The 57671-nt window shown below is 67.3% G+C and carries 39 protein-coding genes and 3 pseudogenes (1 of these 42 running past the window's edge); 19 read left to right on the top strand and 23 right to left on the bottom strand.

Translation table 11 applies throughout. The features are described 5' to 3' along the window. The first annotated feature begins 197 nt into the window (after positions 1–197). Positions 198–1346 (top strand): Mrp/NBP35 family ATP-binding protein, encoded by a 1149-nt coding sequence (locus EET13_RS20810; protein ID WP_122444054.1) that lies wholly within the window; start codon positions 198–200, stop codon positions 1344–1346. A gap of 8 nt (positions 1347–1354) precedes the next feature. Here the strand turns inward: EET13_RS20810 and tatB are convergent, their stop codons facing one another. From tatB to sigE, 4 genes are all read right to left on the bottom strand, one after another. Further along, entirely contained in the window at positions 1355–1756 is a 402-nt protein-coding gene (tatB, locus tag EET13_RS20815) for a Sec-independent protein translocase protein TatB (RefSeq protein ID WP_122444055.1), read from the bottom strand. Between the two features lie 52 nt (positions 1757–1808). Then, the gene (gene htrA, locus EET13_RS20820; RefSeq protein WP_122444056.1) at positions 1809–3335 is read right to left on the bottom strand and encodes a serine protease HtrA; all 1527 of its coding nucleotides are present in this window, start codon (positions 3333–3335) and stop codon (positions 1809–1811) included. Between the two features lie 160 nt (positions 3336–3495). Beyond that, positions 3496–3888, bottom strand: a complete 393-nt coding sequence (gene rseA / locus EET13_RS20825) for an anti-sigma E factor RseA (RefSeq protein WP_122444057.1) — start codon at positions 3886–3888, stop codon at positions 3496–3498. A gap of 175 nt (positions 3889–4063) precedes the next feature. Next, a complete protein-coding gene (sigE, locus tag EET13_RS20830; RefSeq protein ID WP_122444058.1) occupies positions 4064–4828 on the bottom strand; it encodes an RNA polymerase sigma factor SigE in 765 nt (254 codons plus the stop codon). A gap of 213 nt (positions 4829–5041) precedes the next feature. On the opposite strand from sigE, the gene EET13_RS20835 reads away from it, so the two are divergent. Continuing rightward, the gene (locus EET13_RS20835; RefSeq protein ID WP_122444104.1) at positions 5042–5716 is read left to right on the top strand and encodes an O-methyltransferase; all 675 of its coding nucleotides are present in this window, start codon (positions 5042–5044) and stop codon (positions 5714–5716) included. A gap of 170 nt (positions 5717–5886) precedes the next feature. Here EET13_RS20835 and EET13_RS20840 read toward each other — a convergent pair. The 3 genes and pseudogenes from EET13_RS20840 to EET13_RS32910 form a co-directional block, all read right to left on the bottom strand. Further along, positions 5887–7266, bottom strand: a pseudogene (locus EET13_RS20840) (IS1380 family transposase). Positions 7267–7370: 104 nt separating this feature from the next. Beyond that, positions 7371–9269: a PE family protein gene (locus EET13_RS20845; protein WP_122444059.1), complete on the bottom strand. Its 1899-nt coding sequence runs from the start codon at positions 9267–9269 to the stop codon at positions 7371–7373. Between the two features lie 72 nt (positions 9270–9341). Beyond that, positions 9342–9455, bottom strand: a pseudogene (locus EET13_RS32910) (PPE domain-containing protein); the annotation flags it as partial. 1075 nt (positions 9456–10530) lie between these two features. On the opposite strand from EET13_RS32910, the gene EET13_RS20860 reads away from it, so the two are divergent. From EET13_RS20860 to EET13_RS20880, 5 genes and pseudogenes are all read left to right on the top strand, one after another. After that, positions 10531–11181: a TetR/AcrR family transcriptional regulator gene (locus EET13_RS20860; RefSeq protein ID WP_122444105.1), complete on the top strand. Its 651-nt coding sequence runs from the start codon at positions 10531–10533 to the stop codon at positions 11179–11181. Beyond that, the gene (locus EET13_RS20865; RefSeq protein ID WP_122444062.1) at positions 11171–12097 is read left to right on the top strand and encodes an ABC transporter ATP-binding protein; all 927 of its coding nucleotides are present in this window, start codon (positions 11171–11173) and stop codon (positions 12095–12097) included. The genes EET13_RS20860 and EET13_RS20865 overlap by 11 nt, the downstream gene beginning before the upstream one ends. After that, entirely contained in the window at positions 12094–13740 is a 1647-nt protein-coding gene (locus EET13_RS20870; RefSeq protein WP_122444063.1) for an ABC transporter permease, read from the top strand. The genes EET13_RS20865 and EET13_RS20870 overlap by 4 nt, the downstream gene beginning before the upstream one ends. 19 nt (positions 13741–13759) lie before the next feature. Next, positions 13760–14434: a methyltransferase family protein gene (locus EET13_RS20875; protein ID WP_122444064.1), complete on the top strand. Its 675-nt coding sequence runs from the start codon at positions 13760–13762 to the stop codon at positions 14432–14434. Positions 14435–14496: 62 nt separating this feature from the next. Further along, positions 14497–15302 (top strand): annotated as a pseudogene (locus tag EET13_RS20880) (CocE/NonD family hydrolase); the annotation flags it as partial. Positions 15303–15511: 209 nt separating this feature from the next. Here EET13_RS20880 and glgC read toward each other — a convergent pair. Further along, positions 15512–16726, bottom strand: a complete 1215-nt coding sequence (glgC, locus tag EET13_RS20885) for a glucose-1-phosphate adenylyltransferase (RefSeq protein ID WP_122444065.1) — start codon at positions 16724–16726, stop codon at positions 15512–15514. Positions 16727–16995: 269 nt separating this feature from the next. Between glgC and glgA the strand changes: the two genes are divergently transcribed. Beyond that, complete coding sequence (gene glgA, locus EET13_RS20890; protein ID WP_122444066.1) at positions 16996–18159, top strand: glycogen synthase; 1164 nt, start codon at positions 16996–16998, stop codon at positions 18157–18159. Between the two features lie 23 nt (positions 18160–18182). Here glgA and EET13_RS20895 read toward each other — a convergent pair whose 3' ends face one another. The 7 genes from EET13_RS20895 to EET13_RS20925 form a co-directional block, all read right to left on the bottom strand. After that, positions 18183–18350, bottom strand: coding sequence for a DUF3117 domain-containing protein (locus tag EET13_RS20895; RefSeq protein ID WP_011211259.1), 168 nt, complete (start codon positions 18348–18350; stop codon positions 18183–18185). A 297-nt stretch (positions 18351–18647) separates the two neighbouring features. Further along, entirely contained in the window at positions 18648–19223 is a 576-nt protein-coding gene (locus tag EET13_RS20900; protein WP_122444067.1) for a DNA-3-methyladenine glycosylase I, read from the bottom strand. Next, complete coding sequence (locus EET13_RS20905) at positions 19220–19585, bottom strand: DivIVA domain-containing protein (RefSeq protein WP_122444068.1); 366 nt, start codon at positions 19583–19585, stop codon at positions 19220–19222. Before EET13_RS20905 ends, EET13_RS20900 begins: the two co-directional genes overlap by 4 nt. 39 nt (positions 19586–19624) lie before the next feature. Further along, on the bottom strand, positions 19625–20614 hold the full coding sequence (locus tag EET13_RS20910) for a glucosyl-3-phosphoglycerate synthase (RefSeq protein WP_122444069.1): 990 nt from the start codon (positions 20612–20614) through the stop codon (positions 19625–19627). Next, entirely contained in the window at positions 20611–21507 is an 897-nt protein-coding gene (gene folP, locus EET13_RS20915) for a dihydropteroate synthase (RefSeq protein ID WP_425293708.1), read from the bottom strand. Before folP ends, EET13_RS20910 begins: the two co-directional genes overlap by 4 nt. A 147-nt stretch (positions 21508–21654) precedes the next feature. Beyond that, positions 21655–23436 carry a long-chain-acyl-CoA synthetase FadD6 gene (gene fadD6 / locus EET13_RS20920; protein WP_122444107.1) on the bottom strand — a complete coding sequence of 594 codons (1782 nt, stop codon included), beginning with the start codon at positions 23434–23436 and terminating at the stop codon, positions 21655–21657. A gap of 53 nt (positions 23437–23489) precedes the next feature. Continuing rightward, complete coding sequence (locus EET13_RS20925; protein WP_122444070.1) at positions 23490–24059, bottom strand: TIGR00730 family Rossman fold protein; 570 nt, start codon at positions 24057–24059, stop codon at positions 23490–23492. 102 nt (positions 24060–24161) lie between these two features. Between EET13_RS20925 and EET13_RS30970 the strand changes: the two genes are divergently transcribed. Next, complete coding sequence (locus EET13_RS30970; RefSeq protein WP_122444071.1) at positions 24162–26342, top strand: tetratricopeptide repeat protein; 2181 nt, start codon at positions 24162–24164, stop codon at positions 26340–26342. On the opposite strand, the gene dapE is transcribed toward EET13_RS30970, so the two are convergent. Beyond that, complete coding sequence (dapE, locus tag EET13_RS20935) at positions 26339–27403, bottom strand: succinyl-diaminopimelate desuccinylase (protein WP_122444072.1); 1065 nt, start codon at positions 27401–27403, stop codon at positions 26339–26341. The two genes, EET13_RS30970 and dapE, sit on opposite strands and share 4 nt — an antisense overlap. A gap of 100 nt (positions 27404–27503) precedes the next feature. Between dapE and dapD the strand changes: the two genes are divergently transcribed. Continuing rightward, positions 27504–28448, top strand: a complete 945-nt coding sequence (gene dapD, locus EET13_RS20940) for a 2,3,4,5-tetrahydropyridine-2,6-dicarboxylate N-succinyltransferase (protein WP_122444073.1) — start codon at positions 27504–27506, stop codon at positions 28446–28448. Here the strand turns inward: dapD and EET13_RS20945 are convergent. Further along, entirely contained in the window at positions 28445–29734 is a 1290-nt protein-coding gene (locus EET13_RS20945; protein ID WP_122444108.1) for an MFS transporter, read from the bottom strand. The two genes, dapD and EET13_RS20945, sit on opposite strands and share 4 nt — an antisense overlap. 450 nt (positions 29735–30184) lie before the next feature. Here EET13_RS20945 and EET13_RS20950 point away from each other — a divergent pair, with 450 nt between their 5' ends. Continuing rightward, positions 30185–30508: a hypothetical protein gene (locus tag EET13_RS20950; protein ID WP_122444074.1), complete on the top strand. Its 324-nt coding sequence runs from the start codon at positions 30185–30187 to the stop codon at positions 30506–30508. 121 nt (positions 30509–30629) lie between these two features. Here the strand turns inward: EET13_RS20950 and EET13_RS20955 are convergent, their stop codons facing one another. From EET13_RS20955 to EET13_RS20965, 3 genes are all read right to left on the bottom strand, one after another. Continuing rightward, positions 30630–31958, bottom strand: coding sequence for a cytochrome P450 (locus EET13_RS20955; protein WP_211189109.1), 1329 nt, complete (start codon positions 31956–31958; stop codon positions 30630–30632). A gap of 153 nt (positions 31959–32111) precedes the next feature. Further along, on the bottom strand, positions 32112–33548 hold the full coding sequence (locus EET13_RS20960; protein ID WP_122444075.1) for a hypothetical protein: 1437 nt from the start codon (positions 33546–33548) through the stop codon (positions 32112–32114). A gap of 125 nt (positions 33549–33673) precedes the next feature. Then, positions 33674–34414 carry a thioesterase II family protein gene (locus tag EET13_RS20965; protein ID WP_122444076.1) on the bottom strand — a complete coding sequence of 247 codons (741 nt, stop codon included), beginning with the start codon at positions 34412–34414 and terminating at the stop codon, positions 33674–33676. A 948-nt stretch (positions 34415–35362) separates the two neighbouring features. Between EET13_RS20965 and EET13_RS20975 the strand changes: the two genes are divergently transcribed. The 7 genes from EET13_RS20975 (at position 35363) to EET13_RS21005 (ending at position 53045) form a co-directional block, all read left to right on the top strand. After that, entirely contained in the window at positions 35363–36754 is a 1392-nt protein-coding gene (locus tag EET13_RS20975) for a beta-ketoacyl [acyl carrier protein] synthase domain-containing protein (protein ID WP_122444078.1), read from the top strand. Continuing rightward, positions 36751–39870, top strand: a complete 3120-nt coding sequence (mbtD, locus tag EET13_RS20980; protein WP_342212297.1) for a mycobactin polyketide synthase MbtD — start codon at positions 36751–36753, stop codon at positions 39868–39870. Before EET13_RS20975 ends, mbtD begins: the two co-directional genes overlap by 4 nt. Next, positions 39863–46420, top strand: a complete 6558-nt coding sequence (locus EET13_RS20985; RefSeq protein ID WP_122444079.1) for a non-ribosomal peptide synthetase — start codon at positions 39863–39865, stop codon at positions 46418–46420. The genes mbtD and EET13_RS20985 overlap by 8 nt, the downstream gene beginning before the upstream one ends. Continuing rightward, entirely contained in the window at positions 46417–50853 is a 4437-nt protein-coding gene (locus tag EET13_RS20990) for a non-ribosomal peptide synthetase (RefSeq protein WP_122444080.1), read from the top strand. The genes EET13_RS20985 and EET13_RS20990 overlap by 4 nt, the downstream gene beginning before the upstream one ends. Then, positions 50850–52136: an NADPH-dependent L-lysine N(6)-monooxygenase MbtG gene (mbtG, locus tag EET13_RS20995; protein ID WP_122444081.1), complete on the top strand. Its 1287-nt coding sequence runs from the start codon at positions 50850–50852 to the stop codon at positions 52134–52136. The genes EET13_RS20990 and mbtG overlap by 4 nt, the downstream gene beginning before the upstream one ends. After that, positions 52114–52338, top strand: coding sequence for an MbtH family protein (locus EET13_RS21000; protein WP_122444082.1), 225 nt, complete (start codon positions 52114–52116; stop codon positions 52336–52338). The genes mbtG and EET13_RS21000 overlap by 23 nt, the downstream gene beginning before the upstream one ends. Before the next feature lie 77 nt (positions 52339–52415). Then, complete coding sequence (locus EET13_RS21005; protein WP_122444083.1) at positions 52416–53045, top strand: GNAT family N-acetyltransferase; 630 nt, start codon at positions 52416–52418, stop codon at positions 53043–53045. 371 nt (positions 53046–53416) lie between these two features. Here EET13_RS21005 and EET13_RS21010 read toward each other — a convergent pair whose 3' ends face one another. Together EET13_RS21010 and EET13_RS21015 are read right to left on the bottom strand one after the other, a co-directional pair. Beyond that, the gene (locus EET13_RS21010; protein ID WP_122444084.1) at positions 53417–54592 is read right to left on the bottom strand and encodes a PPE family protein; all 1176 of its coding nucleotides are present in this window, start codon (positions 54590–54592) and stop codon (positions 53417–53419) included. 40 nt (positions 54593–54632) lie between these two features. After that, a complete protein-coding gene (locus EET13_RS21015) occupies positions 54633–54932 on the bottom strand; it encodes a PE family protein (RefSeq protein WP_122444111.1) in 300 nt (99 codons plus the stop codon). A 749-nt stretch (positions 54933–55681) separates the two neighbouring features. Between EET13_RS21015 and EET13_RS21020 the strand changes: the two genes are divergently transcribed. Further along, positions 55682–56947 (top strand): Rv1453 family transcriptional regulator, encoded by a 1266-nt coding sequence (locus EET13_RS21020; RefSeq protein WP_122444085.1) that lies wholly within the window; start codon positions 55682–55684, stop codon positions 56945–56947. A gap of 36 nt (positions 56948–56983) precedes the next feature. Here the strand turns inward: EET13_RS21020 and EET13_RS21025 are convergent, their stop codons facing one another. After that, positions 56984–57671, bottom strand: partial view of an acyl-CoA synthetase gene (locus EET13_RS21025; protein ID WP_122444086.1) — the end only. Its footprint extends 716 nt past the window's final position; only the last 688 of its 1404 coding nucleotides appear in the window; its start codon lies beyond the right edge, outside the window; it ends in the stop codon at positions 56984–56986.

Genomic DNA, 57671 nt, shown 5'->3' on the forward strand with positions numbered 1-57671 from the left:
GCCGGTTTTGGCGACGCTGGGGCGGCCCCAGCCCCGGCTGCCCCGGCTCCGGCCGCCCCAGCGTCGCCAAAACCGGCCGGGCCTTCACCAAAGCCGGCGCCCACTACGCCCGCGCCCGGGGGGCCGGTGCTGACTCCGGTGAGCTGACTGGTCGGCCGGTCGGTCGGCCCAAGCCAACGCCGCATAAACTCGCGTTGATGTCCGAAACTCGAGACCCCGCCGACCTGACCGCCGCGATTCGCACCGCGCTCACGAAAGTGATCGACCCGGAATTGCGGCGACCCATCACCGAACTCGGAATGGTCAAGGGTATCGACATCGGCCCGCAGGGCGAGGTTCATGTCGGGATCTACTTGACCACCGCCGCTTGCCCGAAGAAGTCGGAAATCACCGAGCGGGTCGCCCACGCGGTGTCCGACGTTCCCGGCACCGCAGCCGTCCGGGTCAGCCTGGACGTCATGAGCGACGAGCAGCGCACCGAGTTGCGCAGGCAGTTACGCGGGGACAGCCGGGAACCGGTCATCCCCTTCGCCCAGCCCAGCTCACTGACCCGGGTCTATGCCGTCGCTTCCGGCAAAGGCGGTGTCGGCAAGTCCACGGTGACAGTCAACCTGGCCGCGGCGATCGCCGCTCGTGGCCTGTCGGTCGGCGTGCTCGATGCCGACATTCACGGCCACTCCATTCCCCGGATGATGGGCACCACCGACCGGCCCACGCAGGTCGAGTCCATGATCCTGCCACCCATCGCTCATGAGGTGCGGGTCATCTCGATCGCGCAATTCACCGAGGGCAACACGCCGGTGGTGTGGCGCGGGCCGATGCTGCACCGGGCGCTGCAGCAATTCCTGGCCGACGTGTACTGGGGTGATCTGGACGTGTTGCTGCTCGATCTGCCACCCGGCACCGGCGACGTCGCCATTTCGGTGGCTCAGCTCATTCCCAACGCCGAGATCCTTGTGGTGACCACACCGCAATCGGCCGCCGCGGAGGTGGCCGAACGGGCCGGCAGTATTGCGCTGCAGACCCGTCAGCGAATCGTCGGCGTCGTGGAAAACATGTCCGGGCTCACGCTGCCGGACGGCACCACGTTGCAGGTGTTCGGCGAGGGCGGTGGGCAACAAGTGGCTGAGCGGCTCACCCGTGCGGTCGGCGCCGACGTGCCGCTGCTGGGTCAGATCCCGCTGGACCCCGCACTGGTGACCGCCGGCGACTCGGGCGTGCCGCTGGTGTTGAGCGCACCAGACTCCGCCGTGGGCAAGGAGCTGCTCAACATCGCCGAAAGCTTGGCCACCCGGCGCCGCGGGTTGGCCGGCATGTCGCTGGGGCTCGACCCGACTCGCCGCTGAGCTGCTGTTCAGGTGGCGTCGGAGTCGAACGGAGGTCGGGCGGGCTCGTCGGGAATCGGCCGTTCCGTTCCCGGCGGCGGCTGGACCGGCTGCGCGGGAGTCACGGCGGCCGGCCGGTCGAAGTTACCGGTGAACAGGGAATCGTCGCCGTCGAGGAGGTGCTTGGTCAGTGCTGCGCGCGGCGTCATCCCCCGCAGCTTCTGCAGCTCGCTGATGTGCCCACGTAGGTCGTCGAATTCGGGCCCCATGTCCTCGCGCAGCTGACTGGTCACTCCGCTGAGGTATTCCCTCGCCTGGCGCAATGCACCCGCCGTCCAGCGGATGGCACCCGGGAGCCGTTCGGGGCCCAGCACCACCAGCCCGACCACTACGAGTACGAGCATCTCTCCCCAGCCGACATTGGCGAACATCAGGTCGGATGGTGATGACCCGCTGCGTCCGGCTGCGCCGCGCTTGCGCTCATCACGAGCTGGTTTCGGGTTCGGGCTTGACCGTCAGCGTGACGTGACGACCGTCGCGGACCACCTCCACCGGCGCCTCCTGTCCGATGGTCAGCTGCCGCACGGCGACGACGAACTCATCGGAGTCGGCCACCTTCCGCTCGCCGATCTTGACGATCACATCGTTTTCCAGGATCCCGCCCTTCTGGGCGGGGCTTCCGGCTTTCACGTTGGCTACCTGCGCGCCGGATGCGATCGCGTTGCTCACCGAGCGGGTGCTGATACCCAATGTCGGGTGGACGATCTTTCCGTCTTTGATCAGCGTCTGCGCCACCACCTTCATCTCGTTGACCGGAATGGCGAAGCCCAGTCCGCTCGCGCTGTCCGAGAGCGACTTGCCGGCGGTGTTGATGCCGATCACCTGCGAATCCATGTCGATGAGCGGACCGCCGGAGTTGCCGTGGTTGATCGAGGCGTCGGTCTGCAGGGCGTCTATCACCGTATCGGTGTCCGAACCCTCCCCCGACAGCGGAACAGGGCGGTGCAACGCGCTGATGATGCCATGCGTGACCGTGCTGCGCAGTCCCAGCGGCGCTCCGGCGGCCAGAACCTCGTCGCCCACGCGGACCTTGTTGGAATCACCGAGCCGGGCCACGGTCAGGTTGTCGACGTTGTCGACCTTCAGCACGGCCAGATCGGTCTTGGGGTCGCGGCCCACCAGGCTGGCGGGCACCTCCTTGCCGTCGTTGAACACCACGGTCGTCTTGAACTGGCTGGGGTTGTTGGCGGCCTCGGAGATCACGTGGTTGTTGGTGACGATGTAGCCGCGACCGTCGATGATGACACCGGAGCCCTGCATGCCCTCCTGGTCGCTCTTGGACTCAATGGTCACGACGGAGTCGGCGACGGCCGCGGCCACCTTGGTGAACCGGCCGGCCGGCTCTTCGGCGTTGCCGCCGGTCGACAACGTCACCTTCGACGTCGTGAACGCCTCGACGACTTCGGCGGTCTTGCGGCCGATCACACCGCCGATCACCCCGATCACCAGCGCCAAGACCGCCAGGACGACCAGCGCCAGATACGACACCTTGCCGCCGAACAGCACGTCGCGGACGCCGAGTTTGCCCCGCTGGCCCAGCGCGCTGTGGGGCAGCCCCGGGGTCAGCGCCGGAGTTCCCAGAGCGGCCGCCGCGGCGGGATCGCGCCACGGGTCCTCGGGCTCATCCTGCTGGCCGTCCTTTTCGGCGGCCAGCGCACCGGCATCGATGGGGTGGCGTTGCAGGGAATCGACGCCACCCGGTGGGCGGCTGAACGCTTCCTCCAGCACCGGGTCGGCGGGCTGCTCGTGTGTCCGGAACTCGGCCTGGTCCTGATATTTCTGCGGACGCACCCGCTCGGCCACGAACGAGCCTTGGATCCCCGATGGGCGCCCGAACGCCTGACGCGATGCGGAATCGACCGGTGGCCGGAAGATGGGACGCGGCGCCAGGCGGGGGCCGCTGTCGCCGACACCGCTCCTGTCACTGTTTTTGCCTTGGTCGGAGGTCACGTGATCCTCTTCTAATTCTGTGCAGAGCGTTGGCGGCACGGACCACGACGGCCCGTCCGGCCGGACGCGACGTTATCGGTGTCCACCCTAGTATCCGTGACGTTGCTGATGGCTGAAGCCAGCAGCCGACCGGCCTTCATTCGGTTTGCAGCCGATCAAGCTAGCGACGCTTCCGCTGGTCACGGACGTCGCGCTGGGCGAAAGAGTCCGCCAGCGGGGTGGCGTCGTCGGACGGCTGATGCGGGATTTCCGACAACAACCCCAGCAGCGTGCTGGGGATGCGGATCGGTTGCGAGTCGCGCAATGCCGCACGAGCACGGCTGTGGTCGTCTACTTCGGCGGCGCACTGCGGGCACAGCGACAGGTGGTGCGCCGCGCGCAAGTGGGCATTCATTGTCAGCTCACCGTCGACAAAGGCGGCAATGGCCTCGATCGACAGGTGCTCGGTGGACCGGAACCGGCGCGGCGCACCGATGGGGGCATCACTCTGAGAAGCGAACTGGGTGGGGAGCCAGGAGAACGCGCGCCGAAACACATGTCCCCGGTCGGCCATCACCAGCTCCTTCCCAGCGCTTTCGAACCGGTTCTAGGCTTTGACTCGCCTTTTGTCGGCTTGGTATTTCGAATGTAGCGCGGCACGGCGCCGGATAACCATCCTCAGTGAGTAAAACCCGAGGATTTGGGACCAGTTGGCAATCATGCAGTAGCCAAACCGTCAGGCGCGTGTCTTAACCGCCTGTCCCACCCGAGCGCGCGTAAGCCTCAGCGTGTTCAGGATGTGCGGCGAGGTAATCGCGCAACGCCTGGCGTCCGCGGTGGATCCGGCTCCGCACGGTGCCGAGCTTGACACCGAGCGTGGCACCGATCTCCTCGTAGGACAGACCTTCGATATCACACAACACCACTGCGGCGCGGAACTCCGGCGGCAAGGAATCGAGCGCTGCCTGCAAATCGGGGCCCAGCCGTGCGTCGTGATAGATCTGCTCGGGATTGGGGTCGTCGGCAGGCACCCGGTCGTAGTCCTCGGGCAGCGCCTCCATTCGGATGCGGGCCCGCCGGCGGACCATGTCGAGAAACAGGTTGGTGGTGATGCGGTGCAACCAGCCCTCGAATGTTCCCGGCTGATAGTTCTGGACGGACCGGAAAACCCTGATGAACGTTTCTTGGGTCAGGTCCTCGGCATCGTGCTGATTGCCGGAGAGCCGATAGGCCAGCCGGTATACCCGGTCGGCGTGCTGACGGACCAACTCGTCCCACGACGGCATGGTGGCCTTGTCCCCGGTCGCGTCGAATACCGCAGTACCCAGCAACCCGTCGGACGGTTCGGCCCACTCGTCGTCGCGAACCTGTTGCGGGTGAGACATGGTTGTCGTGCTCAAAGTGGTGATGTCGCGTCCCTCCGGAATTTCCCTGTCATCAAGCCTCGGCAGCTCGTCTCCGGCAACGCGAAGCTGCCACTCCGTATTCCCCGCCCAGCGTCCGCCTCGTTCCATATCGATACCGTCGCGTACCGGCGTGTGGGCGGTATATGAGCAAACTGAGCTTTAGCTGAGAAACCAATCCGTTACCTGCGTTTTTCTGCGGTTTTCGGTCTGGAAGTGACCTTGGTCGCGCGGCGCACTCCGGGCGTGTCTGCGAGGGCCGCGCGGCGCGGCCATCGGGCGCGCCTGCCCGACGGCGCCGCCGATCCGGCATACTCTGCCGACATGGACGGCACCGCTGACAGCTCGGTCGCCCCCGGCCCGCAGGCCCCCAGTCGAGCCGACCTGATGTCTGCGCACGCCGAGGGGTCGATCTCCGAAGACGCCATTCTGACCAGCGCCCGTGAGCGTGCCATGGACATCGGCGCCGGAGCGGTGACACCCGCGGTGGGCGCGTTCCTGAGCCTGCTGGCCAAGCTCAGCGGCGGCAAGGCGGTCGCGGAGGTGGGCACCGGAGCAGGGGTCAGCGGACTGTGGTTGCTGTCCGGCATGAGCGACGACGGCGTGCTGACCACTATCGACATCGAACCCGAGCACCTGCGGCTGGCCAAGCAGGCCTTCAACGAAGCCGGAATCGGACCGTCGCGCACCCGGCTGATCGGCGGTCGTGCGCAAGAGGTGCTGACCCGACTCGCCGATGGAGCCTATGACTTGGTGTTCATCGACGCCGAACCGGTCGACCAACCGGACTATGTGGTCGAAGGCGTGCGGTTGCTGCGATCCGGCGGGGTCATCGTGGTGCACGGAGCAGCGCTGGATGGACGAGCCGGTGACCCCACCGCGCGCGACACCGCGGTGACTGCGGTTCGTGAGGCGGCTCGACTGATCGCCGAGGACGAACGGCTCACCCCGGCGCTGGTGCCGCTGGGCGATGGTGTGCTGGCGGCCGTCCGGGACTAGCCTCGATTTTGCATCGAATTGATGATTGAGCCGTTCTGCCGCTGAATGGTGTTGCTGGGTAGGCATTTTCGGTGTGGTGGCGTGGAGAGTTGTCCCGAGTCGCCGAGTGGGGCGGGCTTTCCTGGGGCCGGTGGGTCTTTCGTGATCGGTTGGGTGAGGTCGCCAGGGTGTTATCCGAAGGCGGTGCGGATGTGTTGCCAAGCGGTCGCGATGGCTGCGGCCCATCGCCAGGTGGCGTCGATGCGTAGCCGTTGTTGGCGTGCGCCGTGGGTGATGCGGGCGGCCACGTGCCGTATCCGGTAGCGGAATGTGGTGATCTCGACGCGGGCCAGGCCGGGGTGGTCGTGAAAGCCGATCAGCCGGGCCCAGGTGACCAGATCGGTGGCGGCCAGGATGATTTCCAACCAGGCGGCGTCGGCCCAAAACGAGTGACAAGCCAAGTTGCGCAGCCCGGTGACCTTCAGTTCGGATGCGGTCCTCGACGCGGGCGTGCTGACGGTGCCGCAACTCCGATCCGGCGGCCTGACCAGGGATGACGCCGGGTGCGGTGTCGGTGATGAACGCGGTCACGCGCATGCCGTCGGCGTCGGTGAACCGCAGCTAGGCCCCGGGGTGAGGGCGTTGCCGGCGCAGGATCAGTCGGGTTCCGGCCGGCCACGAGGACAGGTTGACCAGACCGGTGGCCTCGGCGACCCAGGCGCCCTCGCGGATACCGCCGTCGGTGTCGATGGCCCGGTCCCAGACATCGGCGAGGGTGAGGGTGTCCACGGCGTCCTGCACGCCGGCATCGACGGGGTAGCCGAAGGAGAACCCCACTCCCAGCCTGCGGCACGCCGCGGCGAACCGGTGGGTGGCTCCGGCGGTGTCGCAGCGCACCAGCACCCTGGGCTTGTCGGGGTCCTCGAGATGGTCGGGGTCGGGCTGGTATCGCGCCGGCAGCGAGGCCAGCGCCTGCTCGAGGACGATGACGTGATCGGAGGCGGTGTTGGAGCCGGCGTTACCGTTGCGCAGCAGCCCGGCCAGGGCTTCCCGCCGGCGATCTGCGGGCGGTCTAGAAACGCCAGCAGTGGGTGATGACCATAGGTTTTCTTCCAGGTCGCCGCAGCGCCGGTCTTGTTGTCGGAGTGATCGATCACCAAAGTGGCGTCGATGTCAATGTGCAGCCAACCCTCGGTGGGGGCGGCTCCGGCCCGCCAGGCCGCCGCCCGCGCCCCCGGCAGGTGGGCGGCATCGATGCGCTGATCGATCAGCCGCCACATGGTGGTCGTCGACGCCTTCGCGCCGAACACATGCTCACGCTCGCCGCACAGTTGACCAACTGCGTCGATGCAGTCCGCGCCGTCGGCGGCCGCGGCCGCCAGATCGGCCAACACGTCCCCGGGCGCATACACCCACGGGCCCCGGTAAGTGTCAGCCAACGCGGTGGTGACCTGCGCGGACAACCCCGTGCGGTCCGCGAGCTCGCGCAGCATGCCCATCCCGGCATGCGACACGACACCATGGCCGTCGGCGGACACTTTCACCCGCGATGCCAGCGCCATATTCTTCACTCGCGAAGTGCCTTCCCGTAGGAATATTTGAAGCCCATACAAGTCCAATTACCCCTTGCAGGACAGGCACTTTCGCTTATCTACACCCCGTTTCGCGGGGCATTTCACGAAAAATCTGGGCTAACGCCGCTTCCGCCTAATCCGTCACTGCCTCCGTTTCCATACAGCAGTCCGCCGTGGCCGCCGACGCCGCCCGCGGCGCGACCCGTCCCGGCGCCGCCGGCGCCACCGTTACCGATAAACAGCGCGTCCCCGCCGGAGCCACCGGTATTACCGGCCCCGTTGCTTCCCTTCCATTCGCCCTGGCCGCCAATCCCGCCTTGTCCGGCACTGCCGCCTTCCCCACCGTTTCCGATCAGTCCGCCAATACCGCCGTCTCCCCCAGCACCGCCGTCACCTCCAGATCCCCCGGCGGCGCCGCCGTACGAGTTCCCACCTTCGCCCCCGGTACCACCGGCCCCGCCGGAGCCGCCAGATCCTATCCAGAGGCCGCCGGCACCACCGGCTCCGCCGGTACCGCCAGCCCCACCAGAACCGCCGATGGCGTACATAACTTGCGCTGAACTACCTCCCGCCCCGCCTTGTCCGCCGGCCCCGCCGGCACCACCATCGCCGAACCCTCGCGCGGAGCCACCAGCACCACCGGCTCCGCCCACTCCGCCGTTACCGCCACTTGCATAGTTTCCAGCACCACTGCCGGACCCACCAGTCCCACCGGCTCCGCCAGCTCCACCATTGCCCCCATTGCCGAACAGTCCGGCTTCTCCGCCGTTACCGCCGGTTCCACCATTGCCGGCGGTACCACCGTGGCCGCCAATGCCGCCCCCGACGCCGACGCCACCTTGGCCGCCATTGCCGGCAGCACCCGCGGCGCCCCCGTTCCCCCCGTGTCCAAACAGCCAGCCGGCGTTACCGCCGTTCCCACCGTTTCCGCCGATACCACCGTTTCCGCCGGCTCCGCCATGACCGCCGTCATAGCCGGCCCCGCCGGCCCCGCCGGCCCCGCCGGAGCCTCCAATGCCGCCGTTGCTGCCGTGACCGCCAGCACCACCATTGCCGAACAGCAAGCCGCCATTTCCCCCCGCACCGCCGTGGCCTCCGGCACCACCGCTGCCACCGGCTCCGCCAGCGCCGCCAGCAGCGTTGTAGCCGTTATAGCCGGCGCCGCCTTGTCCCCCGTTGCCGGCAATGCCAGCGTTACCGCCGTTACCCCCGTTACCGAACAACAAGCCGCCATTGCCGCCAGCACCGCCATTGCCCCCGTTGCCACCGGCACCACCGGCGCCACCAGCTAACTCGCTGTTTGCGCCGTTTGCACCCGCTCCGCCGGCCCCGCCGTTGCCGCCGTTGCCGATGAGTCCGGCGGCTCCGCCGTTGCCGCCGTTGCCGCCCGCACCGCCATTTGTAATCGCGGCCCCACCAACTCCGCCATTGCCGCCGTTGCCAACCAGTAGTCCGCCTTGGCCGCCGTTGCCGCCGTTGGCGCCGGTTCCGCCGGCTCCGCCGTTGCCCCCGTGGCCGAAGAGTCCGGCCGCTCCGCCGTTGCCGCCGCTGTGGCCGGCGGCGCCTGACCCGCCGTTGCCGCCGTTGCCCCACAGCCAGCCGCCGGCACCACCGCTTTGTCCCGTACCGTTGAGCCCGTTGGCGCCGTTGCCGATCATCTGGCGCCCCACGAGCCATTCGCTGTCGGCGTTGGCGGTGTTGATCGCATTGTGAGCGGCGTTGTCAATCTCGGTGATCCAGTATTTCTCGGTGCTGCCGTTGAGCAGATCAACAAACTGCCGGTGAAGCCATTCGTAGTCGCGGCTGAGTGCCTGCCAGGTGAGGCCTTGACGGGTCAGCACGGTGGCCATCGCTGCCGATACCTCGTCGGCGCCGGCAGGTAGCAGCGCAGTGGTCTGAGTGGCCGCGGCGGCGCTGGCTTGGCCAAATACCGTACCGATATTTGCCAGATCGGTTGCCGCGCAATGCAATGCGTGCGGCTCGATGGTCACAAATGACATAGCTGGTCCTCCTGGGATCTACCAATGCCGGGGCAGGGTGTGTGTTCGGGTGGGGCGCTGCTACCTGACGCCGGTTCGCGCCCTGGCATGGTAGCCGATCATCGCGGCGACATCTTGGGCCCACATCTCGGCGTACACACTTTCGGTCGTCGCGATCGCCACCGCGTTGCGGCCCAAAAAGTTCGTGGGTCTACTGCCATTCCCGTGGGTTCGTTGACCTGGGGGATTGGGTATTTTGTCTGGGCCGCGGCGTTGCCGCGGGCAGGTCCCCGACCTGCCCTTTATGCCTGCCCGAGGGTGCAACAGGCTCGCGGGTCAAGGGTGGCCGAAAGGCCATCGCGAAGCGACGCTTAGCCTAGGACGCAAGCTCGGGTTGGTCGTTCACGTGAATGCACCCATCCTGACCGCGCGGAGCGGCCCGACCCGGCACGAACTGCAAAGACTCCACATTGCCGGACAGATTGCGGCGGGGACGGCCAGGAACGCAATATCCTGCCGCGGACTGCAGGAGCCAACTGGACCCTGCGCGTCCACCGTCCCGGCGGCCCCCGCCCGCACCCTGTGCCTCATTGCTCAGGGCGACAATCCATCAAGGCGCACCGACCAACGGTCAGGGGCACATGAACGAAATCGGCGGGCAGACAAACGTGCCTGGGTCAAGTGGTCCCTCGGCATAGGTTCCTGGCTGGCCAGATACCTGGTGGTACTCGTGGCAGCTGTTCATGTCCCAGCCAGCAGCCAGGTCTCGAACCCGAAAATCAACTGGGTCTCCCGGGCACCAGGTGCCGTGGCAGACCGGGTCGCACCGAACGTTGGCTTGCGCGGTTCCAGCGCCCGGCCCCAAGGCGGCGAGCCCCAGAGTAGCGACCGCGCAAAAGCCCGGAATCACAGCACCGACGAGAGTCCGCTTGACCGTGCTGACCATGGTGTTTCCTCTCACTTTTCGTCTACATTTCGCGCCGCGCTAAGGCAGCGGGTTCTTTCCGCGACAAGTAGAAACCAACGGGTAGCGCTACCGATCCCAAATTGCGTCATCGCACGGACGCTCTGAGGCCGACATCGCAAAGGCAGCGGGGATCTCGTCGGCTCGCCGCGCCTGGCGCCCCGACAGCGATCCGGTAATCAGCGCTAACACAGCTGACACACCCGCCGGCAGACAAGCTGCTGCCGCGTCGGCGGCCGCGCAGAACCGAACAGCAGCCCGCCGCCAGGCCGGCAATGTTGTTGACTTTGGACTGAACGTCCGTTTAATGTGCTGAACATGCGTTCAGTCGACCTGACTGCGGCGGCGCGCATCAGAGATGCGGCCATCGAGCAGTTCGGTCAACACGGCTTCGACGTCGGACTGCGAGCCATCGCCGAAGCCGCGGGGGTGAGCGCCGCCCTAGTCATCCACCACTTCGGCTCCAAGGAAGGTCTGCGCCGGGCCTGCGACGACTACGTGGCCGAAGAGATCCGCAGCGAGAAGTCGACAGCCATGCAGTCCAACGACCCGGCGACCTGGCTGGGTCAGCTCGCCCAAGTCGAATCCTATGCACCGCTGATGGCCTATCTGGTACGCAGCATGCAGTCCGGCGGTGAACTGGCAATGACGTTGTGGCAGAAGATGATTCACAACACCGAAGGATATCTGGAAGAAGGAGTGCGCGCCGGCACCATCAAGCCCAGCCGCGACCCACAGGCCAGGGCCAAATACCTGGCCATCACCGGAGGTGGCGGCTTTCTGCTGTACCTGCAAATGCATGAAACCCCAACCGATCTGCGTGCGGTACTCCGTGACTACGCACGCGACATGGTGCTGCCGGCGCTGGAGGTCTACACCGAAGGCCTGCTGGCCGATCGCTCCATGTACGAAGCGTTCCTCGCCGACGAGAAGCAAGATGAGAAGCAAGGAGAAACCCATGCCCGCTGACAACTCTTCGGCCCTTATCGACATTCGGGGCCTGACCAAGAACTTCGGGGCGGTGCGCGCGCTCGACGGTCTTGATCTCGCCGTGCACGAAGGCGAAGTGCACGGCTTTCTCGGACCCAACGGCGCCGGGAAGTCGACCACCATCCGGATATTGCTGGGCCTAGCCAAGGCTGACGGTGGCAGTACACGGCTGCTGGGCCGCGACCCCTGGACGGACGCGGTTGATCTGCACCGTCAAATAGCCTATGTCCCAGGAGATGTAACGTTGTGGCCGACGTTGACCGGTGGCGAGACCATCGATCTGCTGGCTCGCATGCGCGGCGGTATCGACGAAAGCCTTCGTGCGGATCTCATCGAACGCTTCGAGTTCGATCCGCGCAAGAAGGTACGCACCTACTCGAAAGGCAACCGCCAGAAGGTATCTCTGATTTCGGCGTTCTCGTCACGGGCCAGGCTGCTGCTGCTGGACGAGCCGTCCAGCGGCTTGGATCCGCTGATGGAAAACGTTTTTCAGCAATGCGTCAAAGAAGCACGCGGCCGCGGGGTCACCATCTTGCTATCGAGCCATATTCTGGCCGAAACGGAAGCCCTGTGCGAACGGGTCACCATCATTCAGGCCGGCAAGACCGTCGAGAGCGGCTCGTTGGAATCCATGCGTCACCTCAGCCGGACCGCGATCAAGGCCGAGATGATCGGCGATCCAGGCGATCTCACCAGGATTAAAGGAGTCGAGGACGTCACCATCGAGGGCACCACAGTGCGCGCCCAGGTTGACAGCGAAAGCCTGGGCGAGCTGGTCCGGGTGCTCGGCGAGGCCGGTGTGCGCAGTCTGGTCAGTCAGCCCCCCTCGCTGGAGGAGCTGTTCCTGCGCCACTACCGCGTCGGTGAGCGCCACCGGGAGGTTTCGCCGACATGAGCACCGCGACACTGAATCGCCCACGCCCCGAACCGCGGTCGGCTCCGCAACACGGCTCGGCATTCACCGGCACGCTCGGATTGCTGCGCCTCTACCTACGGCGCGACCGCGTCGTATTGCCGATGTGGGTGTTGCTGATGTCGGTGCCGCTGGCCACGGTATACGTGAGCAGTATCGAGAAGGTCTACCCCGCCCAGCAGGATCGCGCGGGGTTCGTCGCCTCGATCACGGCCAGCCCGGCCCAGCGCGCGCTCTACGGTCAGGTCTACAACGACAGTCTCGGCGCCGTCGGCATCTGGAAGGCCGGAATGTTCCACACGCTCATCGCGGTGGCGGTCATCCTCACCGTGATTCGTCATACCCGGGCCGACGAGGAAACCGGCCGGGCCGAGTTGATCGAGTCCACCGCCGTCGGCCGTTACGCGAGCCTCACCGCGGCACTGTTGTTGTCGTTTACGGCCTCGATCGCTACCGGTGCCATCGGTGCGGCGGGGCTGCTGACCACCAAGGTGGCGCCGTCCGGGTCGGTGGCCTTCGGTGCGGCGCTGGCGGGCTCCGGGTTGGTGTTCACCGCCGTAGCCGCCGTAGCCGCGCAGCTGTCGCCCAGCGCCCGGGTGACCCGCGGCGTGGCGTTCGGCGTGCTCGGTACGGTGTTCGCGCTTCGTGCCGTCGGTGACGCCGGATCGGGCAGCCTGTCGTGGTTCTCGCCACTGGGGTGGTCGCTTCAGGTCAGGCCCTACGCGGGTGAACGCTGGTGGGTGCTGCTACTGCATCTGGCGACGGCCGCCGCGCTGACCATGGTGGCCTATCGCCTGCTGGGCGGCCGCGACGTCGGCTCCGGACTCATCGCCGAACGCGGCGGTCCCGCCACCGCCGCACCCTGGCTGAGCAACGTCTTCGGGCTGACGTGGCGGCTCGACCGCGCCGCGGTACTGGTTTGGACAGCGGGACTGGCGCTTTATGGCCTGTTGATCGGCAGCGTGGTGCATGGCATCGGACAGGAGTTGGGCAGCGGCACCGCGGTACGCGACATCGTCGCGCGGTTGGGCGGCACCAGCGTCTTAGAGCAAGCGTTTGTGGCGGTCGGCTTCACCATGCTGGGCATGGTCGCCGCGGCGTTCGCGGTCTCGCTGTCGTTGCGCCTGCACCAGGAGGAAGCCGCGCAGCGCGCCGAGACCCTGCTGGCCGGATCGATTTCCCGTATACGCCTGCTGTCAAGCCATTTGGTGATTGCGCTGGCCGGGCCGGCGGCGGCGATACTGCTCTCCGGCTTGGCTGCCGGAGTCGCCCACGGCGCCGCCGCCGGAGATCTCGGCGGCAAGCTGACCACCGCCGTCGGCACCGCCGCGGTACAGCTGCCGGGCGTCTGGCTACTGTCGGCGGTGACCGTCGCATTGTTCGGTGTGGCACCGCGGTTCACGCCGGTGGCATGGGGTGTGCTGGTCGGCTTCGTCGCGTTGTACCTGCTTGGTTCGCTGTCGGGTTTCCCGCAGTGGCTGCTGGACTTGGAACCGTTCGCACACAACCCGCGGGTTGGTGGCAGCGACTTCACCGCCGAGCCGCTGCTGTGGCTGCTTGCTATGGACACGGGATTAATCGCGTTGGGCGCCGCGGCTTTTCGACGGCGCGATATGCGGACTTAGCGAGAGCATCGAGAGGGAAATGAAAACGGGTGTGCAAGCTGTTGTCTCAGGTCTGGTCGGCCTGGGCGTGTTCGGATTTGTGCTGTTTTACCCTGCGGGTACGTTCAAATATTGGCAGGCATGGGTTTTCATCGCTGTGTTCGCGGTCGCGACGATCGTGCCCGGCATCTACCTGGCCCGGACAAACCCGTCCGCACTGCAGCGGCGCATGCACGCCGGACCGCGCGCGGAAACCAGAACAGCCCAGAAGTTCATCATCATGGGCGCTTTCGTCGGCGTCTTCGCCATCATGGTGGTCAGCGCTCTCGACCATCGGTTCGGCTGGTCGACAGTGCCAACGGCGCTGTGTTTGGTCGGTGACCTACTGGTGGCGACCGGACTTGCCATCGCCATGCTGGTGGTAGTCCAGAACAGCTACGCCGCCGCGACGGTCACGGTGGAGGCCGGTCAGAACGTAGTGTCCAGCGGTTTCTATCGATTCGTGCGGCACCCGATGTACGTCGGGAATGTGATCTTGATGGTGGGCATGCCCCTTGCGCTGGGCTCCTTGTGGGGGCTGCTCGGTGTCGTCCCAGGTGTGCTCATGCTTGTTTTCCGCATCCTCGACGAGGAGAAGGCACTCGCCGTGGAACTGGATGGATATCGCGAATATATGCGACGGGTGCGCTATCGGCTACTGCCCCACGTCTGGTAGTCCGCCGGATCGGAGTAGCGGAATTCGGTTGCTGCCAGGCCGGCACGTTCTAAGGTGACGGCGTGGCCAGAGATCCGGCGCCCGCCCTAGACCCGTCCCGGCGCTCTTCGGTACGCACTCAGCCGGATTCGCGGAATCGTCAAACCTCCGGTCACCGTTACCGATCCCCGGCCGACGTCCTCGTCGAGCGTGACGTCGAGGTCATCACCCGCGACGGGACTGTATTGCGGGTCAACGTTTTCCGACATGGCGAGACTGCCCGGCCGGTCATGGTCAGCATTCATCCGTACGGCACGGACGATCTGTCCTCCAGGCCGCGCAGCCGCTGGACCGTCCCACGGTTCTACCGCATGCTGCGCCAACCCAAGCCGGTGACATTGCCCGCCCGGACCGGTTGGGAAGCGCCGGACCCGGCATGGTGGACCGCACACGGGTTCGTCGTGGTCAATGCCGATTCGCGCGGCTGCGGTCACTCGAACGGCACCGGGAGTCTGCTGTCCCGTCAGGAAGCCGAAGACACCTACGATTTGGTGCAGTGGGTGGCCGACCAGCCCGGGAGTGACGGCCGGGTGGTCATGCACGGAGTGTCCTACCTGGCCACCAGTCAGTGCGTCGTCGCCGCGCTGCAACTCCCGGCGCTGCGGCGATCTGCCCCTGGGAGAGCTTCACCGATGCCTACCGTGATTTGGCGTTTCCAGGGGGAGTCGGTGAGTCGGGCTTCATCCGGTTTTGGTCAGGCAACCTGCGCCGTACCCGCCAGGCTTACGACCCGGAACCGATGCAGGCCGATCATCCGCTGCGTGATGACGTATGGCGCGCAATCGTTCCCGATCTATCGGCGATCACGGTGCCGATGTTGGTCTGTGGTTGTCCCCGCGCAACCCGCTCACGGGTCAATTCCCGGCCGCCTATCCTGACCCGCCGCGCAGCCGGGTGACGCTGCGCCGGGGCCCGCGCTACGACGCTCACCTGCTGATCCCGGAGATCTCCCCTGACCCGGTCAGACCCGGCGGATCGGCGGCCTACGGCCTGCTGTGCCCCAGCCTCCCCGATCGCCGGTATCGCCGCCGCCGGGCCTTAAATCCAGACGCCCTTGCCCACCGCGACCACGCCGCCGGCGCTGACGGCGAACCTTTCCCGGTCACGGTCCAGATCCACTCCGACCATCTCGCCAGGCCCCACGACGACGTTCTTGTCCAGGATCGCATGGCGTACCACCGCACCCCGCCCGACTCGGGTGCCCGGCATGATCACACTGCCCTCCACGATGGCGCCGTCGTCGACCACGACGTTGGACGACAACACCGAGTTGCGCACCGAAGCCGCCGAAATGATGCTGCCGGCGCCGACCACCGACTCCTGCGCCGAACCGCCGTTGACGAACTTTGCCGGCGCCAGGTTCTCCGATTCACCTCGGATGGGCCAGCGCCGGTTGTACAGGTTGAACACTGGGTGCACCGACACCAGATCCATGTGAGCGTCGTAGAACGCGTCCAGCGTCCCTACATCACGCCAGTAAGCCCGGTCGCGGTCGGTGGCGCCGGGCACATCGTTATCGGAAAAGTCGTAGACCGCCGCCATCCCGTCATCGACCAGCCGCGGGATGATGTCCCCGCCCATGTCGTGATCCGAATGGTCGTCGTCGGCGTCGGCGCGAATTGCGTCGATCAGCACCTTGGTGGTGAAAACGTAGTTGCCCATCGATACGAAGGTGGTGGCTGGGTCATCCGGCGTGGCGGGGGGGTCCAGGGGCTTCTCGACGAAGCCGCGGATGGACCCGGAGTCGTCGGCGTCGATACAGCCGAACGCGCTGGCGCTGGCCCGTGGAACCCGGATCCCGGCTACCGTAGCGCCGGCTCCGCTGTCGATGTGGAACCGGACCATCTGTTCGGGATCCATCCGGTACACGTGGTCGGCTCCGAAAACCACCAGGTAGTCGGGATCTTCGTCGTAGATGAGATTGAGCGACTGGTAGATGGCGTCGGCGGAGCCGGTGTACCAGCGCGGGCCCAGCCGCTGCTGTGCCGGTACCGGGGTGATGTATTCACCGGCCAAACCCGACAAACGCCAATTCTGCGAAATGTGACGGTCCAGTGAATGTGACTTGTATTGGGTCAGAACGCAGATCCTGAGGTATCGGGCGTTGACGAGATTGGAAAGCACGAAATCGATCAACCGGTAAGCGCCGCCGAAGGGAACCGCGGGTTTGGCCCGATCCGCTGTCAAGGGATAAAGCCGCTTGCCCTCACCGCCGGCCAAAACGATGCCCAGCACGTGTGGCGCTTCCCTCATGGCCTCAAACCTATCGGCACCCGCGAGCCACTGCCAGGGGCATCCCGACTAGACGCCATTGTGACGGGCTGGTGGCCAACGCAATTGGCCCGGTCGACCGGCTCCTCAACTGCCCGCGATCCGGGCCGTCTCGTCGCCGACACCACCCACACATCCGGCTCCTCAACTGCCCGCGATCCGGGCCGTCTCGTCGCCGACACCACCCACACATCCGGCTCCTCAACTGCCCGCGATCCGGGCCGTCTCGTCGCCGAACTACGGTGCTGCGTATGCGGGTAGCGATGATGACTCGGGAATACCCACCGGAGGTCTACGGCGGAGCCGGGGTACACGTCACCGAACTGGTATCCCAACTGCGGCGTTTGTGCGCGGTCGACGTGCACTGCATGGGCGCGCCTCGTCCGGGAGCCGTCACTCATCAGCCCGACCCGCGGCTGCGCAACGCCAACCCGGCACTGTCCACCCTGTCCGCGGACTTGGTGATGGCCAACGCCGCGAGCGGGGCCACGGTGGTGCATTCACACACCTGGTACACCGGTCTGGCGGGCCATCTGGCCGCGCTGCTCCACGACATCCCGCATGTCTTGACCGCACACTCGCTCGAGCCGATGCGGCCGTGGAAAGCCGAGCAACTGGGCGGCGGCTATCAGATCTCGTCCTGGGTGGAAAACACCGCCGTGCTGGCCGCCGACGCCGTCATCGCCGTCAGCGCGGGCATGCGCGACGACCTCCTGCGCGTCTATCCGACGCTGGACCCGGATGTGGTGCACGTCATCCGCAACGGGATCGACACCGACGTGTGGTATCCGGCCGGCCCCGTGCGAACCGGGTCGGTCCTGACCGAGCTCGGAGTCGATCCAAGCCGGCCGATCGTGGTGTTCGTCGGCCGAATCACCCGGCAAAAAGGAGTTCCCCATTTGCTGGCGGCCGCACACCAGTTCAGCCCGGATATTCAGGTGGTGCTGTGCGCTGGCGCTCCAGATACCCCCGAGATAGCCGACGAGGTGAGGTCCGCGGTGTCCCAACTGGCCCGCACCCGCACCGGCGTGTTCTGGGTCCGCGACATCCTCCCGATCGGAAAGCTACGTGAAATACTTTCTGCTGCAATAGTTTTCGTATGCGCATCGGTATACGAGCCATTAGGGATCGTCAACCTGGAGGCAATGGCCTGCGCGACCGCGGTGGTGGCCTCCGACGTTGGCGGGGTGCCCGAAGTGGTCGCCGACGGGGTCACCGGGTCCCTTGTGCATTACGATCCAGCCGACCCGGCCGGTTACGAGGCCCGGTTAGCCGAGGCGGTCAATGCGATCGTCGCCGATCCTGCCCAGGCCGAGCGCTACGGCAAGGCGGGACGTCAGCGCTGCATCGAGGAATTCTCCTGGGCACAGGTCGCCGGGCAGACGCTGGACGTCTATCGGAAGGTGTGCCGGTGACACACCATTCGCCCGGAGCTGATTCAGCTGGTAACGCTCTTCAGTTCATCACCGAGCGCCGCGGCCTCGTCGGGCGTCAGCTCCACGACGAGACGGCCGCCGCCCTCGAGTGGTACCCGCATCACGATGCCGCGCCCCTCTTTGGTTGCTTCCAGAGGACCGTCGCCGGTCCGGGGCTTCATCGCCGCCATCGAGTGCTCCCTCCAGATTCGAGCTGGCCCGCGCTCGCGGACCTGGTCGGCGCCGAGCATGCACCGTAAGCGGATTCCCAGCCGTACCCGACATTGAACTGCCAAATCACCCCTCTATTGTTCCCTATTCCGGTTCACCCGGTGCACAAGACCCGGTTCTGTGGCCGCTCAGGGCTGACCTACGCACATGCTGGTCCCCCGGGGGCGAGATTATCGGCGCTCAGCCTCACGAGATGGCCACAGCCCGTCTGTTCGTGAAGTCTTGCTGTCCCCGATCGCCGGCTCAGTGCCGCCGCCTCACCGCGGAGGCACCCAACACGTCCGGACGTGATCGTCCACCATGCCGGTTGCCTGCATCAACGCATAGGCCGTGGTGGGCCCGACGAAGCGAAATCCCCGTCGTTTCAGTTCGCGCGCCATGGCCGTGGATTCCGCAGTGGCTGTGGGGATTTCAGACAGGGCTGCCGGCCGCCCCCGGGGCGGGGGCGCGAACGACCACAACAGCTCCGACAGGTCGTGTGCTGACCCGAGCTCGGCAGCGGCCCGCGCGTTGGCGATCGTCGCCTCGATCTTGGCCCGGTTGCGCACAATGCCCGTGTCGGCCAGCAGTCGCTGCACATCGGCGTCGGTGTAGTGGGCGACCGTCTCGATCTCGAATCCGGAAAATGCCCGGCGGAAGTTCTCCCGTTTGCGCAAGATGGTCAACCACGACAGGCCGCTCTGGAAAGCCTCCAGGCTCATTCGCTCGAATAACGCCACCCCGCCGCGCAGCGGGCGCCCCCATTCCTGGTCGTGATAGTTGCGGTAGAGCTCGGCATCAGGCCCGGCGCGAACCACCGCCCAGCCACAGCGCACCACCCCGTCGTCGTTCACGTCGGGCTAGGGCGATCGTGAGCGACGGCGTCGACGTCGGCTGCATGCGTGCCCTCGACCTCGGGCGCACCGGCGGGCGATTCGTGGACGGCCGCCAGCTGGCTTCGCAGTGCATCCAGTTCGCGGCCGAGCCGATCCAGCACCCAGTCGACCTCGCTGGTCTTGTAGCCGCGCAGCACCTGAGTGAACTTGACCGCATCGACGTCGGCCCCAGCGATGCCGGACGCGGGCAGCACCGTCGCCGTCGTCGCCCGCGGCAACGGCGGCAAGTGCTCGCCGCGCCCGAACAGCAGGCTTGCCGCACCGAACAACACGACCGCCACCAGGACCAACACCACCAGGTACAGCAATACCAATGCCACGCCGACGATCTTGCCCTAAGAGACCGACATCGGCGGCGATCAGCGGGGCCGCACCACATTCATCGGGGGCCGGTCGGCCAGCGAGACCGGCCAGGTGTGCTCGGTGTAGCCGTCGCCGGCGGCGAAGAACTGGGTCAGGCCGGCCCCGGAGTCGGGGATTCCGCATCGGGACAGCAAGGTAGCGATGACCTGGCGGCTCATCACGCCCAGCTCGGCCAGCGGCCGGTTGCGGTGTGCCCGCACCCCGAGGTTGACCTGCGCGATCGCATCCAGACCTAGCCGGTCGAAAGTGTCGACCAGCAGTCCGATCTCCACGCCGTAGCCGGGCGCGAACGGCAGCGAAGTCAACAGTTCACGGCTGGCCGCGTACTCACCGCCCAGCGGTTGCAGCACACAGCCCAGCTCGGGGCGCAGCGCCGCCAGCAGGGGTCGCGCCACCAGCTCGGTAACCCGGCCGCCACCGGTGGCGCCCGCGGTTCCGCCGGCATCGCTGATGGTCAGCGGACGCCGGTAAAAGCTCTTCACCAAGTGAATGCCCTCGCGGGTGAGTAGCGGGCCGACCAGCCACGGGACGAACATCGGGTGCGGGTTGACGAGGTCGGAGTCGACGAACACCACGATGTCACCGCTGGTGGCGGCCAGCGAACGCCACAGCGCTTCACCCTTGCCCGGGCGAGTCGGCAGCTCGGGCAGCGCCTGTTCGCGGCTGACGACGCGGGCGCCGGCGGCGATAGCACGGATCTCGGTGTCGTCGGTGGAGCCGGAATCCAGCACGATCAGTTCGTCGACCAGGCCTGACGTGCCGCGGACCAGCGGTGAGATGCTCTCGATCACCGACTCGATGGTTTCTTCCTCGTTGAGGGCGGGCAGCACCACCGAGATCGTCCGTCCGGCCTTGGCCGCCACCAGTTCGCCGATCGTCCAGCGCGGACGGTTCCAGCTGCGGTCCGACAACCAGATGTCGCCGGGTTTTGCGGCCCGAACCGCGTCCTGGGTGAGGTCGCCGGCGACCAACTCCGATGCCGTCATGCGAGCCCTCTCACCGTGCGCGCCGGCGGCCGCGTCCCCTGAATGGAGGCCACCATCTCCAGCACCCGCCTGGTGGCCGCGACCTCGTGCACCCGAAACACGCGTGCTCCTGCAGCCGCTGCCAGCGCGGTGGCCGCCAGTGTTCCCTCAAGGCGTTGGGTCACGTCCACCCCCAGAGTCTCCCCGATGAAGTCCTTGTTGCTCAAAGCCATGAGTACCGGCCACCCGGTCTTAACAAGATCGCCCACGTGTCGCAACAGCATCAGCCCGTGGAAGGTGTTCTTCCCGAAATCGTGGGCGGGGTCGATGAGCACCCGGTCGCGGGCTACTCCCGCCGCGACCGCTCGCTCGGCCGCCGTGGTGACCTCGCGGATGACATCGTCGACCACACCGCGGGTCGTGGTGCCGTAGCTGACCCGGAATGGGCGGGTGCGCGGCAGCGCTCCCCCGGTGTGGGCACACACCAGGCCGGCACCGAACTCGGCCGCGACGCCGGCTGTCGCGGGGTCGATACCGCCCCAGGTGTCGTTGATCAGATCGGCGCCGGCCGCACACGCCAGCCGGGCCACCTCCGAGCGCCAGGTGTCCACGCTGATCAGCTGATCGGGGTAGGCATCGCGAAGCCACTCGACGAAAGGCAGCAGCCGGGCGATTTCGGTGGCGGCATCGACGTCCTGCCCGGGTCCGGCTTTGACGCCGCCGACATCGATGACGTCGGCGCCCTCGTCGATGGCCCGGTGGACGGCTTCTCGGGCGGCCCCTTCGCTGAAGGTCGCCCCCTTGTCGTAGAACGAATCCGGGGTGCGGTTGACGATCGCCATGATCAGCGGGCGATCCGCGGCGACCGGGCGGCCGCACAGCATTGCGTGCACGTCTACATAGTGCCGGACCATCCAGCCTGCGCTCAGCGCTACTCCTCGAGCTTGGGCTCAAGGGCTGTGGCCGCAGTTTCGACGCCGTCAGCGCAGGCTCGACGACAATGCTGGCGCGCCCAGCGGCCGCCAACTAGAGAGATCGACGCGGTGCGCTGCCCGGCGCCGTCACGCCCGAGGGCGTTGACCGGCCGCCACTTCGTCGGGGTATTCGGCGTAGTAGGGCACGTATCCTTCGTCGCGGCCGGCCAGCACGTAGAGCGGATCCTCGACCTCGGCGCCGTAAGCCTGCTGGCGCAGCTCCACTTTGCGGCTCTTGAACGTCGTGGTGTGCGCCATCGACTCGACTACTCGCACGAACAGCGGCAGCGCGTAGGCGGGTAACTGACCGTAGACGGCCCGGGCCAGGGACTGCCCGTCGAACTCGGCGCCGTCGCGCAGCTTGATCGCGGCCATGCCGGCGCGGCCGCCGGTGTTGGGCACCTCCACGCCGTAGACCGTGCACTCCTCGACTGAGGGGTCGGCCGATACCGCCGCTTCGACCTGCGTGGTGGCGACGTTCTCGCCCTTCCACCGGAAGGTGTCGCCCAGCCTGTCGACGAACGCGGCGTGCCCCATACCCTGCGGACTCATCACGTCACCGGTGTTGAACCAGCAGTCGCCGTCCCGAAATGCATTGCGCACCAACTTCTTTTCGCTGGCCGCCGGGTCGGTGTAGCCGTCGAACGGCTGCAGCCGGTTGACCCGGCTGAGCAACAGCCCCGGCTCACCGGGGGGCACCCGGCGTACCCGGCCGCTGTCGTCACGCAGCGGGGCGCCGGTATCCGGGTCGTATTCCACGTAGGCCAGCGCCATCGGCGACACACCGGTGGTCCTGGGCACGTTGAAGATGTTGATGAACGCGGAGTTCCCCTCGCTGGCGGCATAGAACTCGCAGACGCGCGCGATGCCGAACCGTTGGGTGAACTCGTCCCAGATCTCCGGCCGCAGGCCGTTGCCGGTGATCACCCGTACCCGGTGCGCCCGGTCGGTCGATTTGGTCGGCTGGTTGAGCAGATAACGGCAGATCTCCCCGATGTAGATGAACGCCGTGGCCTCGGTGGCGATCACCTCGTCCCAGAACCGCGACGCCGAGAACGACTTGCCCAGCGCCAGCGTCGCTCCGGAATTGATCACCGACGACACCGCCACCGTCAGCGCGTTGTTGTGGTACAGCGGCAGGCAGCTGTACAGCGTGTCCGAGCTCTTCAGCCGCAGTCCCATGCCGCCGAACACCGCCAGCGCCCGCAGCCACCGGTGGTGAGTCATCACGCTGGCTTTGGGGAACCCCGTGGTGCCCGACGTGAAAATGTAGAAGGCGGTGTCTTTGGCTCGCACCGCCGCAGCCGAAGCCGGGTTATGCGCGGGCGCGGTCGCGGCAAAGCGCTCCAGGTCGTCGACGGTCAGCACCTCGCCGGCCGGGCCACCGCTTTCACTGATGGCGCTGACCAGGTCCGATTCAGTGAGCAGCAGCTTGGCGTCAAGCAGGCCCAGACTGTGGGCGAGCACCTCACCCCGCTGGTGGTAGTTGAGCATCCCTGCAACGGCGCCGCACTTGACGACGGCCAGCATGGCCAGCACCGTATTGGGCGAGTTGCGCAGCATGATGCCGACCACGTCGCCGGGGCCGACACCTCGCGCGGCCAGCACCGCGGCGTACCGGTTGGCGGTCGCGTTGGCCTCGCGATAGGTCAACTGCTGCTCGCCGGATTTCACGAAGACCCGGTCACCGAAACGGGCTGCCCGGTCCTGGAAAACACTCCCGATCGACGCCTTGGACGTCGGCCGGGCCAGCAAGCCGGTCACCGCCCCCCGCACTATCGACGGTGTGTCGGCCAGTACGCCCGGCACCCGGGCTGCGACGTCGCTGAGCTTGACCCGTGCGCGCGCGCCACCTTGGTGGTCGGACACCTTGTTCCTCGATTCGCTCGTGAAAAGTGACGGGGCGCGGCGCCCATGCCCGGTCACGAGGGTGCGCACAGCTCCAGCGCCGCGCCCACCTTATCGACTACGCTCAGCCGCTCCATTGCTGCCTGCGCGACGTAACCGGCGTCCACCAGTCCGTTGAGCCACGCCAGCAGACCGTCGTAGTGCCCCCACGGGTCGAGCATCACGATCGGTTTGCTGTGCATACCCAGATAGCCGGTAGTCCAGGCGTCGAGAAGCTCATCCAGCGTCCCCAGACCACCTGGCAGCACGATGAATCCGTCGGCGCGTCCCTCCATGATGTGCTTACGCTCGCGCATCGTGTCGGTGACGATCAGTTCGGCGGCCGCATCCGCGTCGGACAGTTCGCGACGGATCAGCAACTTGGGAATCACGCCGACCGTCCGCCCGCCGCGTGCGTGCGCCGCCCCCGCGACAGCGCCCATGGCCGAAAGGTTGCCGCCACCCCAGACCAGGGTCCAGCCGGAGTCGGCGATCGCCTCTCCAAGCTCCGCAGCGAGCTCGAGCAATTCCGGGTGCGTGGGTCCGGCCGCGCAGTAGACACATACGGCCCACTCGTGTTCGGTTGAGTCGAGTCTTGGGCACATATACCGAAACGTAGACCAACACCGGCTCCGGGTGCGGCGGAACGCGAACAGAAGTGGGCCGCCATTGCGCCCCGCTTGATCGAGCGCCATAAGATTTCAGCGGTGCCCATTCGATGGAACGTCCCGCAACAGGCGGCCGCGCTGGAGCGGTTGGAAGCCGCCCTGGGTGACGCATCCGCTGGCGGTGGGGCAGTCGTCCTCGGACCCGACGGAGTCGGCAAATCCACGCTGGCCCGGTTGGCCGCCGAACAATTCTGCCGCCGGTACCCGACCACGCTGATCCGCTGGGTCATCGGCACCCCGACCGAGCGCGTGGTTCCGTTCGGCGCCTTCGGCCATCTGGTGAGCATCGCCGAAATTGGCAAGCCGGCCGCCCTACTGCGGGCCGCCCGGGCATCGCTGTGTGCTGACGCTACGCAAGGCAAGCTGCTGCTCATCGTCGACGACGCCCACGATCTGGACATCCTGTCCGCCACCCTGGTGTACCAGTTGGCGCTGACCGGCGCGGCCCGGATGATCGTCACCGCGCGCACCCCGGATACCCCCGCTACCCCGGTTACCCCGGCCGCGCCCGAGGCCATCACAGCGCTGTGGACCGACTGTTTGCTGGATCGGATCGACATCGAGCCGCCGGGCGGACCAACCGCGCCGGCCGAGGTCGACGAATTCATCGCCGAGCTGCCCGCCCCGGCTCGGTCGGTGCTGGATTATCTCGCCATTGCAGAGCCCTTGTCGCTTGCCGATCTCACGGTGCTCGCCGGTGATGGCGCCGTGCAGCAGGCCGAGCAGTTGGGCGCCGCGGAAACCCGGGTACGCGGCGGGCGCGCCGACGATCCGGTGGTCTATACGGCTCACCCGTTGTTCGCCGAACGCACGCGTGCCGTGCTGGGCGAAGAGGGCGCGCGACGACGGCGAACCGAGGTAGTCATGTTGTTGTCGCGGCATTCCATCGGACACCTTAGTGACCGGCTGCGGCTGGCGGCGTTGGCCCTGGGCAGTCTGGACAGCGAAGCCGAGCAACCGGTGGACGAGGTGGTCGCCGCCGCGCAGCAGGCGCTGCGCCTGGGCGACGTGCGGCTGGCCGAGCGGTTGGCGCGAGCGGCGCTGGATCGATCGGCCGGACTGGACGCGCGACTGGTGCTGGCCCAGGCGCTGAGCTGGCAGGGACGCGGCCGGCAAGCCGCGGGGGTGCTGGCGGCCGTGGACCCTGCCGGTCTGTCCGAGGCCGAGCTGATGGCGTGGGCGGTGCCGCGGGCCGCCAACCAGTTCTGGATGCTCGGCGAACCGGAGCGGGCCACGGCGTTCCTGCAGACCACGCGCGGCCGGATCAGCGAGCCCACCGCGCAGGCCGAGCTGGACGCGCTGACGGCAACGTTCGCCATGAACGCCGGAAACCTGCCGCGGGCCATCACGCTGGCCGACCAGGTGTTGTCCCAGCCGTCCCCCGGTGACACGGCCGTGGCGTGGGCGGCCAGCGCCGCCGCGCTGTCCTCGGCACGGATGGGTCGCTTCCGCGACGTCGAGCCGCTGGCCCAACGGGCCTCGGCCGCTGAACATCCCGGGCTGCTGCGGTTCACCGTGGGCCTGGCACAGATCACCGCATTACTGATGGCGGGTGAGACTGCCCGGGCTCAGGCGCTGGCCCAGCAGTTCACCGACTTCGCCGAGCTGCAACAGCCCGGTCGAGCCATCGGCGAGGTGTTGCTGGCGTATGTGCTACTCACTAAGGGTGAATTCGATTCTGCGGCAACGCTATTGGAGCCTGCCGCCGCCGAGCTGGAACGCACCGGCTATTCCTGGGGTCCGCTGTCATTGATGCTGCTGGCCACTGCCATCGCACAGCAAGGCCGCATCGCCGAGTCCGCGAAAGCGCTGCGGCGCGCCGAGACCCGGCACGGAACCAAGTCAGCGCTGTTCGCCCCCGAACTGATGCTGGCCCGCGCGTGGACCAAAGCCGCCGCTCGGGACAAGGCCGGCGCCATCGCCGATGCGCGCGAGGCGGCGCGAACCGCCGAACGAGGCGGGCAGTCGACGGTGGCACTGCGGGCCTGGCATGACGCCATTCGCCTCGGCGACATCCGGGCGGTAGTCCCCGTGACCCGGCTGGCAGCCGAGATCGACTGCCGCGTGGGCGATCTCGTTGCCAAACAGGCCCGTGCGTTGGGCGACCGCGACGCTGCCGCGCTGACCGCCGCGGCCGAGGAGCTGGCCACGATCGGGATGGCCGCCGCGGCCGCAGACGCAGCGGCAGCAGCAACCAGGGCCGCGAACCGGCCGGGTTAGCCGCTCAAGTAGCGCCGCAGCATGTCCACGGCCACCGTGATCTGGGCGGCCGGCACCCGTTCGTCGCTACGGTGGGCCAGGTTGGGATCGCCGGGACCGTAGTTGACCGCGGGTATACCCAGTGCCGCGAACCGCGACACGTCGGTCCAGCCGTACTTCGCCCGGACCTGCCCGCCGGCGGCCTCGACCAGTGCTTTGGCGGCCGGCTCCGACAGCCCGGGCAGGGCACCCGAGGCGGCGTCGGTCTGCTCGATCTGCACGTCGAGCCCGTCGAAGACGTCATGGACGTGCTGCAGGGCTGCGGCCACCGACCGGTCGGGGGCAAAGCGGTAGTTGACGGTGACCGACGCGCGATCGGGAATCACGTTGCCGGCCACACCGCCGTCGACGCGCACCGCCGACAAACCCTCGCGGTAGCTGCAACCGTCGATGTCGACGCTGCGCGCCCGGTATCGCGCCAACCGGTCCAGGACCGCACCCAGTTTGTGAATTGCGTTGTCGCCCAACCACGAACGCGCCGAATGGGCGCGGGTTCCGGTGGCGCTGATCACGACGCGCAGCGTGCCCTGGCAGCCGGCCTCGATATAGCCGGCGGTCGGCTCGCCCAAGATGGCCACGTCGGCCGACAGCCAGTCGCGCAACTCGTGCTCGATGCGGCCCAGACCGTTTGCCGCAGCTTCGATTTCCTCGCAGTCGTAGAACACCAGCGTCAGATCGTGCACCGGTTCGGCGACGGTGGCGGCCAGATGAAGGAAGACCGCGTCACCGGATTTCATGTCGGCGGTGCCGCAGCCGTACAGCTCGCCGTTCTCGAGCCGGCTGGGCAGGTTGCCGGCCGGCGGAACGGTGTCGAGGTGCCCGGCCAGCAGAACCCGCGACGGCCGGCTGCGGCTGGTGCGTGCGAGCACGGCGTTGCCGTTGCGGATGATCTCGAAGCCGGTTGTCTGAGCCCGCAGCGCGGCTTCCACCTCGTCGGCGATGCGGGCCTCGTTGCGCGACTCGCTGGGGATATCGACCAAGGCCGCGGTCAATGCGATCGGATCACCGCGCAAGTCCAGCACGCTCCCAGCCTAGAGCGCCGAGCAGACACACAATCGCACTCCCCACAGGCCTGGGGTGCGATTCTGCGGCTGCTCGCGCAGGCAAGTAGCGTGTCGAGGCGTGACTGGAGCAGCAGGCATCGGCTTGGCGACCCTCGCCGCCGACGGATCGGTCCTCGATACCTGGTTCCCCGCGCCGGAGCTGACCGAATCGGACAGCAGCGGAACCTCCCGACTGGCGCTGTCCGACATCCCGCCCGAGTTGGTCGCGCTGGTCGGCCGCGACGACGATCGCAGCACCGAGGTCGTGGCGGTCTACACCGTCATCGGCTCGCTGGCCGATGTCGCCGCCGACGCGTTCGACGCCTACCTGCGGCTGCATCTGCTCTCGCACCGATTGGTGGCGCCGCACGGGCTGAACGCCGGCGGCTTGTTTGGGGTGTTGACGAACGTGGTGTGGACGAACCGCGGACCATGCGCCATCGAGGGTTTCGAAGCGGTGCGGGCCCGGCTGCGCCGCCACGGAACCGTCACGGTCTACGGCGTCGACAAGTTCCCGCGGATGGTCGACTACGTCCTGCCCACCGGGGTGCGCATCGCCGACGCCGACCGGGTGCGGCTTGGCGCCCACCTGGCGCCGGGCACCACCGTCATGCACGAGGGCTTCGTCAACTACAACGCCGGAACCCTGGGCGCTTCAATGGTCGAGGGCCGCATCTCGGCGGGTGTGCTCGTAGGCGACGGCTCCGACATCGGCGGTGGCGCATCGATCATGGGGACCCTGTCCGGCGGGGGCACCGAGGTCATTTCGATCGGCAGACGCTGCCTGCTCGGCGCCAACGCCGGGCTGGGCATCTCCTTGGGCGACGACTGCGTGGTGGAGGCCGGCCTCTACGTCACCGCCGGCACCAAGGTCACCATGCCCGACGGCACCGCGGTCAAGGCACGCGAACTTTCCGGCCGCAACAATCTGCTGTTCCGGCGCAACTCGGTCACCGGCGCCGTCGAGGTGAGATCCCGCGACCGGGAAGGCATCACCCTCAACGAGGATCTGCACGCCAACTAGCGCTCAATAACCGAGCCGAATGTGGTTCCGGTTGTTTCTGGAAGCAGATAGGTGCACACCAGGCTGACCGCCACCAGAGCGGCCATCATCACGCCGACCGCCCAGCTGCCATAGAGGGCCACCAGGGTGCCGGCGACCAACGGCGGCGCCGCTCCCCCGGCAATGCCGGCGACGTTGATCGATAGGGCGGTGCCGGTGTAGCGGTAGCGGGTGGCGAACAATTCGGGGATCAGGGCGGCGACGGGTCCGAAACCAGCCGCCGCGATGGCGTAAACGCCCAGGATCGCGACCGCGAACCAGGTGCGATCACCGGAATCGATCAGCGGCATCACCAACAGCGACCATGGAAGGCCCACGGCCCACCCGGCGAGCATGAGGCGCCGGCGCCCGAACCGGTCGCACAGCACGGCCGTCATCGATACGAACACGATGCAGGTCAGCCCGCCCAGCACCCCGACCAGCAGGATGAAGTCGCGCGAATAGCCCAAGCGGGTTTGTGCGTACGAGGGAAGGTAGGTGCTGGCCAGATACAGGCAGCCGAAGACGGCAAGCACGCAACCCGCAGCCAGGACCAGTTCACGGGGCTGGCGGCGCAGCACTTCCGTCAACGGAGCGGGGCTAGGGGTTGCATTCCCAGCATCAGTCCTGGCCATCTCGGTGGCGAAGACCGGGGTCTCGCTGATCTTCAGGCGCATATACAGGGCTATGACGACCAGCACTGCGCTCAGTAGGAATGGGACACGCCATCCCCAGCGCAGGAAAGCGGAGCTGTCAGCTCCGAGCGTGTAGTTCACGACCAAGAAGGTGAGGCCGCTGAGTACCAGTGCGATGCCGCCGCCGATTGCGGTGAACATCCCGTAATAGCCGCGTTTGTGCGGGGGTGCTGACTCGGCACTCAACAGCGCCGATCCGGCCCATTCACCGCCGGCGGCGAAACCCTGCAGCAGGCGCAGCAGTATCAGAATCAGCGGGGCCAGCGCCCCGATGGTGGCGGTCGCCGGAACAACGCCGACGGCAACGGTCGCCATGGCCATGATCAGCAACGTGGCGACCAAGGTCTTCTTACGGCCCAGCCGGTCCCCGAAATGCCCGAAGACCGCCGCACCGAACGGCCGCGACAGAAACGCCGTCGCGAATGTTCCCATCGAGGCGACGGTGGCCATCGTCGGACCGAGGCCGGGGTAGAACACCGAGGGAAACACCAGCGCGGCCGCGGTGCCGTAGATGTAGAAGTCGTAGTACTCGACCGCCGAGCCGACGGCGCAGGACAGGGCCACCCTTCTCATGGGCGTTGCCAGCGGGCTGGGCTCACCCGTCCCGACGGCGGCCCCTGCGCCGCCGCCGGCCTCCGCGGTTACATACATGGCGGTGACGATAAGCCAGGAAGCCGGACGAATTCCGTTCCAGCGCCGTGAATGTGCTGTCAACATGCTGAGCGGAACTGTGCATGCGCCGGCAGCAGGCGCGTGAGGCGGTGCCGAGAGTCATGAAACCCGTTGCGCTCCAAAGTGCGAAGCCCAGTCAACCGCAGGATGCGACAACGGTCACATTAATCAACTATGGTTGACAATATAGCCGGAGTGGTCCTACCGTCATATTGTCAACCATATATGACAAACGAGAGGGGCGGGTCGGCTCGACACCATGGCAACGGGGCTAACGCCGGACGCGGTTCATTCAGCGTCGACAACCCGGGCTTTTCGAGCCGAACAGCACCGAACCGAAGGGAGTTCGACATGTCAACGATTCGCACCTTGTCGGCGGGTGTCCTCTGCGCCCTTGGCCTTTCGCTTGCGGGAACGTTTGCGGGTACCGCGACGGCCTCGGCCGCCCCTGGACAGCCGGCCCTGGGCCCGATGCATCCGGGTGGGGCTCCGGTGAACGCCGCACCGCTGCACCCCGGTCGGGGACCGATGGACTCCGCCGAAACTCCGATGCGCCCGGGAGTCGCTCCGATGCACCCGGTTCCGCCGCCGACCCACCCCGTCTACCACTACACCGAAGATCTGACCCACCCGCTGTGGTCGGTCACCCATCCGTTCTGGGCACTTGTTCCCTGAACGCAGCCCCGCTCTGCCCCCGGGCCATCGCCACCCCTGTGCCCGGGGGCAGAGCGTCGCCCGGCGCCGAGTTGGGATCTGACCGCGCGATTCGACCGCACCGCTGTGATCCGGTGACCGGTCAGCGCCTGACGTGGTGCACGACGATCCGCCCGCCGTCCTTCGGCAGGAATCCGAGGCCGCCCGCACGTATCTTCTCCGGTGGCGCCGTGGTGGTCTCAATAGTCAAGTGGCGCAGAATGGTTCGCAATACCACGTTCATTTCCATCTTGGCGAATGCCGCCCCCGCGCACCGACGGGTCCCTCCCCCGAACGGAACCCAGGCAAAGGGCGACGGCTTGCCGTCGATGTAGCGTCGCGGATCGAAGCGATCCGGATTAGGGAACGTGTCGGCGTCGGCGTGGCACCGCGAAAGGCTGACGACGATGGAATAGCCCTGGGGTATGACGTACTCGCCCAGCTCGAATGCCGGCGCCCGTACCCGGCGACCGGAGAAGTCGATCACCGACCTGGTGCGCTGCACCTCGTAGATCGCCGCGTGCCGCAACTCGTTATCGTCGGTGTCAGCCTCCGCGACGAGCGCCGACAACAGCTCGGGCTGGCGGGTCAGCCGTTCGAACACCCACGCCAAGGTGGTGGCGGTGGTTTCGTGGCCGGCGACCAGAAGAGTGAGCAGGTCGTCCCGAACGTCCTTGCGCGACATGGCCGAACCGTCGTCGTAGGCACTGCGCAGCAGCAGCGAGAGAATGTCGCCGCGGTCGTGCATATCCTTGCCCGACTGCGGATCTGATTGCGCTTTGTCGATGATTCTGTCGATGATCGCGTCGTACTTGCCCCGCCATTCGGCCAGCCGGCCCCACGGGGTGTAGCGCCCATAGGTGCGGGCCGGCAGGGGCAGCGTCGACAACCGCGAACCCCATTTCGCCCACGGTATGATGACCTGCCGTAGTTCGTCGAAGTCATCTCCTTCGGCGCCGAAGACGGCGCGCAAGATCACGTTGAGGGTGATGCGCTTCATCGCCGGCAAGGTGGAGAATGCCTTACCGTCGGGCCAGTCGGCGATTTCCCGCAGGGTTTCCTGTTCGACGATCCGCTCGTAGTTCTGCATGTTACTGGCGCGGAACGGATGGGCCAGCAGCTTTCGGCGCCGTCGATGCTCGTCGCCGTCGAGCCCGAATACCGAACCCGAGCCCAGCAGCCGGCTCAAGTTCGGCTGGATGGCGCCGAGTTCGTCTGTCCTGCTGCTGAATACCTGTTTGGCCAGCCGCGGGTCGGCCACGACAACCAGGCGTCCGAACACCGGGACATCGAGCCGGAACGCACCGCCGTAGCGGTGGGCGAGCTGCTCGGTGGCCCAGCGGCGCGTCGCGAAAAACGCGATGCCCTGCAGCCCTTTGGGGATTACCCGCGGTGGCGCCGGCGGCAACTTGGCATTCGTCGGCCGCGTGATCGCCGGTCCCGTACCGCTGGATCCGTCTCTGGCGATCGGTTCACTCACGCGGCAACCACGCGAAGGTCATGAACGGCATGAACGTGGTGTACCCGCGAAGATATACGTCTAACACAGTTGACGGTTTTAATGAGTTTGCTATGAGCGCCCGGTTTATTCGATTACCCCGCTGAGATCGAACTCGGCGAGAGTTCGGGCCGCCAGCTCACGCAGTTGGGGCTTGGAGCAGACCTGGCGGGCCTGGTACGCGACAACGGTGATGCACATCTTGCCGCTGATCCGCACGAATACCAGCGATAGCTCACCGTGACGCTCGAGATGGTCGCGCTTGACGTGTTGGATGATGCCACCGCCGAATGCGTACTCGGCCTCGGTGCCGTCCGGGCAGGCAGCCACGGCGGCCAGATCGCCGAGACTCGAACACGCCACGGGCAGATCGCCATAGGCGAACGCCGCCTCGGCGAGCCGCTTCAAGGACCGCTTCGGGACGAACGGCACCAGCGGCGCAAGCGGAAGCATCGGCGATGCCACTTCCGGGGTTTCGCGCAGGGTGTTGAACACCTGCTTGATGGCCGCGCGGGTGTCGGACAGGTCGGTCGTCACCCCGCTCGGGTCCACGCTCACGCTCACGAACGACAGCGTGTTGGCCCGGGTGTCATGTTCGGTGCGATCACTGAGCGGCACCTGCAAGGTGACCATGCCGTCGCCAGCACGCCGGCGGCCCATCCGTTCGCCAAGTTTGGCCGACAGGGCGGCGGCCAGATGGTGGCTGGTTCCGCCCAGCGCGATGGCGCGCGCATCCCACTGATCCAGATCGACATGAATGGCTATGGCCGGCACCACGACACGTTCGTCACGTTCGGCGCCACACGGGCTCCCGGCGGCGACGGGCCGTGGCGGCGCCGACGCGGTGGCGGGCGCCTCCTCCTGGCGACGACGACGCGCGGCCTTCGCCGCCCCGGCAAGAGCCCGACCGACCTCGGGCGCGCCCCGGACGGTTTGGCGCGCGTCCTGGACAAGCGCCCGCAGCCGGGTGCGGGAACGCGGCGGTGGGTAACCGAGGTTGCGCTTCTTGCCGATGGCCGCCTCGGCAACCGCCAGGCCGATCCCCAGCCCGTCGATCAGGCAGTGCGAAGCCACCAGGCTGATCGCGGTCGAGCCGTCGGTCAGCGGCAAGACCCCCAGATGCCAAGCGGGTCCAAGCTCGGGATCGATCGGTTCCTGTGCGCGCTCGTCGATCCAGTCGCTGAGCTCACCGCGTGAACGCGGGCGTTCGGCCACATCCATGTCGGCCGGGCCCCGATCACAGACCCACCGATGGTTGGCGAACGGCAGTGGCGAGCGTTCGATGCGCCGCCCCAGCAATCCATGGCCGAGGTTGTGGTGGAAACGCTTGAGTGCCTCGACGTCGACGCGGTGTTCGTATACCCACACACACTGGACGACAGCGGCGCGGTCCAGGGCACGCAGCAGCGCGAACATGGCTTGGTCCATGGACGACAACCAGTTGTCCGGCGCCACATCGCCGTTGGATGCGTTGCCGTTGCGAAGCGTCTGCCGCGCTCGAGCGGGCCGTAGCTGGACTGGCACGTGTTAGCCTCCGATCGAATGCGGGATTGCCGGGCCGGCACGCTCATCGCTGTCAACGGGTTTCGCGCGGCTCGTCGTCCGTCCCGGCCCCGTCAGCGCCCATCCGATGTGCCGCCGAGGCGGCATCAGACATTGGTGACGACGCGGTTGGCGACGGTGTTGGTGTGGTCGTTGATGTAGAAGTGCCCGCCGTCGAAAAAGGACAGGGTGAACTTGCCGTCGGTGTGGTTGGCCCACCGGTGCAGCGACCCGGAATCAACCCGGTTGTCATGCCGGCCACCGATGACGTGAATATCGGCGCGAATGCGCACCCCGTTGCTGCAGTCGTAGCGGTTGAGCGCTTGGTAGTCGCACCGCGCCGCATTGGTCAGTAACTCGGCGAACTCCTCGTCGGCCAACAGCCGGGGGTCGGTCCCGCCCATGTTGGCAAGGTCGGCCAGCAGCTCGGTATCACTGGTGGGCAGCTCGGGTAGATCAGCGACCGCGGACGGCACCGGCCCGGCCGACACCCACAGCTTGCGCACCGCGATACCGCGCTGTTCGGCGATCCGGGCAAACTCGAACGCCACCACCGCACCCATGCTGTGCCCGAACAGCCGCAACGGCGCCGCCCGGTGCCACGGGCCGGCCTGAAACAAGCCCAAGGCCAGGTCGTGGATATCTCGCGGCGCAGGGTGGTTGAGCCGCTCGGCCCGCTGCGGGTACTGGACGATGAACGTGTCGCCCCCGGCGGCCAGGGCCGTCGCCAATTTCCGGTAGCTGGCGGCCGCCGCCCCGGCGTGCGGGAACACCACGATGGCGCCGCGGTGAGGTTGTCGTTCTGGCCCCGGCATGTGCTTGATCCAGGGCGCGAAGGTGCTTGACATGTAAGTCCTTTCATCGATCATCAGGGTTTGCCGCCGGTATGCGGCATCGCTTGGTGGCGCCTGGTGGGGCCGGCGGGAGGGGCCGTCCGACTTGCCGGGCCCCGGTCGCCCATAGCCGGGTCGTCCATACGTGGTGCGCGCTGGTGAGTCGTTGGGCGTCGCCGTCCGACCGCATTCGGGCGAACTCACCGACGCGGCCACGGGTCGGGCCGGATTGGTACGCCCGCGGCACTGCCGCGGCGTCGCCGCCCGCCGGCGCGACGAAAGCCGCTGCGGGTCTACTGCGCGTCAGGTGTTGCCTGCTGATCCGCTCGACCACAATCACTGCGATTCCCTGCGCGGACGCAGTCAAAACTATGACGGGGGTAACGAAAACCAGCGGCGGCGGCCCGGTGGGCACCGGGCAGCCGTCCCGCGTCGGGAACACCGTGCCGAGGGCGATCACCGGGATCGGCAAAACAACAGTCGCGCCCGCGTGCCGCGAGCCTATGCCCAGTGCTTTCAGCTGCGTGTTTACCGGTGGGCGGCGGCGGGTATCCGCGTCGCAACGGTGTGCGTATGTGCAGACCGCGCAGTGATTTTCGCTGATTTCGCAGCACCGGCCGCGCTATTGGCTCGCCGGACGTTGCATCGCCAGCCGATCTGCCGGCCGGCCAGACAGATGAACACTCGGAGCTGATCATTGGGGGAGGTGGCTTATGACGACGTTGCGCCTTGCTTCCCCGGGGTTTATCCGGGCGGGGCATGGGTATGGGCGAAGCCATGGCTCGGCTGGACGGGGCCCGGTGGGGCCCCGGCGGGGCGTGGCCTCAGACGCGCCCCGCCGGCTGTCACGATCGCGGCCGCTGTGCCGCAGCCCCCACTGGCACAGCAACGAGAGCGGCTCCGTCGTGTTGAGCTTCAGATCGGATTTCGAATTCGCCCGCGCGAATGATCAGGCCCCCGCCGATGTCTGATCAGCACCCGAGCCCCGTCGACCCCGATCCGATTGTCATCGTCGGCATGGCGATCGAGACGCCCGGCGGCGTCGACACCGCGGCGGGCTACTGGGACTTTCTGTCGCAGCGACGCGAAGGGTTGTGCCCGCTGCCCACCGACCGGGGCTGGCCGGTTCGCGACCTGTTGACCGGGTCCTGCCGTGAGGGCTTCAAGCGGATCCACAATTGCGGTGGGTTCCTGACCGGCGCCGCGACGTTCGACCCGGCGTTCTTCGGCATTTCGTTGCGCGAGGCCATCTCGATGGACCCGCAGCAGCGGGTCGCCCTGCGAGTCGCCTGGCGCGCCTTGGAAGACTGCGGCATCAATCCCGACGATCTGGCCGGACACGACGTCGGCTGCTACGTCGGCGCCTACCTCAGTGGCTACGGACCCGACATGGCGGAGTTCTCGGGCCACAGCGGGCGCCTGCTCACCGGGACCGCCTCCGGCGTGATCTCCGGCCGGATCTCCTACCTGTTGGGATTGGCCGGCCCCGCGCTGACCATCGACTCCTCCTGCTCGTCTGCGCTGGCCGCGTTTCATGTCGCGGTACAGGCATTGCGGGGCGGCGATTGCGACATGGCGCTGGCCGGCGGGGTCACCGTGATGGGCTCTCCCGGCTTCTTCGTCGAATTCTCCAAGCAGCACGCCCTGTCCGACGACGGCCACTGCCGCCCCTACAGCGCACGGGCCAGTGGAACCGTCTGGGCCGAGGGCGCGGCAATGTTTGTGCTGCAACGCAAATCGGTTGCGCTGCGCAATGGCCGGCGGGTCCTGGCCGAAGTCCGCGCCAGCGCTCTCAACCAGGACGGCCGCAGCGCCGGGCTCGCCGCCCCCTCCAGCGCGGCGCAGAGCCGTCTGTTCCGGCGGGCCATGACCCAGGCAGGGTTGCGGCCCGAAGAGATCGGCATGATCGAGGGACACGGCACCGGCACCCGGCTGGGTGACCGCACTGAACTGCAGGCGCTGGCCGAAACCTACGGCAACGCCGAACCCGGCCGCGGCGCACTGCTGGGGTCGGTGAAGTCCAACTTCGGCCACGCGCAAGCCGCGGGCGGCGGGCTCGGGTTGGCCAAGGTGCTGGTCGCCGCCGAGCATGGCGCCGTCCCGCCTACCCTGCACGCCGACCAGGTGAGCCGCGAAATTGATTGGGACAGTCAGGGTTTGCGTCTAGCGCAGGAACTGACCCCGTGGCCCGCCGTGGCCGGGCAACGGATCGGCGCCGTCTCCGCCTTCGGCATCAGCGGCACCAACGCCCATCTCATCGTCTCGATGACCTCGACCGCCTCGACCACCTCGGTGACCTCGACCGCCTCGACCACCTCGGTGACCTCGACCGCCTCGACCACAGAGGCCGCATGATGGCGACGCACCGACTTCCCGATGACCGGGTGCCGATACTGCTCAGCGCACACGAAGCAGAGCTGATCGGTCAGGACGCCGCCGCCATCCTGAACTACCTCGCCCGCCTCGGGGCCGAGGCGGCTGACGTAACCCCGGCGGTGGCGGCCACGCTGCTGCGCACCCGGCGCGTGCGCCGCCACCGCGCGGTCGTGCGAGCCGCCGATCGCGGGGAACTCGAAGCCGGATTGCGCGCATTGGCGGTCGGGGACCGGCATCCGCTGATTGCCCGGTCCTCGGAAAACGCAAAAACCCGAACCGCCTTCGTGTTCCCGGGCCAGGGCAATCAGTGGCCCGCGATGGGAGCCGAAGCGTACCAGCGGCTTCCGGCATACCGGGCGGAGGCGGATCGATGCGCGGAAGCGTTCGCTGCCGCGGGTTTGCCCTCGCCGTTGTCCTACCTGCTGGCCGGGTCTTCAGCTAGCTCTTCAGCAAACTCCGACGAGGGCTGGTCGCAGATCGACATCCAGGGAGCACAATTCACCCACGCCGCGAGTCTGGCACAGCTATGGCGGTCCTGCGGGGTGCTGCCCGACCTCACTGTCGGGCACAGTCTGGGCGAGGCGGCGGCGGCCTACGTAGCCGGCACCATCACGCTGGCCGCCGCGGTGGCCGTCGTGGCCGCCCGGGCCACCGTGGTCGGCCGGCTCTCGGGTCGCTATGGCATGGCGGTGCTGAGTATGGGCGCCGACCAGGCCGCGCGGATGATCGCCGAAGCGCCCGGCTGGCTGGAAGTTTCGGCGGTCAATTCGCCATCGTCGACGGTGGTTTCCGGGGACGGCGACGCGGTGGCCGCCATCGTGAGGCTGGCCGAAAAGGATGGCATTTTCGCCCGCGAACTGACTGTTGACTATCCGGGGCACACCAGCAAGCTGGAATCGCTGCGCGAAACATTGAGCGACCTGTTGCCCGCATCGGAGTTCCTGGACGCCCCAGTGGAATTCGTCAGCTCGGCGCGCAGCGACGTCGTCACCCCGGATACCGACTTCACCGGCTACTGGTATCAAAACCTGCGCAACACGGTCCGATTCGATCGGGCGGTGGCGACGGCGGTGCAACGCGGCGCGGGCACGTTCGTGGAGATGTCGGCGCATCCGTCGCTGCTCTACGCACTCGCCGAATTGGCCGAAGACGGCCTCAGCGTGGGGTCTGGGCGCCGTGACGAGCCTGTCGTGGAGCACCTGTCCGCCAATATCGCCGCTGCCGCGGTGGCAAATCCCGGTTACCGGTGGTCCGACGTCGCGGGGGTAGGCGACCAGTCGCCGTTACGCGGTTTCCCCGCCGCGCCGATGCGCGCCATACATCTGTGGGCCACACCCGAGCCGTTGCCGCCGGCACCGGGCACGTCGCTGGTGGTCGCCTATGAGCGCTGGGAGCGGTCGCAGCCGCACCAACAGCGCCAAGACAGCCTGGCCGACCGGGCGCCCACCGTCGCAATCGTGACGCCCGACGCGGATGGCCTAGACGTGTTGACCCGCCGGTTGACCGAGGCGGTCGCGGCACATCAGGAATGTGAGCTGACCGGCCCCGAAGAGGCAGAGGTCGCCGTGCTTGTCGCACCGGCTCTGATGCATCCGGACCCGACCGCCGCGACCGACCAGATCCGTGGCAGCACCGGGCAACTCGACTATCGCCGCGCGATTGGTCCGCGCTGCCGGCGCGTCTGGCTGGTCACCGTGTGCGGTGAGCAGCTGGACGCGAGCGCCCCGGCGGCCTTGCCCGCGCAGTCGGCGCTGGCCGCCCTGCACCGCAGCGTCGGTTTCGAGTTCCCCGACCAGACATTCGCCCATCTCGACGTCCCCAGCCGCGACATCGACGAGGCCGCCGCCCATCGATGCGTCGATGTGCTGCTGGGCGATCACAGCGAAGTCGCGTTGCGCATTGACGACTCCGGCACCGGCAAGCTCGGTTGCTTCGTCCGGACGCTATGCGAATCCGCCGCAGCCGCGCCCCAAGGCGTCGACGCCGCGGCGCTGGACCATGTGGTGATCACCGGCGGCAACGGCACCATCGGCCTGCGCTACGCCCGGTACTGCATCGAACACGGCGCCCGACGGGTCACTCTGTTGAGTCGCAACGGCGTCGGTAAGGCCGAGCTGGATCGGCTGGCTGAGGGCTATCCGGCGCAGGTGCACGCACCGGCTTGCGACATCACCGACGCCGATGCGTTGTCGGCGGTTGCGGTCGACTACGCCGGCGACGGCGCGTCGCTGTTAGTCCACGCCGCGGGAGCGGCCCGGTTTGCGCCGCATGACCAACTCGGCGACCAGGAGTTGGCAGATGTGTTCTCCGCCAAGGTAACCGGGCTGGCCCGAATGACCGATGTCTGGCCGCTGCGTCGGGATGGGCGGATCCTGTTGTGTTCCTCGGTATCCGGAGTATGGGGCGGCTACGGGCACGGCGCGTATGCAGCGTCCAACCGGTTGCTCGACGCCGTGGCCGCGCAGTTGCGGAGCGACGGCCTGGACTGCGTGTCGGTGCGGTGGGGCCTGTGGCAGGGCACCACGATCGCCGGCGTCGACGAGGTCGCCCGCATCGAACGTTCCGGGCTGATCGCCATGGACCCCGATGTGGCGATCGCGGCCAGCCTCGGCCGCCACCAGGGTGACCCGCTGATTCTGGCCGCGGACTTCGACCGGCTTCGCGTATTCTTCGAAAGTCAGGGCGCCGCAATGCCGTTCACGACGGCAGCCACCGAACGCGACAGCGATTCGGCGGCACCAGGCGAGAGCCCGGAGCAGCGACCGATCAGCGAGCTGGTGCGCGCCGAGATCGCCTCGGCATTCAGCCTCGACGGTCCGGCGTCGGTGGACCTGAACGCGGCGCTGGTCGACCTGGGCGCGGACTCGATGCTGGCGCTCGACCTGCGTGACCGGCTGCGCCGATGGACCGGTCAATCAGTGCCCGCGGCCCGCCTGCTCGGCGGTATCACCGGCGCCGAACTGATCGAGATCCTGCAGTCGGCCCCCCGTGCGGACGGATCGGCCGGCCCGGCGCCAGCTGCGCAGCCCGACTCCACCGCGGATCCCGAAAGACCAGACCAAAGACGAGAAAGGTTGAAATCCTCGCGTGACTGACACCCGCCAAGACTTGACGTCGTTGGGCCGCGGGCTGGCCGAGCCCGACTCGGCCTGGTCCTCGTTGCCTCTCCAGGACACCCAGGAAGCCGGCGCCCCGCTGTCCGATGGTCAGCGCCGGCTGTGGTTCGTTCAGTCGATCGATCCCAGCAGCTCGCTGCTCAACGTCTGCGCGTCCTACCTGGTGACGGGTACCGTCGACGTCGCACGGTTGCACCGGGCGCTGCACACGGTGGCCGCTCGACACCCCGCCCTGCGCACCACCTACCGCGTCGACGACGACGGGGATCCGCACCCGGTGATCCACGACGATCTGCGTCCCGTCTGGGCTCACCACGACCTGTCGGGGCTGGCCCAGCAGGCCCGGCAGTTGCGGCTGGAAGTGCTGGCGCAAAGGGACTTTCGCCGACCCTTCGACCTGGCCGCCGACGCCCCGCTGCGGGTTACCGCGGTGCGGTTGAGTGCCGACGAGCTGATGCTGCTGGTCACCGCCCACCACATCGCCTGGGATGACGGATCGTGGAGCCCGTTCTTCACCGACCTGACCCGCGCCTACACCGACCCCGACGGACTTGGCGAGGAGGCGCCGCCGGTGTCCGCTCCAGCTGCCGGCACGCTGGAGGAAGACCTGGACTATTGGCGCTCGTTGATGACGGATCTTCCTGAGCCACTGGAACTTCCGGGTGCCAACGGTTCGGCGGTGCCCAGCACCTGGCGAGCGCAGCGGGTGTCGGCGCACCTGCCGGCGGATACCGTCGACCGGGTGGCCGCGCTGGCCGGTGAGTGCGGCGCCACCCCATACATGGTGATGCTGGCCGCGTTCTCGGCGCTGATCCATCGCTACACCCACGCCAGCGACTTCCTGATCGCGGCACCGCTGACACACCGCAATGCCGGAGCCGAGAACGCGATCGGCTATTACGGCAACACCGTTGTGGTCCGCGCGCAACCGCAGCCGGGGCAGACATTCCGCGACCTGCTGGCCCATACCCGCGACATGACCGCCGGGGCTTTCGCCCACCAGCGCGTCAACCTCGACTGGCTGGTGCGCGAGTCCAACCCCGACCGCCGCCACGGCGCCGAACGGATGACCCGGGTGAGCTTCGGTCTCCGTGAATCAGACGGCGGCGGCTTCTGCCCGCCCGGGGTGCAATGCCGGCGCGGCGAACTGCATGGCCAATTCAGCCAGCTTCCGCTGAGCTTCACGGTGGAGCCGTCCCAGCCGGCCTCGGGGTTCACCGTGGAAGCGGCCCAGCACGCGGCCGCGGGGTCCAGCGGCGAGCCGACCGGCCCGGCTTCCGGCGGCGCGCTGGTGGAAGTCGAATATCTGGTCGAGGTGCTCGATCCGTCGCTGGCCCGTCAGATGCTCGAGCATTACGCCATTCTGCTCGACAGCGCGTTGGCTGCCCCCGACACCGAGCTGAACCGGCTCTCCCTGTTCAGCACCGCTGAGGCCGAGTGGTTGCGCAAAGTCGCCACCGGCGAAGCGTTCTCGACAACACCGACCACCATGCCGGCGTTGGTGGCCGAGCGCGCGGCATCGCGCCCCGACGCGGTCGCCGTCGTCTACGAGGGGCTTCAGTACACCTACCGCGAGCTCAACGAGCAAGCAAACCGGTTGGCGCACTGGCTGATCGACCAGGGCCTTGGGACCGAAGACCGCGTGGCGGTGGTCCTGGACAAGTCTCCGGAGTTGGTCATCACGGCTCTCGGGGTGCTCAAGGCCGGTGCCGTATACCTGCCGGTCGACCCGACCTATCCAGAAGACCGGCTGTCCTACATCCTCGACGACGCCGAAGCGAAATTGATTTTGCGGGAACCGGTCGGCGACCTGGCGCGGTATTCGTCAGCCGACCCCGGCCCCGACGAACTGGTCCGGCCGCTGCGCCCCGACAACACCGCCTACCTGATCTACACCTCCGGATCGACCGGGCTACCCAAAGGGGTGCCGGTGCCGCATGCGCCGGTCACCGAGTACTTCGTCTGGTTCGGCGACGAATACCAGGTCGACGAGACCGACCGGCTGCTGCAGGTGGCCTCGCCGGGGTTCGACGTGTCCATCGCCGAGATCTTCGGGCTGCTGATCTGCGGCGGTCGCCTGGTCATTCCTCGGCCGGATGGGTTGCGCGACATCGGTTATCTGACCGACCTGCTCTACCGCGAGGGCATCACCTCGATGCATTTCGTCCCGTCGCTACTCGGGCTGTTCCTATCGCTGCCCGGGGTCAACCAGTGGCGCACGCTGCGCCGGGTGCCGATCGGCGGCGAACCGCTGCCCGGTGAAGTGGCCGACAAGTTCCACGCCACCTTCGATGCGCTGTTGTACAACTTCTACGGACCGACCGAGACGGTCATCAACGCCACCAGCTACCAGGTCGAAGGCACCCAGGGCACCCGCATCGTGCCGATCGGCCGGCCCAAGATCAACACGCAGCTCTATCTGCTCGACGATGCGCTGCAGCCCGTCCCGGCCGGGGTGATCGGCGAAATTTACATCGGCGGAACGCATATGGCCCACGGCTACCACCGCCGGCCGGCGCTGACGGCCGAACGCTTCGTCGCCGACCCGTTCACTGCCGGTGGCCGGTTGTACCGCTCCGGTGACCTGGCCCGCCGCAATGCCGACGGCGACATCGAATTCGTCGGACGCGCCGACGAGCAGGTCAAGATCCGCGGCTTCCGCATCGAACTCGGCGAAATCGCCGCGGCCATCTCCGTCGATCCCAGCGTCGGGCAGGCGGTCGTCATCGCCACCGATCTGCCCGGGCTCGGCAAGAGCCTGGTCGGCTACCTCACCCCCGGCGAGGGTGGCACCGAAACCGTTGACGTGGCCCGCATCCGGGCCCGCGTCGCCGCAGCGTTGCCGGACTACATGACCCCAGCGGCCTACGTCGTGCTCGACGAGATCCCGATCACCGCGCACGGCAAGATCGACCGGGACGCTCTGCCACAGCCCGAGATCGCTTCGGCCGCTGAATATCGCGAACCCAGCACGGCGACTGAGCGCATCGTCGCCGGCTTGTTCGCGCAATTGCTGGGCCACGACCGGGTCGGTGTGGACGACTCGTTCTTCGACCTCGGCGGGCATTCATTGGTGGCCACCAAGCTGGTGGCCGCGATCCGCTCCGAATGCGGTGTGGAACTCGGCATCCGCGACATCTTCGAGCTGGTGACGGTGGGGCGGCTGGCCGAACGAATCGCCCAATTACGTTCGGGTGCGGTTACTTTCAAGCGTCCCAAGCTGGTCAAGACCTCGCACGACGGTCCGCTGTCACTTTCTGCCGCACAGCTGCGAAGCTGGTTCGCCTACCAGATCGAGGGTCCCAGCGAGGTCAACAACATACCCTTCGCCGCCCGGCTGAGCGGCCCGTGCGATGTCGACGCGCTGGTCGCCGCCGCCGGCGATGTGGTCAGGCGACACGAGATCCTGCGCACCATCTACTCCGAAATCGACGGTGTGCCCTATCAAGTGGTCCAGCCCGCCGCAGAACTGCCGGTCCGACAGGCATCCGGGGAGAGCGAACAGTGGTTGCGCCAACAGCTGGACACCGAGCGCAGCCATTGTTTCGAACTGGACCACGAGTGGCCGATCCGCGCCGCCGTGCTGCACACCGGTGACGAGCATGTGGTGTCGCTGGTGGTGCATCACATCGCGATCGACCACTGGTCGGGCGGAGTGCTCTTCGCCGACCTGCTGACCGCCTACCGCGCTCGCCACGCCCGGCAAGAGCCGACGTGGGCGCCGTTGCCGCTGCAATATGCCGACTACGCGGCCTGGCAGGGCGAGTTGCTGTCGGAGCGCGGCGAACAGCCCAGCGTCGCCCGCGCGCAACGCGACTACTGGGTGCGCCAGCTGGAGGGCATACCCGAGGACACCGGGCTGCGGCCCGATCTGCCGCGTCCGGCGGTGCCCAGCGGTGCTGGCGACTCCGTCGAATTCAACATCGATGAGCAGACCCGCGCCAAGCTCGCCGAACGCAGCCGGGAACTCGGCGTCACCGAATTCATGCTGTTGCAATCGGCCGTGGCGGTGGTGCTGCACAAGGCCGGTGGCGGCGTGGACATTCCGTTGGGAACGCCGATCGCAGCCCGCACCGAACCCGAACTCGACCAACTGATTGGCTTTTTCATCAACATCCTGGTGCTGCGCAACAACCTGGACGGCAACCCGTCGCTGCGCGAGGTGCTGTCCCGGGCCCGCGAAACGGCGCTGGCCGCCTACGCCCACCAGGACCTGCCGTTCGACCGGGTCGTGGATGCAGTCAGCCCGGTGCGCACGCTGTCGCGCAATCCCCTATTCCAGACCGTCGTGCACGTCCGCGATCACCTGCCCGCCGAACGGGTCATCGACACCAGCCCGGCCGGCAACACCGTATTCACGGCGCTGGAACCGACATTCGATGTCGCGCACGCCGACCTGAGCGTCAACTTCTTCGCTACTGAAGCTCAATATCAGGGCAACATCCTCTACCGAACCGAGCTGTATCACCGCGGCACGATCGAGCGGCTGGTCGGCTGGCTGATGCAGGTTGTCGACGCATTTGCCAACGACCTCGATCAGCGACTGCGCGACGTGCAATTGCTCGGCGCCGAGGAGCGCCAGCGCATTTTCACCGAATGGAGCCGGGGGCCGGAGCCGCCGGCCGAACGCCCGCGCACGATCGCCGAGCTGCTCGAACCCAGCCGCCAGTGGGGTGCCGATCGCATCGCGCTGCGCTGCGGCGACGAGCAGCTCGGTTACGCTGCGCTGCATCGCTGTTCGGACAACTTTGCGCATCTGCTCGTTGCGCATGGGGTGGGTCCCGGCTCGTTGGTGGGCCTGTCGACGCGGCGCGGCATCGACATGGTGGTGGCGCTGGTCGGCATCATGAAAGCCGGCGCCGGCTTCTTCCCGCTGGATCCCGGTTATCCGCTGGCTCGCAAACAGCTCATGCTCGACGACGTCACGCCGCGGGTTGTTGTCGTGACCGCCGAAGCCATGGAAACCATGCCGGAATCACCTGGGGTGACGTTCCTTTCGCTCGATGATCCCGCGGTGCGGGAGGCGATAAACGGTTCCGGTTCGACCGAGCCGTTGCCCGTCGCCCATCCCGACGACCCGATGTATCTGGTGTTCACCTCCGGATCGACCGGCACCCCCAAGGGCGTCTTGGGCACCCACCGCGCGATGACGACCCGGCTGAACTGGCAGCTATGGAATTACCCGGTAGCCGGCCCCGATACCGAAGACATCCGCCTGGCTCAGGCGTCCTGGACCTTCCTCGAGGGCTGCATGGAAACCCTGGGCGGGCTGGCCGCAGGCGCCACCACGATCCTGGCCGACGACGCCGAGCACCGCGACCCCGAGGCGCTCGCCTCGCTGATCCAGCGCCATTCGGTGGCCCAGGTCACGGCGGTGCCCAGCCTGGTCTCGGCCATTGTCGACTCGTGGCCCGATGCGTTGCGGTCGCTGTACCGACTGGTGTGCGGCGCAGAGCCGCTGACCGCGTCACTGCAGGAGCGGTTGCTGGCCAACTACGGCGGGAAAGACGGCCCGCAGCTGCTCAACAACTTCGGCGCGACCGAGACGTCCGGCGCTCTGGTCCGCGGACCGATGACCCCGCCGGTGCCGCTACTGGGCACCCCGATGCCCGACGCGCAGGTGTATCTGCTCGACGACGGCCTGAACCCGGTGCCCTCCGGTGTGGTCGGCGAATTGTATTACGCCGGTGGACAGTTGGTGCGCGGATACTGGAAGCGGCCCGGCTTAACGGCAGCTCGGTTCGTGGCCAACCCATACTCGCGGGAGCCGGGCGCGCGGTTCTACCGCAGCGGCGACCGCGCCCGCTGGACCGCCGACGGCCGGCTCGAGTTCGTCGGCCGCACCGATCATCAGGTCAAGGTGCGCGGTTTCCGCGTCGAACTCGGCGAGGTGGAGGCCGCCCTGAAGGCCGTCGACGGAGTGGCCGCCGCGGCGGCGCGCACCTGGGACGCCGACGGCAGCACCACCTTGGCGGGCTACGTCGTGCCGCGCGACCCGGCCGATAGCGAGGAGGCCAAATCCGCGTTCGCGGCGGCGGTGCGCGCCGCAGCCGCCGCGGTGCTGCCCGGCTACATGATGCCGTCATCGATCACCGTGCTCGACGAAATGCCCAAGACCGAGTCGGGCAAGCTGAACCGGCCCGGCCTGCCGCAGCCGGCGGTGAGCACCACCGGCCACAGCGAGCCGCCGCGCACCGACACCGAGCGAGCGCTGGCCGAGGTCTTCGTCGAGCTGCTGCCGATCACCGAAATCGGGCGCTTCGATGACTTTTTCGCGCTCGGCGGCGACAGCATTCTGTCGGTGCAGCTGGCGGCGCGGGCCCGGGCAGCGGGGCTGCCGGTCAGTCCGCGGATGGTGTTCGAGAACCCGACAGTGCAGCAGCTGGCGGCAGCCCTGTCGGGCGCGCAAGTAAATTCGGCATCGGGTGACGGTGATGGCGCCGCCGATACCCACCATGCGCCAATGAGCACCTCCGGATTGTCCGCCGACGAGCTGGCGGCGGTGACGCAGTCGTGGGGTAAGCAATGACCGCTACCGAAACCGGCGCGCCGTCGGGAATCGACGATGTGATGGCGCTGAGCCCTTTGCAGGAAGGGCTGTATTCGCTGACGGTGCTTTCCGGGATGGCCGATGCCCCCGACGGTGACGGGCCGGTCGACGACCCATACCTGGTCGGGATTGCCGCCGATATTGCCGGTCCGCTTGACGTCGAGCTGCTGCGAGGTTGCGCGGCAAAGATGTTGAGGCGCCACCCGAACCTGCGGGCCAGCTTTGTCAGCCGCGACATCCCCAGGCCCGTGCAGATCGTGCCGTCGCGGGTCGAGCTGCCGTGGCGCCAGGTTGCCGCCGAGCCCGCGGACATCGAGAAGCTGGCGGCCGCGGAACGGTCGCGGCCGTTCGATTTCGAGCGCACCCCTGCGATGCGTTTTCTGCTCATCGAATTGCCGGACGAGCACTGGCATTTGGTGCTCACCGCGCATCACATTGTGATCGACGGATGGTCGTTGCCGGTGTTCGCAGCCGAGATGATCGCGCTGTACGGCGCGGGCGGCGACCTGGACGCCCTGCCCGTTACGCCGCGGCCGTACCGCGACTACATCGGGTGGCTGGCCGAGCGGGATCGCGCTGCCAGCGAGCAGGTGTGGCGCGAGCACCTGGCCGGGCTGCCCGGGCCAACGCTTCTAACGGGCGCGATGGCCAACGAAGCGCCGCGGACCGGATTGCCGCGACGCACCGAATTGCGAACCGACCGTCGGGCCACCGCGCGGCTAAGCGATGGTGCCCGCTCCCGCGGAATCACCGTCAACACCTTGATGCAGATGGCCTGGGCGCTGGTGTTGTCCCGGCTGACCGACCGCGACGATGTGGTGTTCGGCGTCACGGTGTCGGGCCGGCCCGCCGAATTGTCCGGTGTCGAAACCATGATCGGGTTGTTCATCAACACCGTGCCGTTGCGGGTGCGGCTCGACGCGGACGCCAGTGTCGGTGCGCAATGCGGTGCACTGCAACGGACCGCGGCCGCGCTGCGGGACCACAGTTACCTCAGCCACGCCCAATTGCGGGCGATTGGCGGTGTCGGCGAGATGTTCGACACCCTGCTGGTCTATGAGAACTTCCCCACCGCAGGACTGGCCGAAAACGGTGAATTGACGTCCGGCGGTGTGTCATTCCATCCGGCCGGGCTGGAGAGCGTGACGCATTTCCCGGTCGCGCTGGCCGCGCATCTCGACGACGGGGAGCTGGTCATGTTTGTCGAAGTGCTCGACGGCGCGCTGGGCGCAACCACCGGTGAGATGCTCGGCCGGCGCGTGCTGGCCACCGCCGAGCGGCTGCTTTCGAGCTGGGATCAGCCGCTGCGAGAGGTGAGCGTGCTGTTCGGCGAAGAGACCCAACCACTTCGCGCCGCGAGCGCGGCCCGAGACCGCCGAGCGGCCGGCTTTCACACCCGCTTCGCCGCGGTCGTGCAAGCCGGCCCCGAGCAAGAGGCGCTGAGTTGGGCCGGTGGCTCCATGTCCTACGGCGAGCTGGACGCGGCGGCCGACCGGCTGGGCGCGGTGCTGACCGCTCGCGGGATCAAGCCGGAAAATCCGGTGGCAGTGCGGCTTTCCCGCGGCCCGCAGTACGTCATCGCGTTGCTCGCGGTGCTCAAGGCCGGCGCCGTGTGCGTGCCGCTGGAACCGACGATGCCAGCGGAACGGGTCGAGTCGATCCTGCGCCAGACCGCAGCGACCGTGGTCGTCGACGAGGATATGGTTTCGCCGGCCGACGCGGAGACGCCCGAAGAGGCCGGCTCGGAGGTTGCAGATTTTCGTCCCGTCGACGTGGATCCACGGCAAGCCGCCTACGTTGTCTTCACCTCCGGGACCACCGGAGAACCCAAGGGAGTCATCGGAACCCACGCCGCACTGGGCGCCTATGCCGACGACCACATCGACACCGTGCTGCGGCCGGCTGCTGCCCGGCTGGGGCGCCGGCTGAGGATAGCGCACGCCTGGTCGTTCGCGTTCGACGCAGCCTGGCAGCCGCTGGTCGCCTTGCTCGACGGTCATGCCGTGCATGTCGTCGACGAACGCACCCAGCGCGACGCCGAGGCGCTGGTGCGCAGCATCGCCGAATGCCGCATCGACATGATCGACACCACCCCGTCGATGTTCGCCCAGTTGCGCGCCTTCGGCTTGCTCACAGATGTGGCGTTGACGGTGCTCGCGCTCGGCGGCGAAGCGGTCGCCCCGCCGACCTGGAACATGATCCGCGATGCATGTACGCACAGCGGGATGGCGGCCTATAACTGCTACGGCCCCACCGAGACCACCGTCGAGGCCGTAACCGCGACCGTTGCCGAACACGCGCAACCGTCGATCGGGCGCCCGACCCAGCAGAGTCGCGCCTATGTGCTGGACTCCGCGCTGCGCCCGGTGCCTTACGGCGCGACCGGTGAATTATATGTGGCGGGAACGCAATTAGCGCGCGGCTATCTCGGGCGTCCCGGTGAGACGTCGATTCGATTCATCGCCGACCCCTTCGTGGCCGGAGAGCGGATGTATCGCACCGGCGACGTGGTGCGCCGCCAGCCCGACGACACGCTGCACTATCTGGGCCGCGCCGACGAGCAAGTGAAAATCCGCGGCTACCGCGTAGAACCCGGCGAGATTGCCGCGGTGCTACAGGCGCACCCGGCGGTCCGTCATGCCCATGTCGTGGTCCGCGAACATCGGGGCGGACCTCGGCTGACCGCCTGCGCCGCTACCGCTAACGGCTCCGACCCCAGCGAAGCCGAGTTGCGGGCCGTGCTCGGTGAACGGTTGCCGCGCTACATGGTCCCGCAACGCATCATCGTCGTCGACGAGATCCCGCTGACGGCCAACGGCAAGCTGGACGAGGCCGCGCTGCCCGACGTCGATGCCGACACCACCACGACGTCCACTCCCGAAACGCCCACCGAATCGGCACTGGCCGGACTGCTCACCGAGCTGCTGCAGACCCCACACGCCGACGTGACCGCCGATTTCCTGCAACTGGGACTGGACAGCATCGTAGCGCTGTCGGTGGTCCAGGCGGCGCGACGCCGGGGTATCCCGCTACGCGCCCGGCTCATCCTGGAGTGCAACAACATTCGTGAACTCGCCGCAGCGATCGACGCCGAGACTACCGGCGCGGCGCGCGAAGCCGACGACGACACCACGCCGATTCCGTTGTTGCCCAATGCGATTTGGGTCTACGAATATGGTGAGCCCAGGAGGATGGGGCAGGTCGAAGCCATCAGGTTGCCCGAGGGCATCACGGCCGAACAGCTGCAGACGGCGCTGACCACCATCGTCGACAGCCACGAAGTGCTGCGTACCCGCCTGGACCGCACCAGCATGACACTGATCCCCACGCCGGCCGGTGACTTCTTCACCGAGGCTGCGGTGTCGGGCGAGCTGGCGGCAGCGGTCACCGAACATGCCGTACAGGCGCTGGAAAGCCTTGATCCCGAACGTGGTTCGCTGCTGGCCGCCAGGTGGCTGCGGTTGCCGGACGGAGCGAGCGTGCTGGTGTTGGCCGCGCATGTGCTGGCGATGGACCCGGCCTCCTGGCGGGTGGTGCTCGGTGAACTCGACGCGGCCCTGCACGCGCTGGCCGGTGGCCAGTCGCCCGCACCTGTTCCCGAGCACACCAGTTACCGGCAGTGGGCGCAGGCACTCATGCGACGCGCCGAAACCCTTGACAAAACGGACTTTTGGCTTGCCCAACTTGCCGGTGACGATCCGGACCTGGGAGCCCGACGAGTCCGCGCGGACCGTGACCGGACCGGCGAGCTGCTGGTACGAGCCGCAGTCAGCGACGCCGACGTCACGGGCCGGTTGGTGGGCTCGGGATTGCCGATCTTCGACCTGCTGGTCGCCGCGGCGGCGCGGACAGTGACCCGGTGGCGGCAGCGCCGCGGTCAGCCGACGCCGCCGCCACTGCTGGCCCTTGAAACTCACGGCCGTGCCGACTCCGTGGTGGACGACGACACTAAAGGCGCCAGCGACACCACCGACACCGTAGGTCTGCTCAGCGCGATCTATCCGTTACGAGTGCCTTTCGCCGAACCGCATCGGGTGCGCGAGCAATTGGCGGCGATTCCGGGCGCCGGAATCGATTACGGATTGCTGCGCTACCTGCGCAGCGACACCGCAGCCCAGCTCAACAGCCTTCCGGGCCCACAGCTGCTGCTGAACTACCTGGGCCGCACCGACATCGGTGACTCCAGCGCCAGCGTGCGCCTGGACCGCGAGCTGCTGGCCGGGCTCCCGCCGCTGCCCGAGCCGGACCTGGCGGTGCGTCACGAACTGGTCATTCTGGCTACACTGCTGGGCTCCGGTGATCAGCAGATCCTGCTGACTCAGTGGCGCGCCCTGCCCGATGTCCTCAGCGACCCGGATCTGAGTGCGTTGCAAGCCCTTTGGAATGAATCTCTCAAGGAGATCGTGACATGACTACGTTAGCAGTCCTCGGTGCGGGGGCCAAGGCGGTGGCAGTCGCAGCCAAGGCATCGGTGCTGCGCGAAATGGGTATCGATACGCCCGAGGTCGTCGCTGTGGAACGCACCGCCGTCGCCGCCAACTGGCAGGCCAGCGGCGGCTGGACCGACGGTGCTCAAAGCCTGGGCACCAGCCCGGAAAAAGACGTCGGCTTCCCGTACCGCTCGTCGCTGGTGCCGCGCCGCAACGCCGAGCTTGACGAGCGGATGACGTGCTACAGCTGGCAGGCGTATCTGATCGCCACCGGGCAGTTCGCCCAATGGATCGACCGCGGCCGCCCGGCACCGACGCACGGCCGGTGGGGTCAGTATCTGCGCTGGGTCGCCGAGCGAATCGACATGTCAGTGGTCTACGGCGAGGTCGACCGAATCGCCCTCGACGGCCGGCGCTGGGCCTTGCATACCCCTGAGCACAGCGTGCACGCTGAGGGGTTGATGATCACCGGTCCCGGCCAAGCCGAACGGACCCTGCTGCCGGGCAATCCGCGGGTATTCTCCATCGCGCAGTTCTGGCACCGCGCCGCCCAGCACGACCGAATCAGCGCCGAACGGGTCGCGATGATCGGCGGCGGAGAGACGGCCGCGGCCATGCTTCACGAATTGTTCCGGCACCCGATTTCGACGATCACCGTGATCTCACCGCAGGTCACGCTGTTCACCCGGGGGGAAGGCTTCTTCGAGAACTCGCTGTTTTCCGACCCGTCCGACTGGGCCGCCCTGACGCTGCCGGAACGACGCGATGCGATCGCGCGCACCGACCGCGGCGTGTTCTCGTCGAGCGTGCAGGATGCGTTGATGGCCGACGACCGCATCCGGCACCTGCGCGGCCGGGTTGCGCACGCGGTCGATCGCGACCAGCAGATCCGGCTCACCTTGAGCACCGACCGGGGCGCCGAGAACTTCGAAACCGTCCACGGTTTCGACCTGGTCATCGACGGCTCGGGTGTCGACCCGCTGTGGTTCACCACGCTGCTGAGCCAGGATGCGCTCGACCTGCTCGAGCTCGGGCTGGGCGGGCCACTGAGTAGTCAGCGCTTGCAGGAGTCGATCGGCTACGACCTCGCAATCAACAGCGTCGTCCCGAAGCTGTTCCTGCCTGGCCTGGCCGGGCTCAACCAAGGACCAGGATTTCCCAATCTGAGCTGTCTGGGCCTGCTTTCCGACCGGGTGCTGGGAGCCGAGCTATCCGACACCGACCCTTCGACGAGGAGAAACGATGAGCACCAATCCCTTCGATGACGAGACCGGCACCTTCGTCGTGCTGGTCAACGACGAAGAGCAGCACAGCCTGTGGCCCAGCTTCGCCGAGATCCCGGCCGGCTGGCACAAGGTGTACGGCGAAGCCAGCCGAGCCGATTGCCTGCAATACGTCGAGGAAAACTGGAACGACATACGGCCCAAGACCCTTCGCGAGTCAGCGAATTCGCGCCAGTCCCGTTAGCCAGGCCGGCCTGGCCACGTCGTGACTTCGCCGCCCCGGTCTCGACACCTACCACGACAACCGAAGCCCGAGATGACATGAGTAAACCCGACGTGATCCTGCCGCGGGAACTGACCGACCTGCCCGACGAGGTCCGCAGCATCCCGCCGCCACCCGCCAATCCCCAAGTGCCCGAACCATATGCATTCCGGGTCGCCGATCCTGACTCCGACGCCGACATGATCGCCGAATGGATGCGCCGGCCGCACCTGGCCGAAGCATGGGAGTACGTGTGGCCGGTCTCGCGGTGGCGGCGCTACCTGCGCGCCCAGCTCGACGGCAGCTACTCGCGACCGCTGATCGGCAGTATCTCGGGAGAAGACCACGCCTACATCGAAATGTATTGGGCTGTTAAGGATTCCATCGCAACCCGGTACGAGTGCGCGCCCTATGATCTGGGGATCCACGCCGGCATGGCCGACCCGGAAATCACGAACAAGGGAATCGCCCAATTCGTGTTGCCGCACTTAGTGGCCAGTTCGCTAAACGCCGAACCACGTTGTCGACGAGTCATGTTCGACCCGGACTATCGAAACAAGATGGCGCGCAGGTTTTGTGAAAGCGCGGGCTGTGTATTTCTCGGCGAGCACGACATGGCGAATCGCCGGATGGCGCTCTATGCGTTGCCGCGAACACCCGACGACATTCCCCGGGCCTGTGAGAGCTGATCGCCGATTCGCATGTCATGGCAGGTGCGCGGAGAAGTATGGCGGATGAATCGTGTGCCGCTCCGGATTGGCAGTCGTGCGGCCGGATCGACTGGCACGTCGCCGGATCGAGTGTCGCGCCCCGCCCCCGGGGTCGACTGACACGTCGCCAGATCGATTGTGCAGTGACGGCTTTGAGCGTGCTTGTGGGGCGGGAATGTCGCGCGAGGCCCGCCATGACGGCACGCTCGACGCCATGACCGCACACTCGACGCCACCACCGCACACTCGACGCCACCACCCCACACTCGACGCCACCACCGCACACTCGACGCCACCACGCCACACTCGTCGTCACCACCGCACAAGGCGCCTGACAGCGACCGCTGACACTAACCGGCGGCCGGCGTTCGAGGCATGACGTAGGGCCTCGGCGTGACCCGCAGCACGCCGCTGACGCCGTTACCAGCGCCGGCGTTAGCCAGCTGGCCCAGCGGCAGCCCACCGAGCATCGGCGCAGACCCGGTTTCGGCGGAGCTCGCCAAACTGGCCAACGGCAATGCCCGGGCCGCCGGAACGACCGTCTGATTCGCCGCGGCCCAGCCTTGCGGTACCGACAACGAACCGACGGACAGCGCCCGGCCCAAGCCCGCCGCGACTCCCGAACCGCCGATTCCGGAGGAACCTATCCCGTTTCCCAGCGATCTCACGGCTCGTGCCCCGGTTTCGACAGCGGCTTCGACGGCCTTGGCGGCCGTCGGAGCCATCCCCTTGAACAGCGAATTCGCTGTGTTGGTCATCGACATCCCCGAATTGAGCATCGACACGTGATTGTTGAGAATCGACACCATGTTGCTGATCGGCGACAAGTGCGGCGACACCGCCTTCCAGAGCTCCCCCAGCTTGGCGAAGGGCGCGCTGCCTTGGGTGGGTTCGGCCAGCTGTTGCAGCGCCTGCGGCACCGTGGACATCAGCTGATTCGTCGCGGCGGTGTCGGTCGCCTCCCCGACCGCGGCCGCCTGCTGCACCAGTCCGCCGGCGTTGGTGATCTCCGGCGCCTCGTCGAACGGCGTCAGCGTCTCCGCGGCCACCGCCGCCGCACTCGCATAGCCGTACATCGCGCCCGCGTCCTGAGCCCACATCTCGCCGTACTCAGCCTCGGTGACCGCGATCGCCGGAGTGTTCTGCCCGAACAGGTTGGTCGCAATCAGCATCAGCAGCCGCATGCGGTTTTCGGCGATCACCGCCGGCGGCACCATCATGGCAAAGGCACTCTCATAGGCTGTCGCCGAAACCCGGGCCTGATCAGCTGTCAGCTCGGCCTGCGCCGCGGTGGCCCCCAGCCACGTCACGTACGGCGCGGCAGCCGCGGCCATCAAGGCTGCCGACGAACCGCGCCACGGCCCGACCAGTAGCCCCCAGATCACCGATTGAACTGCGGACGCCGCACCATGCAGGTCAACGGCCACGGCGTCCCAGACCTGCGCGGCGGCCAGAATCGAGCCCGAACCGGGACCGCTGTACATCCGCACGGAGTTGATCTCCGGCGGCAAAGCTCCGAAATCCATCGTCAGTCCCTTTTCTTGAAGTTTCGTGAACCACCGTCGGTTACTGGGCCGCCGCGACGTTGGCGGCCTCTGTCGCTGCATACGAACCGGCGCTCGCGGCGAGTGTGGCCACCAGCTGCTCATGGATCGCCGCGGCCTTCGCGCTTACCGCCTGGTAGGTGGCAGCATGCGCGGCGAACTGCGTCGCGACCAGCGCCGAGACCTCGTCGGCAGCCGGCGGCAACACACCGGTCGTCGGGCCCGCGGCAGCGGCATTCCCATCGCTCAGTGCCGCACCGACCGATCCGAGGGTGTCGGCCGCGACCGCCAACGCGTCTGGTTGTGCCGTCAAGAAGTGCATGCGCTTACCTCCTCGGGACGCCGGGGCCTCGCCCGGCAATGCAGGTTGATCGTTGGGACGCCGGTGGCCCGCGCCGCCACGGGATGCGTTGGCGGCGCCGAACTGTGCGCTGATGATGACCAACCCGCAATGACGGCAACAGGTTAATCTCACCCGAAGCGAACGGGCGCAGGTGCAAAACGCACCCGCGGACCCGGCCGGAGGTGAAATCTTCCCAACGAGTCCACGATGGACCGCGCCGCAGGTGCAAAGTGCACATTCGGATAGGGTTGCGGTGCAACTCTTTGTCTTGGCCCGGGCGGCGTCCTCATGCGTGGAATCGACCTATTGTTCTGCGCCTCAACCAGTTCCGAACACGATCGGAGCTGTGCGTCTGGTCAGCGCCGCCTAAGCCATGCCAATCGAGCAGGGGCCGGAATATGTTCAGCCTGAGTTGATCGGATACATACTGCCCCGGCTGGTTTTGGCCAGCGACTACCGGTTCTGCTCCCGGCGAGCATAACTGTCCGTCGCATCAGTCGGACGTCGCAATCCTCTGCTCGGTCCACGCTGGCAAGTGCTTGGGCACCCATGCAACCAGCAGCATCAGCAATCCGCAACCACAGCCGTGCCCGGTAGCATATCGACAGCAACGGAGCAACCGCACCGCCGCTATAAATCCGAGAAGCCAAGGGCAGCAAGAGGTTAAGCGTCTCCGCAACCGAAATTCATGACCGGCACCGGTCAGCAGGCGATCTTAGAATCAGCGCGTGGCACGGCAACGACCCTCGCCGCGAATTCGTGAGCTCATCCGAGAGGGAGCCCGGATCGCCCTCAACCCCGGTCCGGAATGGATCGCGGAGCTGGATCGTGCCACGGTGGCGGCCAACCCGGCCATCGCCAATGATCCTGTCCTGACCAAGGTTGTCCAAAAGGCCAACCGCGCCAATCTGGTGCACTGGGCGGCCGCCAACATGCGTGACCCGGGCGCGCCGGTGCCGCCCAACGTCGGCGCGGAACCGCTCCGCATGGCCCGAGACCTGGTGCGGCGGAGCCTGGACTCGGTGGCGCTCGACGTCTATCGAACCGGGGAATACATCGCCTGGCGGCTATGGCTGCACATCGCTTTCGACCTCACGTCCGATCCGCAGGAACTGCGCGAACTGCTCGACGTTTCGGCCCGGTCGATCAACGACTTCGTCGAGGCCACCCTGGCCGGTATCGCCGCCCAAATACAGCTGGAACATCATGATCTGAGCCGGGGCAGCCATGCCGAACGCCTTGAGGTGGTTGAACTCCTTGTCGAGGGGGCCCCGATCAGTGTGGAGCGCGCCGAATCCCGGCTCGGCTATCCGTTGAAACGAACGCACACGGCCGCCATCGTTTGGAGCGACGAGATCGACGGCAACCACGGCGATCTCGATCGTGCCGCCGATGCGTTCAGCCACGCCGTCGGTTGCGCGCAACAGCTCACCATGGTCGCCAGTGCGGCGGCCCGCTGGGTGTGGCTCGCCGACGCCGCCGGACTCGACAGCGACGCGGTCGAGCGCGCGCTGGGCAATACTGCCGGCGCGCGCATCGCCATCGGAACCGCGGCAAGCGGGACCGCGGGGTTCCGGCGCAGCCACCTCGAGGCGCTGACCACACAGCGCACCCTGATGCGACTGCAATCCGGCCAGCGAGTGGCGTTTTTCTCCGAGGTCCAGATGATTGCTCTGATAGCCCACAATCCGGATGCCGCAGACGAATTCATCTCCAGCACGCTAGGCGACTTGGAATCGGCAAGCCCGGAGCTGCAGACGACGCTGCTGACGTTCATCAATGAGCAATGCAATGCCTCCCGCGCTGCCAAACGCCTCTACACGCACCGCAACACATTGCTGCGCAGGATCGAGTCCGCCCAGCGGCTGCTGCCCCGGCCCCTCGGCCAGACCTCCGTTGAGGTGGCTGTCGCTCTGGAAGCCCTGAGGTGGCGCGGTACCAGCGTCGGCGCGCTCCCCTTACCCGCACGGCACAGTGACGACGTGCCGGCTTAGCCGATACGAGGCCGGTTCGACCCGGTTCTAGCCGGTTCAGCCTTCCGACAGCAATTGCTTCTTGAGCACCTTGCCGAGCGCGTTGCGCGGCAGCGACTCCACGATACGCACCTCGCGCGGGCGCTTGTGAACCGAAAGCTGCTGAGCAACAAACTGAATCAGGTCATCCGGGCCGGCCGAGCCGACAACGTAGGCGACGATCCGCTGACCCAGGTCCTCGTCGGGAAACCCGACGACCGCGGCCTCCGCCACATCCGGATGCCCCAGCAGCACCGTCTCGATTTCGCCTGCGCCGACACGGAATCCGCCCGACTTGATCAGGTCCACCGACTCTCGGCCCACGATGCGGTGCATGCCGCCGGCGTCGACGACCGCGACGTCACCGGTGCGATACCAGCCGTCAACGTCGAACGCTTCGGCGGTGGCCTCCGGTCGATTCAGGTAGCCCTCGAACAGGGTCGGAGCCTGAACCTGAAGCTTGCCAACGGTTTCCCCGTCATGGGGCACCTCGTCGCCGTGGTCGTCGACGAGCCGGGTCGCCACGCCGGCCAGGGGCCATCCCACCCAGCCGGGACGACGTTCGCCGTCAGCCCGGGTGGACAGGGTGATCAACGATTCGGAGGCGCCGTAGCGTTCGATGGGCCGGTGCCCGGTCAATCGGGCCAGCTTGTCGAACACCGGCACCGGCAGCGCCGCACTGCCCGACACCAACAGCCGCGCGGGC

Source organism: Mycobacterium attenuatum, assembly GCF_900566085.1.
Classification (GTDB): domain Bacteria; phylum Actinomycetota; class Actinomycetes; order Mycobacteriales; family Mycobacteriaceae; genus Mycobacterium; species Mycobacterium attenuatum.

Coding starts and splice junctions, on each gene's coding strand:
- EET13_RS21000 (WP_122444082.1), top strand. CDS start 52,114: ATGAGCACCAATCCCTTCGATGACGAGACCGGCACCTTCGTCGTGCTG.
- EET13_RS20950 (WP_122444074.1), top strand. CDS start 30,185: ATGTCAACGATTCGCACCTTGTCGGCGGGTGTCCTCTGCGCCCTTGGC.
- EET13_RS20845 (WP_122444059.1), bottom strand. CDS start 9,269: ATGTCATTTGTGACCATCGAGCCGCACGCATTGCATTGCGCGGCAACC.
- EET13_RS20945 (WP_122444108.1), bottom strand. CDS start 29,734: ATGAGAAGGGTGGCCCTGTCCTGCGCCGTCGGCTCGGCGGTCGAGTAC.
- glgC (WP_122444065.1), bottom strand. CDS start 16,726: ATGAGGGAAGCGCCACACGTGCTGGGCATCGTTTTGGCCGGCGGTGAG.
- EET13_RS21015 (WP_122444111.1), bottom strand. CDS start 54,932: ATGCACTTCTTGACGGCACAACCAGACGCGTTGGCGGTCGCGGCCGAC.
- EET13_RS20860 (WP_122444105.1), top strand. CDS start 10,531: ATGCGTTCAGTCGACCTGACTGCGGCGGCGCGCATCAGAGATGCGGCC.
- rseA (WP_122444057.1), bottom strand. CDS start 3,888: ATGGCCGACCGGGGACATGTGTTTCGGCGCGCGTTCTCCTGGCTCCCC.
- mbtD (WP_342212297.1), top strand. CDS start 36,751: ATGATGGCGACGCACCGACTTCCCGATGACCGGGTGCCGATACTGCTC.
- sigE (WP_122444058.1), bottom strand. CDS start 4,828: ATGGAACGAGGCGGACGCTGGGCGGGGAATACGGAGTGGCAGCTTCGC.
- EET13_RS20895 (WP_011211259.1), bottom strand. CDS start 18,350: ATGGCGGCGATGAAGCCCCGGACCGGCGACGGTCCTCTGGAAGCAACC.
- EET13_RS20975 (WP_122444078.1), top strand. CDS start 35,363: ATGTCTGATCAGCACCCGAGCCCCGTCGACCCCGATCCGATTGTCATC.
- glgA (WP_122444066.1), top strand. CDS start 16,996: ATGCGGGTAGCGATGATGACTCGGGAATACCCACCGGAGGTCTACGGC.
- EET13_RS20925 (WP_122444070.1), bottom strand. CDS start 24,059: ATGTGCCCAAGACTCGACTCAACCGAACACGAGTGGGCCGTATGTGTC.
- EET13_RS20835 (WP_122444104.1), top strand. CDS start 5,042: ATGGACGGCACCGCTGACAGCTCGGTCGCCCCCGGCCCGCAGGCCCCC.
- mbtG (WP_122444081.1), top strand. CDS start 50,850: ATGACTACGTTAGCAGTCCTCGGTGCGGGGGCCAAGGCGGTGGCAGTC.
- EET13_RS20870 (WP_122444063.1), top strand. CDS start 12,094: ATGAGCACCGCGACACTGAATCGCCCACGCCCCGAACCGCGGTCGGCT.
- EET13_RS21005 (WP_122444083.1), top strand. CDS start 52,416: ATGAGTAAACCCGACGTGATCCTGCCGCGGGAACTGACCGACCTGCCC.
- EET13_RS20810 (WP_122444054.1), top strand. CDS start 198: ATGTCCGAAACTCGAGACCCCGCCGACCTGACCGCCGCGATTCGCACC.
- EET13_RS20865 (WP_122444062.1), top strand. CDS start 11,171: ATGCCCGCTGACAACTCTTCGGCCCTTATCGACATTCGGGGCCTGACC.
- EET13_RS20910 (WP_122444069.1), bottom strand. CDS start 20,614: ATGACGGCATCGGAGTTGGTCGCCGGCGACCTCACCCAGGACGCGGTT.
- folP (WP_425293708.1), bottom strand. CDS start 21,507: ATGGTCCGGCACTATGTAGACGTGCACGCAATGCTGTGCGGCCGCCCG.
- EET13_RS21010 (WP_122444084.1), bottom strand. CDS start 54,592: ATGGATTTCGGAGCTTTGCCGCCGGAGATCAACTCCGTGCGGATGTAC.
- tatB (WP_122444055.1), bottom strand. CDS start 1,756: ATGTTCGCCAATGTCGGCTGGGGAGAGATGCTCGTACTCGTAGTGGTC.
- EET13_RS20875 (WP_122444064.1), top strand. CDS start 13,760: ATGAAAACGGGTGTGCAAGCTGTTGTCTCAGGTCTGGTCGGCCTGGGC.
- EET13_RS20990 (WP_122444080.1), top strand. CDS start 46,417: ATGACCGCTACCGAAACCGGCGCGCCGTCGGGAATCGACGATGTGATG.
- EET13_RS20965 (WP_122444076.1), bottom strand. CDS start 34,414: ATGTCAAGCACCTTCGCGCCCTGGATCAAGCACATGCCGGGGCCAGAA.